This is a genomic window from Mycobacterium uberis, assembly GCF_003408705.1.
Lineage (GTDB): Bacteria > Actinomycetota > Actinomycetes > Mycobacteriales > Mycobacteriaceae > Mycobacterium > Mycobacterium uberis.
Map to the genome: position 1 here is coordinate 230,687 of NZ_QAYL01000002.1, position 57,671 is coordinate 288,357.

Sequence of the window (57,671 nt, forward strand, 5' to 3'; positions counted from 1 at the left end):
TTGACCAGCAGCAGCGCATCGTGGAAATCATCAACAACACACGACGCGATATCTACGACATCTTCGGCGAGGATTGACCTGTCCTGCGAGCTCACATGAACTGCTGGCCAGAACGACGTGTCATTGTGCAAACGCGCACCCTCGCGTCACTCGGCGAGCTAGGTAGTGAACGCTCCAACGAGTGTTGATATAGTCCTGCACCTATACGGTCGAACGAACCAGATGCTTCACCCGTAACGACACCGGACCGGAAGGGCCGGAAGTGAGGCATCTAACCGAGACCTACTTCCTGTCGGCAGAGGATGAGCCTGTTAGCAGTCACTGCGTCAGGACATATCGATCCAATCCAGCGTCCGCTGCACGGCTTTACACCAGCCCGCATACCCCGCGGCACGCTTGTCATCGTCCCACGTCGGCGTCCAACGCTTATCCTCTTGCCAATTGGCCCGTAGGTCTGACAGGCCGGCCCAAAAACCGACCGCTAGGCCCGCCGCATAGGCTGCACCCAGCGCAGTGGTCTCAGCAACTACCGGGCGTACTACATCCACGCCCAGCACGTCGGCCTGAATCTGCATGCACAAGTCGTTGCCTGTTATACCGCCGTCGACCTTCAAGATCTCAAGGCGCACACCGGAATCTGCTGCCATCGCGTCCACCACATCCTTACTTTGATAGCAGATCGCTTCCAACGTTGCTCGAGCTAGATGTGCGTTGGTGTTGAACCGTGATAGCCCTACGATTGCACCTCTTGCATCGGATCGCCAATACGGAGCGAACAACCCGGAGAATGCCGGCACAAAGTACACCCCGCCATTGTCAGCGACCTGACGGGCCAGTGATTCGCTTTGCTCAGCGCCACTAATGATGCTCAGCTGATCACGTAACCACTGCACCGCTGAGCCAGTCACAGCGATTGAACCCTCAAGCGCGTAAACCGGTTTGGCATCCCCGAACTTATAGCAGACGGTGGTCAGCAAGCCATTGTTGGATCTCACGATCGTCTCGCCAGTATTAAGCAGCAAAAAATTTCCGGTTCCGTAGGTGTTTTTCGCCTCCCCCGCGTTCAGACACACTTGACCGACCATCGCAGCATGCTGATCGCCCAAAACCCCGGTTATCAGCACTTCGCCACCGACGGGTCCATCGGCTAACGTGACACCGTAAGGCTGCAGAGACGACGACGATGCAATCACCGGCAGCATCACCCGAGGGATGGAGAAGAACGACAAAAGCTCGTCATCCCAATCCAGAGTCTCCAAGTCCATCAGCATGGTCCGGCTGGCGTTCGTCACGTCAGTGAAGTGCACGCCTCCACGCGGACCACCGGTCAGATTCCACAACAGCCAGGTATCAGAGGTGCCAAAAAGCGCGTCACCGTTTTCAGCGGCAACGCGCACCCCGTCGACGTTCTCTAAGATCCATTGCAACTTGCCGCCGGAGAAATAGGTAGCCGGCGGCAGGCCGGCCTTGTGGCGGATCTCCTCTCCGCGACCGTCTCGGTCCAGCATGGCCATGATACGGTCGGTGCGAGTATCTTGCCAAACGACCGCGTTGCAATACGGCAACCCGGTATTCCGATTCCACACCATCGTCGTCTCGCGCTGATTTGTAATGCCAAGCGCTGCAATATCTTTCGATGATAACTTAGCGGTGTTGAGCACCGACATCAGCCCTGACTCGGCATGCTCCCATATCTCAACAGGATTGTGCTCGACCCAGCCGGCACGGGGCAATATCTGCTTGTGCTCAAGCTGGTGGTGGGCCACTTCAGCACCGTTGTGATCGAAGATCATGCAGCGGGTGCTGGTAGTGCCTTGATCGATGGCTACTATGAATTCAGCGAACTCGACCAACTGCACTCCTCCGACATAAACTGTGATACTTCATGTAATCATTTATGATGGTCTATCGGTCGATTAATCAATTAGGTAACCGAAACACTTACGTTACCGCCGGTGGACCTGTTGCATCGGCGGTGTGGGTGAAGAGGTCAAGTACACCAAGTATAACCGCACGCATCAGCGATAGTACCACCACAAAATGGGGTGGTACTTGAACGTCTTCGACACGACGCTTGCGCAGTGCCAATTCAACGCCGACCAAGCGCTCACTGAAGTATAGGTTGGATACAACCTTGTTGACACTAAACTAACTACCAGCCCGCCAGGTCGAATAAATACATGCCAGGATGCCACCGCCGATCCCACTTACCAAAGCGAATTAGACGCTTAAAAATCAGACTCAACGTTCTACCCTGGTCACTTCCCAGGCACACTAGTCTGGATGGCCGAAGTGCACGCCAGCCTCAACAAGGTTGAAACCAAGACCAACTTCGACAAGTCCCATATAGTCATGGTCGGCATTTTGTCCACGCTGATGCCAGAGCATCCGATCGAAGACCGGATGAACGACTCGGCGCGGTATGCGGCCTTCAACGAGTCGACCTTCCGCTCCCGCGGCGAGAACATCCACATCAACATTGCCGGCCCAGAGTAACTGACCTAGCACACCACCGCTATAGCACATGAATATTCTTGAACTAGAAAATAATTGAATTTAGAGCTAGTTCCGATGGATTTCGCTGTCAACTGAAACGCGGCTCAGGTTCTGGCCGGCCCGCAGCTGGCATTGGACGCAACCTCTCCCTACTTTTTCACTTACCAACTGTAGGAAGAAACCCGCATCGAACTACTCACGCAGTACATCTACACCCGACACGAACAACTCAAGCCCTAAGGTGTACTACCGCGAGTATTAGTTCGGCGAACAATGGATCACCTTGCTACTACGGCGCGCTACGCAGCATACTAGAAGAGTCTAGTTAACACCCCGAGTAAGGATTATCTACACTGCGGCACAAGAAAATTATTGTGATTCTGCACGAAACAGCATGAAAAACTAGCTGCATTGGCCTATGTTGCGCGGAGCTACAACACAGAAATTGGTGTTGGATACCTTGCTGCCGATGGCCTGCGGAAGAGTACTGTAGGGGAGTATAGATGCCAAGGTATGCGACCGATTCCTTAACGTCATCTAGGGTCGCGCCGGGGCCGGTAGCAGCGCGTACGTTGAGGACTATCTCATCTGAAGTAATGGCCTGATACATTGTCTACTATGAACAGAGTCAATTCGAGGGCACACTGCCGTAGAGTATTCGGTGAGCCGCAGACGGAGTTGGCTGCGCTGATGGCGTCAGGCAATTTCCGCAGTGACGTGTTGGACACCGGCTACGGGTTTACCGAACTGTAGTTGGCACTGACTGACGACGGTCACGCCGCGGTCGGCATCGATCTCACACCTATCACCGTCGCGGCGGCAAACAGGGCAGCTCAAGAACGTGAGTTGGCTACTGCCAGCTTCATATAGATCGATATTACTTCGTTGACCGGCTATGACGGGCAGTTCAATACGGTGTTCGACCGCACTCTGTTTCACTCGTGGTCGGTATCAGGATCGCGGTGGATACCTTGAGTTTGGTGCACCGCGCGGCGACTCCGGGCGCCAGTTAGTACGTACGTGCTGATGTTAGCCAAAGGCGCCTTTCCCGCCGAGCGGGAAACAGGGCCCAATGAAGTCGACGGGGCCGAATTACGCGTCGCAATGAGCAAGTACTAGGAGATCGACGAGATTTGGCCCTCCGATATTCACGCCAACATGCCGCAGATCTCCGGGGCTCTGTTCGAATTTCTGTCGTATGACCGCTACGAACAGAGCCGGATTAAGTTTCCCACATACCTGTTGACAGTGCATAAAGTGTAGCTGGGATATGCTCTCGGGCACTGGTGCTAAATCCGCTGGTGTTTCCCACCACCATTACCTCACCAGCCCAGCGTTTTTCCGCGGTATTAAGCGGCATTAAATAGCCGTGGTTGCGCTCTCCAAGTCTTCGGCGAAGAGAACTAAGTCGTTGGCCGTGGTACCCGCGTACGAAAAAATCCGCAACACCGGTTGCCCTAAGTTACAGAGACGCTCGCTCCACTGAAGCGTAGGTGGTCAAAATCCGCCGTTCAGCGAGCAGCCATGTCAGTACCTCCTACGGATAGACACCCTCGTCTGAGTCCAGATTGGTGATTGCGCTCGACTCGCCGACCTCCTCAACCACCCGCTACCCACGTACATTCCGGCTGATGCTGCCCAGTACGTCCAGATGTGCTCACACGCTCGCTGGTTCACATGCCAAATATTCACCAGATGCTACAAAAACCTAATATCGCAGCAATATTAATCTAACATAGTTCGAAATTGCTGGGCCGCAGCTAAATTCGTCTACACTGACTCCAGGTCCGTTAGTTGCGGATACAATTGCTGCATCAACCCAGGATGCATTGCAAGGAATGCCCATACCGCGCGGCCTTGTGATCTGCTTGCGCAACTACGCGTAAGTCATATCTGCACCTATCGCGCAGTTCACCTGATCCAGCGCTTGAGCGACGTCTGTGACCAAGCAGTAACCTTGACTCGTCGCAGAATTGGGCTATCAGCGATAGCGGTTTCACGACGTCGCTGTGGTTGGCCGCAGCGGTTAGATGGGTTAGATCAGACGGGTCTGCGGCCAAGGCGAAAGCCGCGTCGTCAAGAGTCAACCTACCGTCGACGGGGGTGGTCAGCGGTTGGCAAACGAATCCATGCAAAACCATAACGGCCAGGCTGAGACCTCACAACAGGCTTTCTCCGGACCACATTACCGCGATTAAAATCGTAAGGAACTCCGCGCATGGTTCGGGTGTGAGGTTGTCGATCGCCGACCCTCAGAACACAAACCAACGCCGCCCAGCAGCGGAAATCTTGGCTATATGTTCCTCGAACTCACCGCAGAAGGCTTTGATCTCGACACCTGAGTACTCGTGTTGAATAGCGGTTGCGGTCACCGACAGCATGCTGGCATCGACGTCAAACAGTACGAATCTATGCAGTGACCCATGGTCGCGCAGCGCGCCTAATAACAGCTTGGTCTTCTCCGACGTCCCACTGCCCAGTTCCACCAAGATGTCGACTTCTACGCGTGCCGGGTAGTACTTAGGCAACCACGTGATCTGGTTGAATAGACCGCTGTCCGCTGACATCGTAAACAAATTAGGCGGAAACGACTTCGGAATCTTATGCAGGGTATCTAAACACATTGCAATGCAACTCGTGATACTATGTACATTAGTAGCGAAGTGGTTCGCTAGCGGCAGTATCATCAAGATCCTTTCGGGTACTCCAGGGAAATCTAATGGGGATACTTTGGGCGGCAACCTCGACCAGACGGCGGCTCAGCACATCCTCCCAGCCATAGACGTCGTCAAGCGGTTTACTGGCTAGCACCACACCGTAGTAGCCGTGCAGAGTAAACAGCGTATAGGGCTAAACAGTGACCAAATAACCGAGAGCCATTGACAAGCAACATATTCAGTCGAGCATTTAGCTCGGCGAATGCGATCTACACGATAGTCTCTCCCAGCACGTCGCGCCCACGTACAAACATGTTGACCACGAGTATCGTGCTTTAACAAACTAATTAGATGGACAAGCCCGGAAGCAACACAGCACGATAAACAACACCGTTGTGCGACTATAACCAATAGTCGTCACTTAACACCGCGGTTGCGCTGGCTTCAATCGGCATGCCGACAGTCGTCTAGCGCACCGTGGCCACCACTCAATAGCTGCGCAGCGCAGACACTATCAAGTCAAACGACCCATCGGGACCCACGGTGACGCCGGGCTGCTTCAGCGCTATGGCACCCTGCCTGCCACAACGTGATCGGAAAACCCGACACCCCAACCCGTCGGCGTTCATCAGCCCGTGCTTTTGCCGATGCGGAGCATAGGACTACACCCGAAGACTGTGCGGCAGGTCAAGCACCAACAAGGACACTGTTACCTCTACTCTCAGTTACCCCAAGTGACGGCACCTCAAACATCCCGCGCAAACCGGAGACCGCAGAAGATCTGGCGGCGAACCGAGTGATCCCAGTTGCGGAAGCTAGGCCGCAGGATGGCAGGTTCCACGGCCCAGGACCCACTCCGCAACACACGATAGTCACCGTCGAAAAACGGCTGGTAATAGCACTCACTAAATCATGGGAACAAACCCCGGCCAGGGTCACAGCGGTGAGCTAACCCACTCCCAAACATCGCCCAGCATCTACTACGGCCCCATAGGCTGACATTCCGGCCGGGTAGGCGCCGGACTCAGCGCACTTCCACCCAGGTTGGCGTGGGCTTCCGTCGGTTACTTGACTCTCCAAGGGATAGCGACGCTGGGTGTTCGTTGCCAGATCCCAGGCACAAGCCTTCTCCCACTCCATCTCAATGGACAACCGTGCGCCAGCCCAGGCTACGTAGGTCTCAGCTTCAAAGTATGGAGACACGTTGCACCGGTTCATCAACCGGAATGTCTTCGACACGGCCAAACCGAATGCGGGTGTACCCGTCGGGGACGCCAGTAATTGCGGCGCGGTCAGACCCGTACACTGGTAGTGCTGCCAGCTACGAGTTAGCTACCATCGTGAGTCGGTGTAGCCGTCGTCATCGACGAAGTGTTGCCATTCGCCATTAATTGATAACAGGACATTGGCCAATCCGGAACGCCAGTACTTTTGACGACGTGAACGGGACACTGATTACTCTCTGCCGGCACCAACACCCATAACAAACGAGTCTACCGGACACGAACACCGACCCGGCGCACAGATTCACTGCCTGAAACTTTCGTCGCGTTGGCTTTTAAATATTGTACCACCGCTCCGAACACGAAGGCCACTTGGTCGTCCGCAGGGTCATCAGATAAGGCATCACAGGCATCCAACGCAGCAGACCACACGGTGCCGGCAATCGGACCGCGCCCGCTCCGGAGACAGCAGCGATACTTCGACACGACTACCATGGGAATGCTTGAATGGTGTCGTGGAGGCCCTCGACAGCCGACGGCACTATCCTGAACTGATTCAGATCACCACATCGCAGCAACCACCGCTCCTCCTGCTAACCGAGATGTGCGCCATGTCCCACACCAGTAGGCTCATCAACGGGTTACACTGCCAGCAAAATTCGGCATCGCCAAAATTAACTAGCCGCCATGTCGGCATCGGTTCGGGCTAAATGCGACCGGGTCGTCAACCGCGCAGCCTCGGCAACCGTAGTTGCGATGCCGTTGCCTGATTATCTAGCCGGAAAAGTCGTCCCTGGGACAGCCGCCTTGGCTAGACTCTGCCGATCAGTCGCTCCATCACATCGCTGGACTGCGCCGGTGCGGTTTGCGGCAGCGACGGCCACACACCGGTTAGCCGCCGTGTACAACCACTGGTCACGCAGACCGACCCGGGCCGGGGTGGCCACCGATTCAGCAACGAGGTCAGCGGCGACCGTGTCGTCGAACAGATCAACCAGTGTGAACATCAGACCAGCAGGCATCCGGCGTGTTATCGAGGTAGTGAATTTCCAGCAACTGCCATGGCCGGACCGGTGGGAACAAGATAGTCAGGTGCTAGTCCAGATCTGCGAGGTCAGACGGCTATCGTCGACCGTACGTCCAGTCGGCGAAAACCACATAGTTGTGTGACCGCTGTAAGATCCCAACCTTCCAGGTTGTGTGCCAGCATCACCGGCGCCTTAAGAGCTATAGCGCGCCCAGTCGGTGTAGGAGTCGTCGCCATTGACCCTAAAGTGCGCCCGCAGCGTGCGGAATCTATCTAGCCCCACACCCGCTGCTGAATGGAGGCCCGGCCAGAGAATTCCCCACTGAGTATCAAGGAGTTGGCGGCAATCGCGATCACAGTGAGCACCAGCCCGTGCACCAACCACACCCACACAGCCCATCAGGCTGGTGGCCTGGCGTCCACGTTGACCTATACAGATCTGAGTCTGCGTGCCGCCCTGGTAGGTCACAGCGTGTCGAGACGCTAGGACGGTCTGCCAGCTGCCACACACGAGCTCGGCTGTTACCAACCGCGAGTCCTGTATGTGGCTCCAGGGCTTTGGTCGTGGTCACCATCAAGTAGTTGCGCTGGTTGATCTGCACCACGCAAACAGTAAAATGCAAACCTCCCCGAGACGCGAGGTCGACCGGCAACAACTTATTGACATCAATGTAATGCACCCCGGTCAGGTCATCGACCGACGCAGTGTCCACGTGCAGCGCGACTGGTTAGTACTGGCGGCCGAACCCGACTCCTTAATTGGCAAAGCTGTCACCGCAATCCTGCAAAAACTCGGTGGGGAACTCGATGAACTCGCACAGGTCTGTAGCGCTGATGCCGTAGTCACCAGTGCGGGTTCCGGTACCCGCTGTCGGACCGAGCCGCAGCACTTTACCGTTGCATCAGCGGTTGCAGAATTGGCTCTGAGGACAGCGCGAGTGGATTGGCGTGCGCTTCCCAAGAAGCAACCCGAAACGCCTATACGACACACAAACACAACGCGGGGTATAACGAGCACCGCGCGGCCCGGGTGGAAATCACCCATGGATTCTATAGTTGCGTGGCTAGTAATTCAGCGATCTGGATCGTGTTGAGCGCCGCACCTTTGCGCAGGTTGTCGCCAGAAACGAACAGTGCCAGGCCACGCCCGTCAGGGATCCCAGGGTCGCGCCGGATGCGGCCAACCAGTGATTCATCGACGCCGGCAGCAGCTAGCGGCGTTGGCACATCGACCAGCTTCACACCCAAAGCGCCATCCAACAGATCACGGGCTCGTTGCGGCGACAACGGCCGGGCGAATTCGGCGTTGATCGACAGCGAGTGCCCAGTAAACACCGGAACCCGCACACAGGTACCACTGACCAACAGGTCGGGAATGCCCAGGATCTTGCGACTCTCAAAGCGCAACTTCTGGTCCTCGTCCGTTTCGCCTGAGCCGTCGTCCACCAGTGATCCGGCCAGCGGCACCACATTGAAGGCAATCGGCGCAACATACTTGCTGGGCGCGGGGAATTGCACGGCACCACCGTCGTGTACCAGCTGTTCGGCAACGTCGATGACCGCACGCGCCTGAGCGGCCAACTCGGTCACCCCGGTCACGCCACTGCCGGAGACCGCTTGATACGACGAAACCACCATCCGCATCAGCTGAGCTTCGTCGTGCAGCACCTTGAGCACCGGCATCGCGGTCATGGTGGTACAGTTTGGGTTGGCGATGATACCCTTAGGACGATGGTGCGCATCCCTATCAAAGTTAACTTCGGAGACCACTAGCGGCACTTGCTCGTCCTTGCGCCATGCCGACGAGTTGTCGATCACCGTCGCTCCGGCAGCGGCGAAACGCGGCGCCTGCACTCGCGACATCGTTGCGCCGGCGGAAAACAACGCAATGTCTAGACCGGTGAGGTCGGCCGTTTCGGCGTCTTCCACCTCGATTTCCTGGCCGCGGAAGGCTAACGTACGGCCCTGCGACCGAGCCGAAGCAAAAAAACGCACGGATTCGGCCGGGAAATCACGCTGGTCAAGCAGCGTACGCATCACCTCGCCGACTTGGCCGGTGGCACCCACCACCCCGATCGACAGACCTTTGGTACCCATTACCGTCCTGTCCCCGCGTACACGGTAGCCTCGTCCTCGCCGCCGAGTCCAAACGCCTCATGTAACGCCACGACGGCCTTGTCTAGTTCAGTGTCACGGCACAGCACCGAGATCCGGATTTCCGAAGTGGAGATGAGCTCAATATTGACACCAACCGCAGCCAGCGCCTCGCAGAAAGTCGCCGTGACCCCAGGGTGGCTGCGCATGCCGGCCCCGATCAGCGACACCTTGCCGATGCGGTCGTCGTAGAGCAGTTGGGTGAAGCCGATCTCGTCTTTAAGCGAGTCCAGTTTTGCCACCGCGGTGGGCCCGCTGTTACGGGAGCAGGTGAAGGTGATGTCGGTCTTGCCGTCTTCGACCTTAGAAACATTCTGTAACACCATATCGATGTTCACGTCAGCATCGGCGACGGCACGGAAGACCTTGGCCGCATAGCCTGGAATGTCAGGTATCCCGACGATAGTCACCTTGGCTTCGCTGCGGTCGTGCGCGACTCCGGTCAATATGGGGTCTTCCATAGGTATGTCCTTGATTGATCCTACGACGACGGTGCCCGGTTTATCTGCATACGAAGACCGGACGTGCACCGGAATATTGTGGCGACGTGCGTATTCTACGCAGCGCAGCATCAACACCTTGGCGCCGCAAGCCGCCATCTCGAGCATCTCCTCGAAGGTCGCAGTGTCGAGCTTGCGGGCGTTGTGCACGATCCGCGGATCGGCGCTAAAGATGCCGTCCACATCGGTGTAGATCTCACAGACGTCGGCACCTAATGCCGCGGCCATGGCGATTGCGGTGGTGTCCGAGCCGCCGCGGCCCAGCGTAGTGACATCGCGGGTGTCTTGGCTCACGCCCTGGAATCCGGCGACCAATACGATCTGCCCTTCGTCGAGCGCAGACTGCAGCCGGGTCGGTGTGACATCGATTATCTTGGCGTTGCCGTGGGTGCCAGTGGTGATAACACCAGCTTGCGAACCGGTGAACGAACGAGCCTGAGCGCCGAATGATTCAATCGCCATGGCCACCAGCGCGTTGGAGATACGCTCCCCCGCGGTTAACAGCATGTCCAGCTCGCGGGCTGGCGGAACCGGGCATACCTTCTGCGCCAGGTGTAGCAGGTCATCAGTAGTATCACCCATCGCGGAAACCACCACAACGATGTCGTTGCCCTGCTTTTTGGTCTCGACTATGCGTTTGGCAACGCGACGAATCCGATCGGCGTCGGCCACCGAGGATCCGCCGTACTTCTGCACGACGAGCGCCACTGTTGCACTGCCTTTCTGGGGACACCGCTGGCTAGTCTGGTCCAGAACAGAATACGTGGGGCAGGCACTATGACGATGTGCACTGCATGTCAGGCACTTGGCGCTCGTCAGCAATTCGCAGCCGGTGCGTCCGACATTATCATGCAGCACACTGGTGGTATCAACGAGATTTGCCGGCTGAATCTATAAAATTTTTAAACTTTATCATCTACTTTAGTTAACACGCTATCAGATATACATTATCGGAAACCAAATAGATTCTCCAGTTACCGGAATATTTCACGGATTTCTGACGGCTGGAATCACCAGGTTTTACCGGGGGCGACACAGTGGCGTTTGTAATCACGGCGCCGTAACTGGTACTGACAGCCGCATAAGATTTGCAGGAAGGCAGTTCGTCGGTGGGTGCGGCCAACGCGGCAGCCGTGTCAACGACGATAGTAGTACTCACCAACGGTGCTGATGAAATCTTGGCGACCATCGCGGCACTCTTTTCCGAAAACGCCCAAGACCATCAAATGGCAAGCGCATATGCGACCACGTTTTACGAGCAGTTTGTGCAAGCCTTGAACTCCGCTGCTGGCCGTTACACAACCAGCGAGGCAGCGAACGTAACGCCTCTGCAAAAAGTGCTTAACGCGATAAACGCACCCATCGAAGCGGTATTGGAGCACCCGCTTAATCGCTAACGGCGGCGCCGCGGGGGGTAATGGCGGCACCGGCGGGCGACTGTTACATTCAAATTGAGTCAATCAGGTACCTATGGCTGAAAACTGGTGCACAGACCGAAACGCAGACTGCGGTTTTGGCGGCAAGACCGATCGCGGTAGAGTTCAGATTGTGCAGTGGAGGCTCCTCCTCGAACGCCGCGACGGGGTCTGATCCAGACCGGCTGCCTGTCGCGGAATTTTGCGATGCGCCGGTCTAGGTTCTTTCTGGTATACTCGGAGCAACTATCGTGACTTCTAACCCCGACGTCTATACGTCAGTTCACAACATCGTCAAACCCGCGGGCCCGCCCAGTCCCGGCCAACCTCTGTGGAATCCCCAGCGGGCTACGTCAATGCCGATCAACCGGTACCGACCGTTCGCCGAGGAAGTCGAACCCATCCGGCTGGTTGACCGCACTTGGCCCGACCGCGTCATTGATCGCGCACCTCTGTGGTGCGCGGTGGACCTGCGGGATGGCAACCAGGCGCTGATCGACCCAATGAGCCCAGCCCGCAAGCGCCGCATGTTCGATCTGCTGGTCCGCATGGGCTACAAGGAAATCGAAGTCGGGTTTCCGTCGGCCAGTCAGACTGACTTTGACTTCGTCCGCGAGATCATCACCAGCGGCGCCATCCCAGACGACGTCACCATTCAGGTGCTGACCCAATGCCGACCGGAACTGATTGAGCTCACCTTCGAAGCTTGTGAGGGTGCGTCACAGGTGATAGTGCACTTCTACAACTCAACGTCAATTCTGCAGCGCCGAGTGGTTTTTCGCTCCGACCGCGCCACCGTACAAACCATCGCGACCGACGGTGCTCATAAGTGTGTCGAGGAGGCTGCCAAGTACCCGGGCACGCATTGGCGGTTCGAGTATTCACCGGAGTCCTATACCGGTACCGAGTTAGAATACGCCAAACAGGTGTGCGACGCCGTCAGTGAAGTCATTCAACCGACGCCGCAAAACCCGATCATCTTCAACCTACCTGCCACTGTGGAGATGGCCACCCCCAATATCTACGCTGACTCGATCGAGTGGATGAACCGCAATCTGGCCAACCGAGACTCTGCCATCTTGAGCCTGCATCCACACAACGACCGCGGAACCGCTGTCGCCGCAGCCGAACTAGGCTTTTCTGCCGGTGCCGACCGGATCGAGGGCTGTCTGTTCGGTAACGGAGAACGCACCGGCAACGTGTGCCTGGTAACACTGGGGCTGAACCTGTTTTCCCGCGGCGTGGACCCCCAGATCGACTTCTCCAACATCGACGAGATCCGACGAATAGCAGAATACTGCAACCAGTTACAGGTACACGAACGCCACCCCTATGGGGGAGATTTAGTCTACACCGCGTTCTCTGGCAGCCATCAGGATGCCATCAACAAAGGCCTGGACCAGATGAGGATCGATGCAGATACGGCCGACTCGAACGTAGACGACATCCTGTGGCAGGTACCGTACCTGGCGATTGACCCGCGCGACGTTGGCCGCACCTACGAGGCGGTGATCCGGGTCAACTCGCAGTCCGGCAAAGGTGGGGTAGCTTACATCATGAAAGCCGACTACAGCCTGGCACTGCCGCGACGGTTGCAGATCGAGTTCTCACAGGTGATCCAGAAAATTAGTGAGGGAGAAGGGGGTGAGATCACCCCCAAGGAAATGTGGGACGCGTTCTTCGAAGAGTACCTAACGCCAGTGTGGCCACTGGAGCGCATGAAGCAGCATGTCGATGCCACCGACGAGGACGACGGCACCACTAGCATCACTGCCACCGTCAAAATCAACGGAGAAGAGACCGAGATCAGCGGGGTGGGCAACGGCCAACTGGCCGCGTTTATCGATGCGCTGAACCATGTCGGCTTCCCCGTGGTTGTCCTGGATTATTCCGAGCACGCGATGAGTTCCGGCGACGACGCACAGGCCGCCGCGTACGTCGAAGCGTCGGTGCATGGGCGGACAGCGTGGGGCGTGGGCATTGCCCCGTCGATCACCACCGCAGCGCTGCGTGCCGTCGTCTCAGCGGTCAACCGAGCTGTGCGCGGGTAGAATACAGCCGTAGAAGTCCCGCAACCAACACAAAAACAGATATTTAGCGAAACCTGGAAAGTCCATTCCTTAATCTCGGCTGTCGGCACGCCAGTTGTCTGGCTACCTCGCAGAGCAAATCAGTGCCGCCAACGCGGCAGCTGCAGTCACGGCGACTCGGCTACTGTGGGCTAGCACTTACGAGATTCGGCGGCCACCACGGCACTGCTTTCCACGACACAACAAGAGCTTATCAAGAAATCAGAACTCAACTGACGACATTTCAGCAGCAGTTCGTACAGTTGTTGAACGATGGCACGAGTTTTTATCTGCAGACCGACGTGGCCAACCCTAAGCTACAGCTGCTTAACACACTAAACACACCAACCGAGGCGATATTCGAACGTCCCCCTGATGGCAACGACGCCTCTCTCCCAAGACTTCACTTTGTCATTGACATGACTAGCACATCCGCGCTAGCCAGTCTGTTCGGCCACAGGCAACATCAGACATGGGCGGTCACAACAAGCTGACCTGGGTCACCCACCTCTCAAAACAACGTGAACTGCTCGTCGGTCGCCGCGGTGTCGGCAAATTCGTCCATGCTGGTGCCGCCGACGACGACGCGAACGCAGTCCATAAATTGCGCGTCAGAAACCACTGGCACACCCAATTGCCTAGCCAGATAACCCTTGCCCTGCGTAGGGGCAGCTTCGTTGCAAACCACCAGCGACGTTTCGCGGTCGACGGCCTCGCTGTAGGCCAGTCCGGCGTGCAGGATTCGCTCGACGAGCTCCTCGTGGGTGCGTGCCAACTCTGCCGCCAAGGCTACCCGCATGCCCTGGACCAGTGGCCTGCCGCGGACATATAGCCCCGGGTTGAGATACGGGCACGGCATGCGGGCAGCTAGCGCCTTCAACGGTCGCAGCTCGTCGTGGGTCACCCGGCCGTTGGGCCAGCGGTGTCTGGTGACCGGACGCACTGGAAGCCACACATCGAGTTGGCGCGCTCGCTTGAGCTCCGCCGCCAGCACCCTAGTCAAAACCATTGCATCGTCGAAAGCGTCATGCGGCCGTTCCTGGGGCACGCCCCAGTGCGCTGCGAGCGTCTCCAAACGGAGATTATCGATCCCCAGACCAAGCCGCCGGGCCAGCTCAACCGTGCACATGACGCTGTCGACGGGAAGTTCAGCTTCGGCAATCTCGGCCTCCGCGACAAGAAAAGCGTAGTCAAACGCAACATTGTGCGCCACCAGCGTACGGCCACGGAGCACCTCGGCTACATCACCAACAATATCGGCGAATTGCGGCTGGTCTTCGAGACTAGCTGCTGTAAGGCCATGCACGTAGGTCGGGCCCGGGTCCACCCCGGGATTGAGCAGGCTGACCAACGACCGCTCCACGCAGCCGTCAGCATCGAGGCCAAGTGCGGCCAGGCTGATGATCCGGGCTTGACCCGGACGAAAACCTGAGGTCTCGACGTCAATGACGGCCCAACCCACATCCGGCTCGCTGGCTGGCCGACCCCAAAACGTCGGATTCATAAATTTCAGGATTGCATGTAGAACGTACATCATCGGTGTCGCTGCACGTCGTGTCGGCCTTCAATTTAATGAGGGCGACCTGCTGCACCCGGCGCAAGCGACCAAGCTTGCGATCGCCCTAAACTGCGCGGGTGGTTACCGCCCGCGCACGTCTCGCCCTGGCCGCCGGGGCAGGCGCACGGTGGGCGTCGCAGATTACTGGCCATGGAGCTGGGGCGATGATCGGCGGCTTGGTAGCGATGACCTTGGATCGCTCAATTCTCGGCCAACTCGGAGCCGGCCGGCGCACCGTCATCGTCACCGGCACCAACGGCAAGTCAACGACAACTCGGATGACCGCGGCCGCACTGGGCACGTTAGGAACCGTAGCCACCAATGCTGAAGGCGCAAATATGGACGCCGGCCTGGTATCCGCGCTGGCCGTGAACCGTGGCGCTGAGCTAGCAGTCCTTGAGGTCGATGAGATGCATGTGCCGCACGTCGCCGATGCCCTCATGCCTCACGTCGTCGTCCTGCTTAACCTGTCGCGCGATCAGTTGGACCGAGTCGGCGAGATCAACGTGATCGAACGCACACTGCGCGCCGGCCTGGCCCGGCATCCGACAGCAGTCATCATCGCCAATTGCGACGACGTACTGATGACCTCAGCCGCCTACGACAGTCCGAACGTGGTATGGGTGGCCGCGGGCGGCACATGGTCGAACGACTCGGCCAGCTGCCCCCGCAGCGACGAGGTCATCGTCCGCGACAACGGGCACTGGTATTCCACCGGCGCCGATTTCAAGCGACCCAACCCTCACTGGTGGTTTGACGACAATACCCTGTATGGGCCCGACGGTCTGGTACTGCCGATGCAGCTGACACTGCCCGGCTCGGTTAATCGCGGCAACGCCGCTCAAGCGGTGGCCGCCGCCGCTACGCTGGGTGCCGACGTTGCGGCAGCCATGATATCCATCTGCGCTATCGATTCAGTCGCCGGACGGTACCAGAGCGTGCGAATCGGCGAACACACCGCCAGGATCTTGCTAGCCAAGAATCCGGCGAGCTGGCAAGAAGCGCTGTCAATGGTGGACACGCACGCTGCCGGGGTAGTTATCTCGGTTAACGGTCAGGTACCTGACGGCAAGGATCTATCGTGGTTATGGGATGTGCGCTTCGAACACTTCGAAAAGATCACTGTAGTGGCCGCCGGCGAACGGGGCACCGATCTGGCGGTGCGCCTGGGATATGCAGGCGTGGCACACACTTTGGTTCACGACACTGTAACCGCGATCGCCTCCTGCCCACCCGGGCCAGTAGAGGTCGTCGCCAATTATACCGCGTTCCTTCAGCTGCAACGCAGTTTAGCGCGCCATGGCTGACTCAGTGGTGCGGATAGGGTTGGTGTTGCCCGACATCATGGGTACCTACGGCGACGGGGGTAATGCTGTGGTGCTACGCCAGCGGTTGTCGTTGAGAGGCATCACCGCCGAGATTGTCGAGCTTATGCTCACTGATCCAGTGCCCGAATTGCTGGACCTGTACACGCTGGGCGGCGCGGAGGACTACGCGCAGCGGCTAGCCACGAAACACCTAATCAAGCATCCAGGTCTGCAGCGAGCCGCGGCTCGCGGCGCACCGGTGCTGGCAATTTGCGCGGCGATGCAGGTGCTCGGCCAATGGTATGAGACGTCGTCAGGAGAACGAGTCGACGGCGTGGGCTTGCTGGATGTGACCACCTCACCGCAAGATGCACGTACCATTGGCGAACTGATCAGCAAACCGTTGCTGGTCGGCTTGAGCCAACCACTGACCGGCTTCGAAAACCACCGCGGTGGCACCGTGCTGGGCCCCGCGGCTACGCCACTGGGCGCGGTGGTCAAGGGTGCGGGTAACCGAATCGGTGACGGCCTTGACGGCGTCATTCAGGGCAGCGTGGTGGCGACTTACATGCACGGACCGTGCCTGGCCCGTAATCCCCAGCTTGCCGACCTGCTGCTGCGTCAGGTGGTGGGCGAGCTGGCGCCACTCGAGTTGCCCGAGGTGGAGTTGCTGCGCCGCGAGCGATTGGCGGCGCGGTAGACCTTCCGGCGCGGCACACCAGCGACAAATTTGCCGACGCCGGATTTGATAGCACGTACGTTATCGAAGCTGGCAGTCGCCTATCTCTCCAGATAATTCTACTTCAAGGCTTAAGACTGAAGTCAGACCATCGCTCGCCGTCCGGTCAGTGCACGACCGAGCGTCAGCTCGTCGGCGAACTCCAGGTCGCCGCCCATCGGCAGCCCGGACGCGAGCCGCGTCACGTTCAGGCCCGGAATATCACGCAGCATGCGAACCAGATAAGTAGCAGTTGCCTCACCCTCGGTATTGGGGTCGGTGGCGATGATTACCTCGGTGATGTCCACATCGTCGATACGCTCACCGATCCGGCTCAGAAGCTCGCGGATACGCAGCTGATCGGGACCAATTCCGGAGAGCGGATCAAGCGCACCACCCAACACATGATAACGTCCGCGGAATTCGCGAGTACGCTCCACGGCCTGGACATCTTTCGGCTCCTCGACAACGCACACCACAGATGCATCTCTACGGGTATCAGAACAAATTCTACATCGCTCGTCGTCGGAGACAGTGCCGCACACTGCACAGAACCGCACGCCATCGCGAACCTTCGCCAACACGGCGGTCAACCGGTCGATATCTTGCGGTTCAACCGATAACAGGTGGAAAGCGATGCGCTGCGCGCTTTTAGGCCCGATACCAGGCAGCTTGCCAAGCTCGTCAATCAGATCCTGGACCGGCCCCTCAAACATGTCGGTGCAAGTCAGGTTCCCGGCATGTAAGTCGGTGGGGTTGGCGGAGGTGTTGGACGCATAGCACCGGTCAGCGCGCCCAAGCGCTCCTGAGCCAGTTTGGTGACTTGCTTGGAAGCATCAGCCATCGCACTCACGATCAAGTCCTGTAAAATCTCAATGTCGCCGGGGTCGACAACCTTGGGATCGATGGCGACACTGACTACTTCCCCACTACCTTTGACGACGACCTTGACCAAGCCCCCACCGGCCTGACCATGTACCTGCGCGTTCGCGAGTTGTTGTTGGGTGTCCAATAACTTCTGCTGCATCTGCTGCGCCTGAGCGAGTAGCGCCGAGATATCGCCTCCGGGTTGCACGACAGTTCCCTCGCATCTTGGTCTCGAGTTGGTTTCGCCTGCGGAGATAAGGCGATTCGAAATCCCAGCCTAGACCGCACCACGCTATCGTTGCGCCGTGAACGCACGACTTAGCTTCCGTGTTGGGTTTCGAATAATTGTGAGTTTATTCGTCGCGGCCTCGACGGCAATCATCCCAACCGCGGCGGCTTATCCTTACAATCCCGCTAACCCGCCCACTATCACTGGCATGGCGGTGTTCATCGACCCCGGCCACAACGGTTCCAATGACGCATCCATCAGCCGCCAAGTGCCCACCGGTCGTGGCGGCACCAAAGACTGTCAGACCAGTGGCACGTCGACTAACACTGGCTATCAAGAGCACACCTTCACCTGGGACACCGCGCTGCTGGTACGCGCCGCATTGAATGCCTTGGGGGTACAGACCACTCTATCACGCGACAACGACACGGCGCTGGGCCCCTGCGTCGACGCGCGCGCCAACATGGCCAATGCATTTCACCCCAATGCGATCGTAAGCCTGCACGGCGACGGCGGCCCGGCTTCTGGTCGGGGCTTTCACATCAACTACTCTGCACCACCGCTCAACCCGATGCAGGCTGGGCCGTCGGTGAAGTTCGCCCGGATCATGCGCGACCAGTTACAAGCATCGGGCATTCCGCCGGCAAACTACATCGGCCAAAGTGGTCTGTATGGGCGTTCAGATCTGGCCGGCCTGAATCTGTCGCAGTATCCGTCGATACTGATTGAGTTAGGCAACATGAAGAATCCAGCCGACTCGACGTTGATGAAGTCACCCGAAGGCAGACAAAAATACGCCGGCGCTGTAGTTCGCGGCGTCACGAGCTTCCTTGCCACCCAAGACCAGGCACGCTGAACTCCCCCGCTGAGACTAACATTCTAACGCGTTCTTCAGGTTAGCCAAAACCTCAGCCTGGATCTTCTTCAGTGCCAGCGGCGCAAAGGTCTTTTCACAAAAGCCTTTGACACCGCCCACACCAGTCCAGGCCGTTTTCATCGTCACGCTGGATCCTGACCCCGTAGGAGCCACCGTCCAGCTAATGACCATCGACGAATTGGCGTCCTTCTCGATGACGGTGTGGCCAGCGACATCAACGTTAACCTGCACATCGCGAACGCGTGACTTAGTGGCATACAACTTCCACTTCGCAACAGTACCCGACCCTTGGCCACCCCGCACCACCTGATACTCACTATACTGCGAAGACAGGATCTTCGGGCGTATCTTCTGGTAGTCCGCCACCGAAGCAAGTGTGACCGCGGGGTCTACATTGATCAAGATCGTGTTAGCTGCGCTTACCTGTCCCATCAGGCGCGACTCCATCCATCGTGATTACGGCGTCCCGCACTCGACTACAGGGGCCGATACAAGGACTGTGGTCGTAGACTAGAGTATGTGTGGTGCCTGTCCAAGCATCTGCACTGGCTGTCTATAAATCTGGTGTCGAGCGGTTGTTGGCGAGCTATCAATCTATCCCTGCCAAGTCGCCCGTCCGACTCGCTAAGCCCACCTCAAACCTGTTCCGCACCCGTGCTAAACGTGATGCACCTGGCCTGGATGCGTCGGGGCTGACAGGTGTCATTAGTATCGACACCGAAGCCCACACCGCCGACGTTGCCGGCATGTGCACCTACGAGGACCTAGTAGCTGCTACCTTGCCTTACGGCCTTTCACCACTGGTGGTTCCACAACTGAAGACCATCACCGTCGGCGGTGCGGTTACCGGGTTGGGCATCGAATCGTCCTCTTTTCGCAATGGCCTACCACACGAATCGGTGTTGGAAATGGATATCCTCACCGGCACGGGCGAATTGCTCACCGTATCTGCAGACCAGCACTGTGACCTATACCGCGCCTTCCCCAATTCTTACGGGACGTTGGGATATTCAACCCGGCTTCGGATCACGCTAGACCCTGTCGCACCCTTTGTGGCACTGCGACACATCCGGTTTCACTCGTTGACTGAGATGGTTGCGGCAATGGAACGCATCATCGACACCGGCGGACGAGACGGCGTCCCAGCCGATTATCTCGACGGTGTGGTGTTCAGTGCTGACGAGAGTTACCTATGCATCGGTAAGCGGACCACAACCCCGGGACCGGTCAGCGACTACACCGGACAACACATCTACTACCAATCGATCCAGCATGATAGCGATGTAAAAGAAGACCGGTTGACAATCCACGACTACGTGTGGCGCTGGGACACCGACTGGTTTTGGTGCTCCCGCGCGTTTGGCGCCCAAAACCGGCAATTGCGGCGCTGGTGGCCGCGCCGCTTCCGGCGCAGTAGCGTTTACTGGAAGCTGTTTACTGTCGACCAACGCTTGGGCATCGCTGACCGAATCGAGGCACGCAATGGCCGTCCACCCCGCGAACGAGTAGTGCAAGACATTGAGGTACCGATTGAACGGACTTGCGAGTTCTTGGAGTGGTTCCTAGACAGCGTTCCCATTGCTCCAATCTGGTTGTGCCCGCTGCGACTTCGTGATCACAACAGTTGGCCGCTATATCCGATCCAACCGAACCGCAGCTACGTCAATATTGGGTTCTGGTCTTCGGTGCCGGCTGGCGCCACCAAGGGCATGACCAACCGCATGATCGAAGCCAAGGTCAGTGCACTCGATGGGCACAAGTCGTTGTATTCCGACTCCTTTTATACCCGCGACGAGTTTAACGAGCTTTACGGCTCGGAGTCCTACAACACCGTGAAAAAGATATACGATCCCGACTCACGTCTCCTCGACCTTTATGCGAAGGCGGTGCAACGACAATGACCACAACCAGATCTCCCGAGCGTTTCGCCCAGATTTCCGGCGGCAAACTGACCATGGCCGAAGTTCTGGCGATCTTGACAACAACTGGGCAACATCCGCTGAAGTTCACCGCGTATGACGGCAGTACAACAGGCCACGACGATGCCGAAATGGGTCTAGATTTATGCACCCCCCGCGGCGCCACCTACTTAGCCACAGCTCCAGGTGAGCTCGGTATTGCGCGTGCGTATGTAGCTGGTGACTTGCAAGCCCGTGGTGTCCATCCCGGTGATCCTTACGCGCTGCTCAAAACACTGACCGACAGAGTCCAATTCAAACGGCCGTCATTGCGCGTACTAGCCAGTGTTGTCCGCTCACTAGGTGTTGAGCATTTGCTACCGATCGCACCACCGCCACAGGAGACACCGCCCCGGTGGCGCCGAATCGCCGACGGCCTGCTGCACAGCAAGGCTCGTGACGCCGAGGCCATCCACCACCATTACGACGTCTCCAACACGTTCTACACGTGGGTGCTCGGACCCTCAATGACCTACACCTGTGCGGTCTACCCAAACGCCGAGGCAACGTTAGAAGAGGCTCAGGAGAACAAATACCGGCTGATTTTCGAAAAACTGCAGCTACAGCCCGGCGATCGGCTGCTCGATGTCGGCTGCGGCTGGGGCGGCATGGTCCGCTACGCCGCTCGGCGCGGGGTCCGGGTCATCGGCGTGACACTGTCGGCCGAGCAAGCGAGATGGGCGCAAAAAGCGATAAACGACGAAGGGTTGGCGGAGCTGGCACAAGTACGGCATTCCGACTATCGCAACGTATGCGAGACGGAGTTCAATGCCGTGTCGTCGATCGGGCTGACTGAGCATATCGGCGTCAAAAATTACCCGGCCTACTTTAACTTCCTAAAGTCAAAGTTATGCACCGGCGGTCTGCTGCTCAATCACTGCATCACCCGCAGCGACAACAAGTCGACCTCTTTGGCCGGAGGATTCACCGACCGCTACGTCTTCCCCGACGGGGAGCTAACCGGCTCGGGACGCATCATCACTGAGATCCAAGACGTCGGTTTGGAAGTGCTGCACGAGGAGAACTTCCGGCATCACTACGCGATGACGCTGCGCGACTGGTGCCGCAATCTCGTCGAGCACTGGGACGACGCGGTTGCCGAAGTCGGCTTACCCATCGCCAAAGTCTGGGGTTTGTATATGGCGGCATCGCGGGTGGCGTTCGAACGAAACAACCTTCAGCTGCATCACATATTGGCGGCGAAGGTCGAGGTGTGGGGTGACAACAGCCTTCCGTCGCGGCCTTGGTGGACGTCTTAGCCGTCGGCCATGTCAGTCAACCATTATCGATACAGTGGGCACCCAGTTCGTTTTGCAACAGTTCGAGCGCAACCTCTTCTGGGTCACTATTGCCGACTTCGGCGAGCATACTTTCCTCTCCTTCTTCGTCCTGCTGAGCGGGATCTCCGTCAGAAACCGACGCTTTCTTTCGAGCGGGTAGCTTGGCCACTCTCTCGCTAGAGAGTGGTGTACCCACAGCAGACACAGGTGCGCCAGCCTCGCATCGCACCCGCCAGTTCACACCCAGCGCGTCTTTGAGTGCTTCGGCAATGACATCTGCGTTGCGCTGTTCAGACAACCGCTTAGCCAGTGGCGCCGATCCGTGGGTCAACACCAAGGTGTTGTCCTCAACCGTGCGGACGGTCGCACCTGCCAACATCACCTCAGTGGTGCGGCTGCGCCTGCGTACCTTCTCGCGCACTGTCGACCACATGGTGCGTACCGCGGCCGCATTGGGTTCACCCGTGACAGGGGTTGGTTCGGCGACGGCTGGCAGCGAAGCCGGTTCGGAAGGTCGAGCATCCAGAGAAGGCTGGAGCGGAGGACTGGACTGGGCAACCTGCACGGGAGGAGTTGGCTGAGACGTGCACGCCGTCCAGACGGCGGGGAGTGACATATCCAGCCGGGTCTCGATTCGCTCGACGCGTTGCAACAGCGCTGACTCGGCGTCCGTGGCCGAGGGCAGCAGCAGTCGCGCGCAGACCACTTCGAGCAGCAAACGTGGCGTCGTCGCACCACGCATCTCTCTCAACCCGGCTTGTACCACCTCAGCGTAGCGGGTCAGCGTAGCGGGTCCGATTCGGACCGCTTGCTCTCGCATCCTGTCCAACACGTCCTCCGGCGCATCCACCACGCCACGGGCTGTCGCATCAGGAACCGCCTGCAGCACGATGAGATCGCGGAATCGCTCTAGCAGATCGGTAGCGAAGCGCCGCGGGTCGTGGCCAGCGTCGATCACCGACTCAACAGCACCGAACAACGCGGCCGCATCTTGAGCCCCAAGTGCATCGACAGCGTCATCGATCAGTCCAACGTCGGTGGCACCTAGCAGCTTCAGCGCCCGCTGGTAAGTCACGTAATTGCTCTCCGCGCCAGCCATCAACTGGTCCAGCACCGACAGCGTATCTCGGGGAGAGCCACCGCCGGCCCGGATGACTAGGGGGTAGACCGCGTCGTCGACAACGACGCCCTCCTGCTCACAGATGCTCCCAATCAACTCCCGCATGGTGCGCGGCGGCAGCAGTCGAAACGGGTAGTGATGGGTACGCGATCGAATCGTCGGCAGCACCTTCTCCGGTTCGGTGGTGGCGAAGATGAAGATCAAGTGGTCGGGCGGTTCCTCAACAATCTTGAGCAGCGCGTTAAAGCCGGCGGTAGTCACCATGTGCGCTTCGTCGACGATGAACACCCGGTACCGTGACTGGGCCGGCGCGTAGAATGCGCGGTCACGTAGCTCACGAGTGTCGTCCACGCCGCCGTGACTGGCGGCGTCGAGCTCCACCACGTCGATGCTGCCGGGCGCGTTGGGCGCCAACGACAAGCATGATTCGCAGACACCACACGGCGCCGCCGTAGGACCGTGCACACAGTTCAGCGACCGCGCCAGAATTCGTGCCGACGAGGTTTTTCCGCAGCCACGCGGCCCGGAAAACAGGTAGGCATGGTTGATTCGGCCGGCTTCCAAAGCGATAGACAACGGCTCGGTGACATGCTCTTGCCCCACCACCTCGGCGAAGGCTGCCGGTCGATACTTGCGGTACAGAGCCACGTCAGCAGGCTACTCAGGCCCGGTTCCGATGCGGACCCCGGAGGGTCCTCTGGGGGCAGGCAATCAAACCAAACCGCTGACTAACGCCCGACCGGTGTCGAGGAGGTTAGTACCGGGTTAAGTAGCAACTCGGAAGCCGCCAGCAATGCGCACGTCGCCAGCCCGTTGACCGCGTTACGGAGATCCGACATCGACAGAGAACTCGGCGCTACCCGGATGTTCTTATCCTCCGGATCTTTTCGGTGCGGGAATGACGCACCCGCCTCGGTAACTAAGATGCCGGCGTCTTTGGCCAGAGCAATAGTCCGACGCGCCGTTCCGGGTAAGACGTCGAGGCTGATGAAGTAGCCGCCTTGAGGCTCGGACCAGGAAGCAATCTTGGAATCGCCAAGCCGCTGTTTCAGGATCTCCAGTGCTAACGCGAATTTCGGCGCCAGTATCTGCTGGTGGCGCAGCATGTGCAGACGGACCCCGTTGGCATCGCCAAAGAAGCGCAGATGCCGCAACTGGTTGACCTTGTCGGGGCCGATCGACTTCTTCTCCGCGTGTTTTAGGTACCAGGCGATGTTGCCCAACGATCCGCCCAGGAAACTGACACCACCACCGGCGAAGGTGATCTTTGAGGTGGATGCAAAGACGTAAGGCCGATGCGGATTGCCGGCTTTAGCGGCAAGCCCCAGCACGTCGACCTGGCGGATGAAGTCATGCGTCAACGTATGCACCGCGTACGCGTTGTCCCAGAACAATCGGAAGTCGGGCGCCGCCGTCCGCATCTGAACGAGCCGACGCACCGTTTCCCAGGAATAGGTAACGCCGGTGGGGTTTCCGAACACCGGTACCGTCCACATCCCCTTTACTGCGGGATCGACGGCGACTAGCTTTTCGACCAGATCGACGTCGGGACCGTCGTGACACATAGGGATCGAAATCATCTCGATGCCCATAGTCTCAGTAATGGCAAAGTGTCGATCATACCCGGGAACCGGGCACAGAAACTTAACGCGCGTTTCGTCTTTCCAGGGACGTACCGAGTCCAAACCGCCGTACAACATCGAGAAGACGACCAGATCGTGCATCAACTCCAGGCTGGAGTTATTGCCTGCGATAAGGTTAGGTGTCGGGATGCCGAGCAGCTCCGCGAATATGGCCCGTAATCCGAGTAGGCCCTGCAGGCCGCCGTAGTTGCGGGTATCTACTTCCTCAGAGTCCCGGTAGTCGTCTCCGGGTAAACGCAACAGCTGGTTGGACAGATCGAGCTGCTCTGCGGACGGCTTGCCGCGAGTCAGATCCAAAGCCAGCTTCATAGCCTGCAGCTCCGCATAATCTTGCTGGTAGCGTACGTTTACGGCTGCAAGCTCGTCAGGGCTGAGGGAATCGAACGACACCAAATGGAATCCTTTCGCCGCCGAACATTGTGTGGCATAAGCAGGTTTTGGGCAAGGCTCGAGCATAATCGCTGGCTGCGGCACCCTCTCCCCCGAGGTATGGGGACCCCGCGCACCCGACAGAGCCCATTGACCCTTGCTGCCTTCCAGCCCTGGGGGAGTTCACAGGATAGACGCCGCACGGGGTCCATCGCGAGTCTACTACCATGGCGATCGCAAGCGCGGCGCAGCGGGTAGCCACGCATCTAACTTGGGTTGGTGCGGTCGGCGGCGGCCCGCCACACACGCGACCCGGCCCAGCGGTTACCATGGCCATGGAGGATTCGCCTAGTGGCCTATGGCGCTCGCCTGGAACGCGAGTAGGGTTGACAGCCCTCGCGGGTTCAAATCCCGCATCCTCCGCACTCGGTCGTCCTTTCAGACACAACCAGCTCTGGAGTTCGGATCGGGTCCGCCTCGGGACTAGCTTGAAGTCACCAGCACAAGGAGAGGTATGGGGCGCAAGGTCGCCACACTGTGGCACGGGTCATTTTCGATTGGCGCCGGCGTCCTCTACTTCTACTTTGCGCTACCCCGCTGGCCGGAGCTGATGGGCGAGACCACGCACACGTTGGGGACGACGCTACGCATCACGGTAGGCGTGATGTTCGGCCTGGCCGCACTGCCAGTGGTGTTCACACTGTTGCATACCCGCAAGACCGAGCTCGGCATCCCGCAACTGGCACTGTCAATCAGGATCTGGTCAATAGTGGCCCACGTGCTGGCCGGGGTATTGATCGTGGGCAACGCAATCGGTGAAATCTGGCTTAGCCTCGATGCCGCTGGACAGTGGTTGTTCGGGATTTACGGAGCCGCTGCGGCCATCGCGGTACTCGGCTCCGCCGCTTTCTACCTATCGTTCGTCGCCGAACTGCCGCCGCCACCACCAAAACCGATCAAGCCAAAGAAAGCCAGCCGACGACGTATTCGCCGTAGGAAAGGTCACAAGGGTGACGGATCTGATGCCGAAGAAGCCGAGGCTAGCGAGCCCACAGAGGTTGCAACGCCAACACAAGCCGAAGAGGTTACCGCGGAGAACCCGCAACCAGCACCCGCATCGGGAAAGCAGGAAGAACCTGACGAGCCCCCGGCCAATAAGGCCGAAGAAACCAACCAACCGCGACGCGGACTGCGTAACCGCCGCCCGATCGGCAAAGTGTCACATCGGCGCAAACATACCCACGGCAGGATCGCGGTCGAGGAATAGCAGTCTAACTAGGCAGTAAGTCGCGATGCCGCGGCAGTTCGACGGAGTTCGCGATGCGTAGACGCGTGTGGTCCGCCTTCCACAGCTGGCGAACCTCGTGGTCAATGCTGCCATCCTCGCAGATCCAGGCCAGAGTAAGCCCACAGTTGGGCTTTCTTACGCCTATAGACATCGACCGAAATCTCGCCGAGTTCTGGCTCTTCGGCGAGATCTTCAGCGATGACGTGATTGGCAAATCCGACCGTGACAGCCTCGAGCCCCTCGATAGGTACGGCCGCCAAGTAGCACTTCCTCGGCGCTGTCTCCGCACACGTAACGCACCACATCGAGTATGGCCGGTGGGAACGGCACTCCGACGCGGACCTCAGATGCCCCGATCTGCGTATCGGAGCTCAACAGGCTACGATCGCACGCACAGGCCATCACACACCCGCCCGAGATAGCGGCACCATTGATTGTGGCCACGTTCTACCGTGGATAACAGAACTGGCCTCAAGCACGTTATACAGCGCCGGTATCGGCCAATCGGTGTAGCCAACCCCACCCGACAACATACGATTGAGCTCGACTTCAACGCAGAACACCCGGCCAGCACCGGTGACGACGAGTACCCCGTCACCCGAACATTGCAACTAGCGGATAGCATCGGTCAGCACTCAACGTCGAGGGCGTTAACAGGCCCCGACGAAACGGCCAGCACCCGCACCGTTCCTGCGCTTGGATTTCAATCCTTAACACCCTCCAGAACATTACGCCTGGCTAGCCCAATCCCGGCTACCGGCCTTACCCGGAATGGAAGCCGATACTATTCCCAGCGAGCGAAGATAACCGGAATGTCGGTGTTCTCATTGGTGTAATAACTCGCGCACACTCGATGGCAGCCGTCGGCGATCTCTGTCGTGAAGTCACGACGGAGCAGCAGGATGGGCGACAGCAGCTTGCCTTTGCTGATTTTGGCTTGATACGACGCAACGTGAGGATTGTCAACAGGTAGCAGACGTAGCTGTGCTGTCCGAAGAATGTTTTTGGCCTTGCTTATGCACAACGGCTCCGGCCTGCAACTGCTCCATCAGCTCTCTGACAGAGTGCATGTCCGCAAGCAAACCAAGGTAATCCTCCTCCGCCACCGGAAAATCATGTGCCCCAGGCTTTTCCAGCCATTTTACGCCCACCATCGGATGTCTCCCTCTATCTGGCGCCCACCACCCCACATTGCTAGGACGGGTTGAAACGCTACGCCCGTAGCGAGGTACCATACTGGCTTGATTTCAAGCAAATTAGGATCAACAGCAACTCACGCTTAAAAAAACCTTTTCGCGGCAGCCATCTACTAAGTTTGAATGCGGCCTTGGTGATCTGCATCAAGGCTAGGCAGCACGATATACCGATGAGGCACCAGAACGTCAACTTCCTGACATGCGGCTGATTAGTCGCACTCCGGGCAGCGAACGTTCCTCAGTCAAGCCGCCGATTCTCTATGCTGAGCGCAATATCAAAAGGTATCACGTGGTGCAATAGAGCACCGGCAACATCAGCAAAAGCTTACTGCAATCGGTCGTCTCCAACACCGCGCTTGGACTGGTCGGGTATTATTCTTGATCATCGGAGAAAGCCGGCTGCTACGCGGACGGACTAACTAGCATACCACAGCTGGGTGTGACCACAACCAATGATGTTGACGCGTTGCTCACCTTCAAATCGGACTGCGTGGTGTACCACCCGATGTGGATCGACGTTGACGAATTGGTCCGCATCACTTGTCCTCCGGCATCAACGTGGTAACAACAGCGCCCTTATTAATCCCCGAAAATAATCTCGGCGACGGTCGCGACCGGATTCTTCCGGCCTGCACGAAAGGCGACTCGACAAGCTTAGGATCCGGCGTCAGCATCGGCTTAGCTAAGCTGTTAATCTTCGTGTCTGTTAACCCTCGTGTCGACCCGGGTCGACAAGGTCACCCGGCGAACACCAACTTTCTAAGACTCACCGGCCACAGAGAAGCCCGCGGGATTTGGCCAGCCGATCGACCATCCGCAGCTGCCGGCGATTACTGAGCAGGGCACAGCCATCTTCAGCGAAGCTGTACGGCTGGTGGCCGACACGCTCGGTGTCGAGCTCGACGAGGTTCGTTACGTAGCCGAATAGGCACAAACCACCACCAGGAGTCCTGGACGATAGCCACGGGACACGTGGTCAGTGTATCTACAAGCTAACAGGGAATAGTTAGCGCAAATCTGTGGTGGAGCTCAACGCCCAGTGGGGCAAGGCACACAGACGAGCTAGACTAGATGATCGACCAAGACGGTTGGGTCATCAGATCGACGGGCGGCAGACAGTAGTGAATAATGTCGGCTGTCGGTCGCCACCACACTTCCATGCCGAGACCATCACCGATTTCACGGTGCTCAGGCACATCGTGACGGTGATACCCGCCATCAACGCGATCCCGACCATCGTTGCCGCGACACCCGACATTATCACGTGCTATAAAGATACCACTGACACTTCTGCGCGGCATAATATCAAAAAGTTGGCCTGCGCCTCAATTCGCTCTTCGATGCTGTCGTGCCAGGGCTGACCATGCGCTGCCGAGCGGACTTTTGCAAGACACACCAAACTATGGCACTTCGCATAGTTCTTAGTGACGAGCGATTTCGATCGCCTTGCGCAGCGGTACGGCCACGCCCACTAACGACTCCATGTCGAAAAACCTAGATGTCAAAAGCCTGTTGTGTAGGTAGCCGAATGAGCTGCAGACTTCCGGATCCGTCCATCCAAAGATTCCACCTAGTTAGATGTTACCAAAAATTTTGAATAAGAACGGAATCAACGCTTCATGACAGCCCAGGATAAAAGGCATCGGCATCATTGTGTTTAAGGTCTGGCCAGAAAATTCGCTACTAGCCAGTCAGGCAGCACACCAACGTTTTGGATAGGTACCTTTTACGGTCGATACGGCCGTCGCAGACCAATATCGCATCGCGGGCGTTCAGAACACTATTGGCCGCAGGAATCTCGCCGCCCAGCGGCAGTGTATCCCTCTGAATCAACGAGATAACACCATAAAAATCGCCGTGCCCAGGGCACCCAAAACGATAGATCAACCACTTTTAGTGCTATGAAGTTAAATACCCGACTTCGCAGGCTCAACTGCAGCATCAGAATCTGAGTCAGTAGGGTCGGCAAGAGGGTGACCAAGATGCACAACGTCACCATTTAGCGGGCACACAATCTCCGCACAGGCCACCTTACGCATGCCTGCCTTTGCCGGTCACCGCTCGGACTAAGTCAAACAGCAGCTATCCATTAGATCAACAGAGGGCAGACTAGCACTCCCTGTAAATTTATCGACCGGCCACAACGTCCAGACGCTGCTCCATACGGAGATGGTCCATCAACCCCGTCTTAGTAACGTACCCTCAGGTACGACAACTTCGATCGATACCGCAGCACATCACGAACCGTGATGTCGGCCTTCCCGTGAGCCGCGAACTCCGGACAGTAGTCGCAAACCGGCACGTCGTAGAGCAGCAACCCGCGGTCGGCCAGCCAATAGAATCACCGTCGACGCGACGCCTTTGGCCGACGAAAAAGCCATCGCGTCAGTGTCGGCGGTCCCACAGCTCTCTGCCGACTCGGTCCGACCACCCCGTTTAGACGTCGACGATGGGACGTCCTGCGATGTAAACACTTGAGGGCCCCTACCAAGCCGTCACCTCGGAAATAGTTGCGTGAACAGCTTAATGACGTTTGCGAAATGCAAATATGTGGCACCAAACACACCGCGCAGCAAACCATCGCCGACGACTAGAAGAGTTGTCGGTGTCATTGCGTTACGTGGCCTCGCTCCCTCAACCGAGCCACCACGGTAATGGCATGTCTCCGACAGTACGCCATCACGAGAATGACGTTATTAGTAACTACTATGCGCACTTGAATTTAGTTTGACGTTTACCACCGTTGGGTACCTAACCGAGACAAACTAGAACAATCAAAGACCAGTCGTTCCAGGTCAAAAAAATTGGACGAAGGTGCTTATATGCTACAAAAAAAGGTCTTGCGGCTATCCATATCGCAATAGCACATTGAAATTTAGGATAAGGGTCATGAAGTGACGCAGTTTGGATATTTGGATAACTGTGGACGTCATCAACATGATCGGTCACAAATGGCTACCTCGGATTGCGGTGGTCGTGGCCAGGCGGGTCTTGCTGGGCGTTTCTGTACCAGTAGTGGCTGTCAATCTCCTTATCCCAACGTCGATGTGGTGTTAGCTCCGTGGCATTGGCGAACAGTCTGGCATTAGCAGCGTAAAAAGCCTAGGGTAGACACTCTACGCGGCCAAGTTAAGTCTAGATCAATCATCGTCTACTCAGTCAATCACCAGTAGCGACTTCGGCAACAGTTATCTCCCAATCATGATTATTGACGGAATTCGTGACGAAATCTCTCATATCGAATCCAAGGCAGAGAACTGTTCCAAGACCAGGGAAGTGCTGGGCGAATATTCTCAAGGCGCAGCCGTGGCTGAGTATGTAACCTCGGCTGCTATCCTAGCCGGGAGTACCTGCCGCCGCAGTGACCCCACCGACGCCGCCGGAGATAGCAAGCCATGTCGCCACGGTAACGCTTTTCGGCACACCGTCGGATCATGTCCTCTACGGCAATACGGAGCGCCGCCGATTGTCATCGACTCAACTGTATAAGCCGAAGCCCCTCGAGTTGTGCACTTCGGGCGATGCGATTTGCGGTGATGGCGGCAGTACCGTCACGCACGCACTCGATTCCATAAACGGAATGATGAGCTAAGATTATAGCCTACGCCACAAATCACCCGTAACTTGCAATTCCGTTTCAAAACAATGCAATTCACGCTGCTGCGGGTAGGGAGATTGGATGGCGGGTTGGTCAACCACCTCGACTTCGGGGCAGCTAAAACGTTATGTTGTCGGCCCAGGAGGTCGCGTGTACTCCTCATCAAATGGTTCGCGAAGGGGCAAATTCTTCAGCCAGTTCCTGAGCCGAAGAAGCTGATTGCTCACGATGCCGATCCCCAGGAGCGCCAGCGTTGTCACCGTAATTGTGATGGTCACGTATTCCATGGTGCCAGGCCGAAGGAGCGGTGGCTATCTTTGGCCGCTCACAAGTCGATAAAGGCGGGATGACTTTAATATTGGCCGATTTCGGCGCAGTGACTCTCATGGCACTTTATGAACCAATGATGCTGCTACCACATACATCAATTCGGCCAACAGTTTTCACCTTCACCACCACTTGGCTGGATAAAAATTACCTAAAATCCCCGGAATGCGTCCGTACGCTACAAACCGCGCGCACTTACGCTGCACCTCCTCCTAATTCAGGCGCTCGTTGTTGACCCGTAACCAGGCAGACGCGACAGGCCACAACACCACACAGGCGCTCCGCTTCGTCGATGTCGCCAGGCCTCCTCGACGATGGTGCTGCTGGTGACCAGCCTTTAGCGCTTTCCTCGCGTTTCTTAACTCCACCATTGTCAACGTCACGTTTCCCGACATTCAGCGTTATTTCCATAGCGGCATCAGCAACCTGTTATGGGTGCTCAACGTCTACGACATTGTCTTCGCTGCGTTCTTGGTGGCCGCGGGCAAGCTCGTTTGCCTGCTGGAGCACTGGCGATTTGGTCGTCTCCAGCATGGTGCTGTTCACGGTCACCTCTGGCCTATTCGCCGCCATCGGCATCACCGGAGCAGCTGATTGCGTTTCGAGTGCTGCAGAGTATTTTAGTGCAGCGAATTCTGGTACCAGGACAGCTCGGGCTCATCGTACGAGGCTCCGACGCCAAGCTGCGCGCGCACGGTGTAAGTTTGTGGGGTGCAGTCAGCGCGGACCCTCAGCTCAGCGGTCTACGGTGCCGTAGTAAAGGTGTTGAACTGGCTATAGGTATTCCCGGTGAACCTCCCGCCGGGAATTGTGACTGTGCTGGGAGCTCGGCATGTACTGGTAGAGAGCCGGGCCGCAGGGACGGCGCTGGGGCCTGATTTGCGTGGCGCAGCGCTGCTGGCTATCGCGCAGCTCGTGCCAGCCCTGAGACTGATCAAGGAGCAAAACTGGAATTGGTTCAGCATACCGACAATCGAGGTTGTAGTGACAGCGGTGCTGACAATCATCTGATTTGATGATAAGTTCGCGATACCACTCAACACCACTGATTGATCCCGCGTTATTGCGTGTGCGCCCGTTCTTGGGCTGCAACATACTCACCGCTATCGGTTGCGTCGTTTTCTACGTCTACCTGCTGACGCATGTGCTGTACCATGAAGATACTCGCTGCTGCGGGCCAGCATCGCCGCGTTCATCGTGGCAGTGGTTGTGCGGGGACGCTGGACCGCGTCACCAACCGGCATAGGTATCGCCTAATCATCACTGTAGGGGTGCTATTACCGGCTGTCAGGATGCTGGTGTCGGGTCCGATCCCGACTTCTTCAGCTAACGGTTGTTCGGCCAGGTGTTGCAAGAAATCGGAACGGGCGCCACGTTCCCACTGCTGAACAGCGCTTCCCTGGCCGTGCTAGCCGCAGACGGCAACTATGCCGCCGCTTCGGCCGTAGTCGGAACCATCCAGCGCGGTCGGCGCCGTTATCGTCGTTACGCTACTGGCGCTTATGATCGGCACACCGGTCCACGGCTTGACTGACGAAGCACTGCATCGTGGGTGAGCGATGGCCGCAATCTGTTTTGTTGCGGTCGCCGTCGAGGTCGTGTCGCTAGGTCACGTCCGTCAGGATCCCGCGGAAGTGGCTGAGTATCAGCCCACACCGTTCAGTCGAACCCCCGCGACCAGAAGCGATGATCTCCATACTGGCGGACCCGACGCGGCCAGCTTCCCACCACGCCTACGTGCCGGACGCTCCGTCAGTGTCTTCCGAGCTGAATTCGGTCATCCTGGCCCAGCTGCGAGACCACGGCGAGCAAGTGGAACTTAAGGCTGACACATACTCTGTTCCACGCGGGAGATGAGTCTGATGCGCTCTAAGCGATGCAGAACGGCCAGCCTACAGGTGCTCAACACGAACGGCGTGGTTGCGGAACTGGGCCGCGGTGGATGTGGTCGATGAGCGCGGATTGTTGATCGGTGCACCGCGCTGGGAGTCGGTTCGAACCGAACAAAACTCGCCCCTCGCCATGACGATGAGCGATACGCTTACCTAGACTACGCATCACCCGATCATCAGCAGCCAGCACACCAAACATAATCCCCGTGAGGTAGATATTAGGTGACGAACCATGGCACACAACACAAGTTCCACGCTGCGAACCATATCCAGGCTACGTCGCATGCTGTCGCGCTACCCGAGATGACCCAGCAAGTAACGGACAATGGCCCGCTACGCATAGGAAAACGCTAACAGCGAGCTCCACAATGAAATTTCCTTTTCCGGATCGCTACCGGCTAGGTCAACCTATCCGTTGTAACCACCACAGCACCTTACCCGGTTCGGCGCTCGCAAGCTTGGCACGAATCACCATGAATAACACAACACCTCTACCGTCAAAGTCGGATCGCCCCCGACTCGACCAGAGTCATAGCTTCGAAGACTAACTGCAATGCCTCATGCATCCGACCTTCATGCGCATAATCAATTACCAACTACACCATGGCGATGGCTAGTGACCCCTTGTCTCCGCCCGCAGTACACAAACACAACTGTCGCAATTCATTAAAACAAGCGCCAGCCGCATGAGCGTGGACTCTCCAAGCGATCGTGCACAACATGGTGCGTGGTGCGATGTGAACGACTGCCTGGTTGGTATCCTCAGCGAGTAGTGTGTCGGCGATTGTTCAGCCACGATCCCAACTAATTTGCGCTGCCATGATATAGTGGTGAGTCGTCAACGCTGCGGCCCACATGTACCAACCATAGGTGGCATGTCCATCGCCGGCGGCCTCCAGAGATTCGGCAATCAGCACCGCATTCTGGTCCAACGACTACATCTCACTGGCCTTGATCGCAGCGACTATCCCCGATGCATCTGGGCATGAACAGACTTCAATTATGGCTCTTAGAATACTGTTTGGATAATCTGATGCCGAAAAGCGTATTGTGTGCTCACCGTGAACCGTACTTGGTCGATCAACTCAGCAATAATCAGCTCCTCGATAGAAGGTTCGACTCCCAGACTGGCCAGCAAATCACAATTGAAATGCAGCACTATAACCGCTGCAGCAACAGCAAGTGTGAGCTTAGTTTCCGGATCCAGCCGGCCAATGGCCACTTACAATGTTACCAGCAAACCGATTTCGCCGATATCAGTGCAGCAGGCGTAGCTGTCACGATCCTCTACCAGCATGGCGAGTTCAGCTAGATCATGGGTAATCTCCTCGATAAAAAACGGGTTATCCGCGGCATAGCCGACAATAACCGCGCCAATCTTTCCCACCGACGGACCGGGATCTAACAGCTCGCGAACCAACGAGACATTATCCGAATCACTATGTTGGACAAGAACAATAGTTTGAAATCCCGGAAAATTTCTCAGCACACCACAGTATTCGAGGCGATAGGTTAGTGGGTCTGGGGCACCGTCAGAAAGTCGGTGAGCATGGATTCGTTCACCTCGCCGATCCAGTACATGTCCTCGACAACGAAGGTGGTCGGTGCTGTGAGGTTCAACTGGGCGGTGTTGATCATCGCGGTCAACCGCCACCGTCTCGAGTCCGGGTCAATCTCGGGCAGCTCCACAGCAGAATCGGCAGTGCCCCATAGATCATCAAATATCAACAGATACTCCCGATCCGCTTCCAGACTCCAGGTCCGCACACGTGTCTTCGCGTGTTCGTCATCCAAATTACTGAGCCGCACCACGGGGTACAGCAGACACCTCACCACATGGAACGAGACATCGGTGATGTGCAGATCAACATAAATATAGAAAAACTTCAACTCTAAAGCTTTTCATTAGCTACACGGCTTCACCGACAAGTCGGTTCTTGCCGATGCCAGCTGGACCTGCTACTGACGCCACACATCCGCGTCAATTCATCGACCGATCCAATACCATCGTCAACACATCATCACCGGTAAACTTGCCTGCCGTAACACGATAACGCTACATGAGCATGCTTGCACAGTCAGCCAGATCTGTCACCGCTCCGCACTCACCACCGCCGCGATATCCATCACACCCACCAAGTCGGCGAACAACACCACCACCTGCTTGTACTCAGCTGGCGCAGAATTCTGGTTGGATTGGCGCCCCGTAGTTGCTACAGAACTCGGCCTTTGCGCTGACCTCGGTGCCGAACGCCCCGCACACCCATGCCACCGTCATAGGGCATGACCTTCGCTGAACCATTCAACCTGGCCAAGGCGAGACGCTTTGCCCGGACATGCTGTAAGCAACGCTGATTCGCCCTCATGACACCGCATCACCTCGACGAGGATCAGTCAGTACTGGGTAGGAGGCAAATTAACGATCAGAATGAACTAATCGACGTGCCCGTAATGCCATCAGCATCGCCAATACTGGCCAAATCGATTCGGTCGATATCCCAGTGGATGCATCATGGGATGGATTGAGGTCCATATGCTTTCGCGACGACAATGAAATTGAGCTGGGCAGTCGCAACGAGCGGCTTATGACCTGTTACTGCCCCGAGCGGGTCGCGGCGGTCACCGAAGATTTGCCCAAACGCTGCGTTATCGATGGTGAAATTGTTATCGCCACTGACCACGACTTGGACTTCAAGTTACTCTAACAACGCATCCACCCGGCAGCGTAGCAAGTACGGATGCTCGCCGAACAGAACCAGGCTCCTTAATATCGCGTTCGACTTACTCGATCTTGGCGATGACGCCTATGCCGGGCAACCATTCAGCTAGCGGCACACTACTATCATTAATGCATTAGCTGTTTCGGACACCAGTTCGACAGCATTTATCCATGTAACGCCGGCAACCAACGATCCGATGACGGTACAGCGATGGTTCACGCAGTTCGAAAGGGCTGGCTTGGAAGGCCTTGTCACCAAACCGCTGACGATCACTTATCAACCGGACAAAAGCGTCATGTTCAAAATCAAACACGAACTAACTGATGACTGTGCGATCGCCAACGACCGAGTACACCAGTCCGGCGCCAATGTGATCAACTTGCTGTTGCTCGGCTCTTACCAGGATGGCAGCTAACTTGCATCGGTCGGGCTGATTGGTGTTTTCTCGATAGCCGAGCGGTGGTAGCCGTTCATCGGTTTTGATGGCCATCCAGGGAACTGGCCCGCACACGAAGCCGACCAACTCACACTGCGCAGGAACGAAACATCCCGCTGGCACAGTCGACAAGGATCTCTCATGTGTGCCCCTTATACCCGACCTTCCGTGTGGTCGAGGCCTGCTACGATCACACGGAAAGTCGGCGATTCATCATACCGCCCAGTTCAGCAGTTAGCACCTCGACTGCAATCTCCGGTTATGCACCTACGATCACCTCTAACAACCGCTCACCTTTAGACTCGGTGGTATCGTGCCAGGAATCGCCTAAGATCATTAAAAGCGCAGTGGCTGAATGCATTCGATAAGATTGGCGGCATTGCGCATATGTTCGGTATTGGGGCCAACTAGTCGCAAGCCACCAAGTTGTGGATATGTACCAACACTTCATTCTTCTCGCTGTGAACAAAGTCGGCGTCGTAGCGCGCCTACAGGTTAATCCAGAACATGTCGCTGACACCCAGTTCCTGCAACAGCTGCAAGCCGGCGTCGACGGTGATGAACGCTTACCATGTAAGATATCGTTCAAATACGACTCTGGAAGGTCACTCTCCCCTGACGAAATGGTATGCGGTGATGCGCAATGGTGTGAGAACCTCCCAGCGGGGCTTTCACCGGAGTGAATAGGCATTAAATCAGCCACTGTCGTCCTTTTCAGTGCTAATTGACAAGCTTTTGCCAAGCTGTTCAGCACACCCGCCTGTCCAACTTGTTATCGGCCTCGAGCAGCACGGCGGCAAGCTCATAAACTTGATCATTGTTTAAGTAATCGCACTTAAGGCCTTCAGGCAGGATCTGGAAATCATCGGCGTGGCTATCGGCGGTGCACTGAATCCCATGTATCGAAACTTGGGCATCCTGACCGATGATTCAAGCGACGGAGGAAGACGACGGTCCGCCACAGGACGATCCAGTCCCGAATCCTTTGCCAGTGATCAGATTAAATATGTACCTGGCAGGCAGGAAAACGTTAGAAATCATAGCGATTAGCTTTTTCGAATCTTAGCCTTTGCTGGATCGACCCAACACCTTGACATCGAGCGGACTTTAGCACTGTCGCGGATAATCTCAGCTACGTGCCACCTGTGCATCACAGTAACCTACAGCTTGAATTCGACCAAAATATCGAGTTCAGGAGCGAACGTCAACACTGCGCCAACCGTGAACACGTCATCGAACATAATCCCGATTATTAGTCGCGGGCTGCCGGCAATGGCGACGTCGAAACCCTAGGTTGTGGACAGAAGCCCCCTTGTTGATGACCCCAAATGGAGTCGCCAGACCGAGCATCGCTATGGCAGTGTGCAGCCCAATTAAGCATGAGCACAACGAGTGTCACGGAGTTTAGGTCAGGGCTAGTGCCGACAACTCGCATAGCGTGATGTTCGGCTTGTACTGCGGCTCGCCGTCCAGTTGCACAGGCAAATCGTAACGTAGGGTTTCCTCGATGACCACTAGTGCGAGATTCCGCGTTAGCACCCAAATGCGGCACACTGGCCAGGGACGATGCAATATCGCCAAAATGACACCCGAGATCAGGTGCACCGTGGTCTTGCGTCTCACGATCAGAATGAGATCGCAGGCGGTGACAATCTCCTCCTCGGCCAACTGATCACTGCACTCCTCCACCGTGATCAGAAGCGACAGCAGAGCGTAGCAGGGTTGCGATTAGTGGCGCTCAATCAGACCGCGGAAATTTTCACGCAGCCAACGACCAGCTTGCAAACGCTTCTCCATGGAGTTAAATGGCTTCCCGGTGAACCCAGTGAACGGACCCAGTTGCTGAAATACCAGTGTAGATGCACGACTGGACTCGGGCTCGTCGTCGAGAGGGAAACCAAGCAACCGACAAATGATCGGCACGGGCAGCGGATAGGCGAAGTCATCGATCATATAGAACCCGCCTTTTGCGACAATACTGTCTAGTAATCTGTCCATGAACACCTTAGATATTGGGTTGCAACGCGTTCACCACTTTCGACGCGCATGCCTTGTTCACCAACCGGCGCAGCAGAGTACGACCCGGCGGATCGAAGAACAGGAAGGCTGGCGACCGCGACACCGCACAGCTGTGCAGCAGTCGCGGGATGATCGTCGACTTGAGTCGGTCATTACTAGACGACGGGGGCCGCAGAACGTCGTCGCAGTCCCGACATGTTGAGAAGACTACGCAGTTGGCCTCAGGGAGCACAACCGGCCTGCAGTCACAAAGCTATGCGAACAGGAACAGGGTGTAGGGATCAGCCCGGTTGCCCAGGTCCAGCAGTTGCAACAAAGCGTGCGACTCGGCCTGCGGGTCGGGCGTGACTGTCGCCATGGTCGCATTGTTCCCGACGCCGCTGCACGCGATGACACACAAGCCGGTCGGCTCAGGCGCCAGAAACCCACCAGGTGCGCAACGACGCTGCTTCGTACGTGTGCCGGGTGCGGAGCTTCTGCCATGGTTGTCTTAACGGCGGTCATCAGCCCGGTGATAGGGTCGCTGTCGTTGAATGCTGACGATCCCGCGATAGTGAGTAACAAGTCGGCAAGTTCTGCACCAAGCCTGGCATAACGCGCAGCACGACAACAACCGAGCGGTTCACAATAGCTTGGGCAATAAAGAGATTATGTCTATTCCGTGGAAACGCTCGTCCAGAGCTCGCGCTGTCTGCCTGTCCGCGAACCTACCGCGAGAATTACATTCTTTCACTTAATCCCGCTAACTCCAAATGCATCATCAATCGATCAAAAAATACGTGCTGTGCCTTAAACAGCTTTAGTGAGCACCTGCGCAACCGAAAACCAGCTGACCCGGTCAACCTCTGGAAACTCATGTAATATACCCGAGCCTTTCGGCCACTCCAGTGCGGAGGTGTTGTTGCACGCGTCGGTGATGTCGAGATCCCCGCGCGCATCGAAAGCGTTAACCATCTTGCCGCTGGGCTATTTTTGTGCACCAAAGCCGATTCGTGTCCCGGCCGACACCGGCAGTCCGATCTTCTCGAGGAATACGTGCTGCTTGACCACCCAGGGATCATCACCGTCGGCGTTACCCGCTTTTTGCAATCGACCTGACCCCGTCGTTCTTACAGGTCCAAAACGGACTGCCAGGATACGTGATCAAGACTTCAACAACCACTGCCCCGGGTCCGATACAATCGGATCCTCTTGTTGAATTTAGGCATAAAAAATACTGTTTTTCAGGTATCGACGGCGCGTTCAAGACCATTGAGCGATGACTTTAAGTGCGCAAGCAACTGTTGCAGGTGCGGTATACTGCGGCGACATCCAACCAGACCGAAATCAAGACGGTCCGCGTTGTTCACCAGGGTAATGTTCAGGGCTTGGTTATCCGGGATGTTAGACAGCGGATAACTGCCGTCTTGCCGTGCGCTGCCACAGTACATCTGCTATACTAACCTTGGCGTATTCGAGATCATGATGTCGTACGTGGGCGATATCGACGATACGAAATCCGGAACGCCTGCCAGCGTCAGCGATTCCATGTCCAACACTGACAATGCGAGTACCTGGAGTCGCGGCAAGTCGACGAGAACTTTCTTGTTGCAACGCATCAATGCACTGATGATCTCAAGGTGGATTGCAAGATTCTCGACGTTGGTGCCGAGGTTACAAAGAATGCTGCCGATTTGGTTGCCACCACTGTCAGCACCTGCTTTCAAACACAAGCTCACCCGGCACTATCGCGATCAACGGGTCTATCCGGCAAGGCATTCTGCTCGATCAGGTAGTAGCGCAGTGCACCGGCACACATGGTCAAGACAACATCGTTGACAGTCACTCCAGCAGCTTCCTTGACCTTCTTGACGCGGTCCAACGACCAGGACTAGGCAGCGCATCGACGGGCTCCACCGATCTTGACGTTGAACATCGTGTGCGGCACCGTGAACGGCAAGGTCAACTGCTGCTCGAACAGCACGGTGCGCGCTAGCTTTAGCAAGTCCTGCCACAAATTCCGTCATCTTTACCAGTGGTCCCAACGAAAACGTGCCATTAGATTGCGGGCGCGCTCGCCGCGCTAGGCTCCACATGGCCTGTACCTGGAGGTGATCCAGGTTAACAGACAATGTGCGCTACATGAGCTTCATCGTCGAAACACCGTCGATCAGGACGTGGTCAGCTTTAGTACACATGGCGAACCGGCCATCACGCAGCCCTTCCACCACATCTAACTCCCGCAACGGGCGATGCCGATCCAGCAAGCTGGTATGCAGCATGGAGGTTGGCTCGAGCAGGTCGCCAAAGACCCACACTACACCCGGATAAACCCGCCCATGATCATTGCCGGACATTTCCGGAAGATGGGCTGAAATTGCTGTTTAACAATCAGAGTGTCGTAGGAATCCCGGACGAACCCTAGACCGACTCCTCCTGGCGGCTCATTTACCCATGTGCATGGGACACTCGCGCGATTCGGCAAAAAGAAACATTGAGTCGGTGAGGCTCATCGTTTCCATTCATTTATTAGACCAGTGAAACTGGAATACCGGGTAGTCTACCACGAAAATTATTTTCTCCCATGGATGCTCCTGTCGGCTCTGAGTCCCCAACGTCAGCACAAGGATCCGAGCAAGGGTTCAGCAGATCCTGCGTAATTAACCTGCAAAAACCACTGCTAATCAACACTTTCTACGAACCAAGCAACTATTCGCTATCGGCTCGGCGGACCACCTTCCGGGAATCACGAACGGATAACGCAGGAATGTCGTTTGTCAGTCTCAACTCCCAAACCACGGCCTCCAAATGCCCAGATGGCGAGTCGGGGAAGGGTGTCGTCATAGTACACAAGCCGAAGCTCTATCTGCTAGACGTTATCATCTAGTGGAAGTTACGAGACGTTATACTCCATAGCGGCCTCTAAAGCCACGGCTGCCGCGGCGTTGGTGACCTGAGTGTCGGTATAGAAATCCGGATCTGGTGGCAAGGATTTCGGTAAACTATCCACGTAGTCTCTGCGTCCTGAGCAATAATAGCTCTGATAGAGCTCACCTTAACGCAATAAAGTGCACCACGTTGAGCGACGGTATCTCACCGGCCGCAGCTAGCACAATACCGGTTCGTTGCGTAGGCCGTTTCGGCGTTGCTGGCAGCCAGTTGCACACCAATACCCTGCAGGTATCTGACAGTTGCCCCGAGACCTGCTGGGTAACGCCACCACAAAACGGATGGAGAATAAGGATAAGACATCAGAATTCTTCCTCAAACAACCCGAACAACGTCCCGCAACAGCCGCGATCGTTAACGCACCACAGCGATCCGATTGTCTTTGCACTATGCATACCGACTGCGGTGCTAAAGCTAACTGCAACACATAACTATCGGTACGCAACGTTTGCGACAGGGCAAAACCACACAAACGACTGTAATCATCTACCCGCGATGGTGCACACTGCACACCGTTCTGGTCAAAATAACACGCGGTTGCGTTCAGCGTAGTGCTCTTGCTGCAACTTAAGACGAGACACTTCGGTCGCATCCTTACTATCAAGGACCTACATAGTGTAGCTGTTTTCCCAATTAGCCTTTACAGCAGTAGGTTTCGATTTTCATCAGTGAGCGCAGCAATCGACGACTGCACCGCAACACGATATGTATGTAACTTAGGCACTCAAAGATCAAGGTCGCCGTCTGGGCCACTGTAGGAATCAGAAAATACGCGATCCGCACTATCGCCGACCGCCTCGGCCTGAGTGAGATGCATTCTGCCAACGACAACCTCATAGGAACAAGTAGACTAAACTAGCCACAACAGCCTAATTGGCGTTCGGACTATGCAAGACAGATCGGCGTTTTTCGGCGAGGATTGCAGACTGCGTTGGCTACGCCGCGCCGACACCACGACAAATGAGTAAAGCAATAGACCGATTTCGCGCCTGGCTCAAGTGTCCGACACACAATCCGCAGTGTTGTCGAAACCGGACAGGGCTCAGATTGCAGTCGACATCCTGACGAATTGAATAATGATGTTTGATCTTTCGTGTCACTCCATGATCCAGCCGTATTCCGAGGGAACAGTGCACAACAAGGAATGTATCGCCTCGAGCGCCTTCCCCGGCTCCTCGATGTGTCCGTGATGCTCGATGATCAGTTGCCCTTCATATACACCACAGGAATACAGATCGAGGGGGACACTGATCGAACAATAGAATCGGCCCTGAATGTCGTCGATAGCAAGACTCGGCGGTGTACGCATCGTTGGGAAGGCAGTGGCGTCAGTACAGAAGACAAGCGGTGGAAGCCCAGGCGGAGTTCCTTCAAATGCCGTACCGAAATGGAGCCCCGACTGCTGAACCACACCGTTGGCCAAATCAGCCCGAAGTGTAGCACCGATATCAGTTGCTAGATCAACGATGTCGGTGTCCGGTCCGATCTCAGCGAGATATCCCGCCGCGCCGAGTAAGTTGGTGCTTTCGGTCGGGGCCACCGGAGGGGCAAGAACATATCGCAAGTCAACGGGGTAGACATACGGAATCGGGACGTGCGGAGTTTCACGAAGTTTCCATTCGGTCATCAGAATGGCCGCCGCTACCACAGCATTGATACTGAGCCGATGCTCTCGGCCGAATGCCGCGAGGTCCGATGTCTCTTGCTTGGTAAGCCAAAGCCTCGTCACCGGAACAGCTTGGGGTAAACCAGGCTTCGCGAGGACAACCGGCCTCTCGGTGGTAGGGATCTCATAAGCATACATAACCGACAGGAAACGTTCAGCTCCCGACAGGCTGTACTTTTTGACACCGCGTTGTTGCAGCACGGCTTCCATAGACAGCGGCGTGGGCTGCGGGATTATCGGTCCGGGATCACCGGTAGTCACCACGTCGGTGTAACGGGAGAACAGCTCATCGACAAGAACGGCCCCATGGTGACCATCGGCCATGCTGTGATGGATGTAAAGTACTAGGTCGCCCCCTCCCTCGCGGAGAGTGAGCCGCATATTCAATAGGGACACACTCTGGTCGAGCTGTATTTCGCCAATGCCCGCAGCCGCCCCTTTGGTTCCGTCGACAACACAGATCCCAGAATGCATCAGATCGTCTGCAACAAGATTCCAACCGCCATCAGAGCTTGGCTCAAGATGACTGGCCAAGATTGGGTGGGTTTCCACGAGAGCGTCGACGGCCTCCGACAGCGCATCGACATCAACAACACCGCGCAGCTGGATTGTCATGGAAGTGAAAACTTCATACTGTGCGAAGACTTCCTCGCTGTGTGACAGCTTTCGAATCACGGATCCAGGAAACACCTTAGGACTCCCAACTGATCAATGCGTGCTGGCCCGTCGATAGCCGCTTACCATGGGTACCACGCATGCGAAACAGATACACGTAGTCCATAGCAGCATGCCGATCATCGGAGCTAACACCGGACCACCCGTCGATAATCCACGCATCGCCGCGATGGCGTAGCTCACTGGCTGATGCGCGACAACTGGCTGAATCCAGCCAGGATACGCGTCCAGCGGCACTAAACCCGTAGAGAAAAATATCGTGATTGCCTGGGTCAACTCAACCGCCTCAACCAGGAATGTTTGCGTAGCATAGAACGCCACGGTGGTAACGATAACGGCAAACGCGATTCCCAATATCACTGGAACACTAATCCACACCAAACTCGCAATGACACCCTGCCGAAACCTGAAACCCAACATTACCCCCACACCCAGCATTACCAAGGTGGAGAGTAGAATGCGAATCGCATCTGCGAGGATTCGAGAAAGCAAACCCGATGCCCGATGCACTGGCAGAACCCACAACCGGGAAAGCACTCCACTGTAGCGCTCGCGCGTCAGGTCGATTGCGACGAACATCGATCCAGTGATCGCGGCGCCGAGTGAGATTAGCGGCACGAAGCTATACAGACCACTCTCGTGAGTTACGACGTAAGCCAGGTTACCAAGCACAATGTTCAACGTCAGTAAAAACAGAATCGGTAAGACGACCGCTTCAACGACGGTGAGATAGTCACGTGCCCACCGAATGAGGATCCGCCTAGTCAGCAACAGAGTATGCAAAACGAGTAGTCGAACAAAATTATCCGGGTACTGCGAGCGAACGGGTGCAAACCCGACTTGCTGATCTATCACAGAAATTGTCACAGGGTCATGGCCTCTTGGACAAAACAACGAAGGACGAGAACACCAGAACCACCAGAAAACCGAACAACCATGCCAACGTCGGTGCCATGATGGGCCATGTCACCGGTAGAGCGGACTTAATGGTATCCCCGGCCAGTGCGCGCAGCGCGTCCACGAACTGAGAAACCGGTTGGTTACGGACAAAGGGGTGGATCCAACGCGGAAACAGCTTTAAAGGCATGAGACCAACGGAAAGCAGTCCGAAGATCAAAATAGGCAAGGTCAACAGCGGCAGCATCGCATCGGGGTTCCTGGTGGCGGTGCCAACCAAATCACCGGCAAATGACAGTAATGCCCCGATCGCGAGCACCAACACGCAGAAACCGACGATACAGAGAGGTCCGCGATGGAACCGGAATCCGCCACCATGTGCCCATACAACCGATACCGCCAAACCCCAGCAGCACCGGTGCACACTGACTGACACGCGAGCAAACACCGGTGTCAGCGGGGCGATCGGCATAGACCTAAACCGTCGATTGATGCCTAGCAGCGAATCAGTTGCTGCACGGAAGGCTGAGGTAATGGCGACGAACGCGACGGCCTGGAGTGTGACTACCGGCGTGATGTATTGGAACAAGTTGCTCGCGACGCCTGCGCCCCCCACGAAACGGTTCCACGGTATGGCGAACGGTATAGTGAAACCCACCATGAAAACTATCGGTGCGCCGATCGTAGTGATCTTCTCACCGTTACGCAGACCCGGCGCGGCAAAGCGTGTGAAGAGTACCCACCACTGCCGGCGCATCGATAAGCGTGGCTTCTCAATGTTCGTTCTTGGCCGCTCGCACATCGGAGCTGCGGCCGAATCTAAGGCAGGGGCGCTCATCGCATGACCCTCAACGCTACATGGCTCAGTGATTCGCTGGGATCCGTTGTCATGGACAAAAATACGTCATCGAGAGACGGGCGACACAGCGCGATGTCGGCCAACTCAATATTCGCCTCGTCGAGCCGGCGCGCAGCCTCGATGAGCGTACGCGCGCCGTCTGGCGCCGGCATTGCAATCCGGTCCGATTCGGGCGACAACATCGCCCTACTGTGCTCGGGCAACAACGACCCTAACGCTACGACAATAGTGTCCAGATCCTTTAGGTCACGCGGCACTATTTCGCAGAAGGTGTCGCCAGCGCGGTGCTTGAGCTCATTCGCGGTCCCCTCGGCGATGATCGTACCGTGATCGATCAGGATGATCCTGTCACTGAGTGCATCCGCCTCCTCAAGATACTGCGTGGTCAACAACGTGGCGATGCCAAGCTTCTTAAAGCTGACCACCAGATCCCAAATAGCTTGTCGGCTCCTGGGATCCAACCCGGTGGTGGGCTCATCTAAGAACGCCACTTGGGGTTGGACCACCAATCCGCACGCGATGTCTATCCGGCGGCGCATCCCGCCGGAATACGTACTCACCTTCCGCTTCCCAGCGTGTATCAGGCTAAATTGCTCGAGCAGTTCGGCTGCCCGCTTGCGTGCCGCGGACTTGTTTAACCCATACAGACGCCCAAACAACACCAAGTTCTGCTCACCGGAAAGCGCGTCATCGACGGCCACTTGTTGGCCGGTTACCATGATCGAGCGGCGCACATAGGCTGGGTCGGAAACGACATTATAGCCGGCAACAGTTGCCAAGCCGCTATCCGGCTGGGTCAGCGTCGACAAGATGTCCACCATGGTCGTCTTGCCGGCCCCGTTCGGGCCAAGTAGACCGATCACTTCACCGCGGTCCACGTCGAAACTTACATCATCCAGGGCCACAATCTTGCCTTTGCCGTAAGTCTTGCGAACCTTGCGAACCGTCACAGCTTTATCGTTGTTGCGCATCCTGATTCTCCTCAGCCGTCATCCAGGTTCGACAAGTCCACCAGGCCGCCAGTTTGGGACAACCCAACCATTTCACTAGCTTTTTGCTCGTCTTGCTGCGTCGTCGCGATGCCTTCCTGGATCAGTTTGCTAAGCGTGGCCGGGAAAGACTGCGCGAGTGCTTCTGTCGTTGCCTGGGGGATCCGGCGGACGTCGTACCACCAATCGAGATGCAGTGAGCCGCTGTATCGATAGGCCCGAAGTTCAATAGCATGACCCATTCCGGGGATCGGTTGTCGCACCGGAAGCGTCATATCCGAGTCGGACTGTACCGGAGCATCGACCGACGGCGGATCAGGGACTACACCCACGTACCGGAAGTGGATGTCAGGCGTGCGCTGCGTACTGAGCACGCGTCCGGTCGGTGCGCACATATACCGCAGCAGCCCGTATCCAATTCCGTAGTGCGGAACGGATTTAAGAGTGTTGTGAATAGCGTCTAGCTGCACAAGCGCGCCCTGGCCCTTTGCGCAGGTCAGCGGAACTGGATAGTAGTTAGTGAACCAGCCGATCGTTCTACGCACGTCGACGTCCGGCCGCAGCACCGAGCGGCCTTCGCCCTCAAGCTCTATGGCGACCACACCATCACCGACTGTCTGGGCAATTGTGCGACCAAGCGCGGCCAACATGATCACCTGAATCGACCGCCGGAATCTGCGCCGGGCATCATCCAGCTCGGATGTCTGTTCGACGCTTAATATGCACGACACCTTGGTCAGATCGTCGGGGCCGGGAGGTTGAGTGCCATCTGTATTGGTCGAGGCATCGGCCAACCACAAATTCACCTTGTTCGAATTCTCAATCCAGAAGGAGCGAGTATCGAGAGCTGCCGGATGCGTAGCGAGGGCTGCACAGCGCAACGACCATTCTCGCCACCCGGTGGTGACCGGTTCCAGAGTGATCTCCTCGCCGGCCAGTCGTTGCCCAAATGCAGTGATGATGTCGGTGTTCAGAATTCGGTACGATGTGTCGTCGATGGCGATATGGTGCACAGCAAGACCGAGGTAGTGCGAACCACCGTGGGCGGTAGTGATCTGTACCGCGGTCATCAGCTCGTTAGAATCACTTTGACCAGCAAGGAGTTCAGCCAGGATTCCAGACACCGCGGCTCGTTCCTCTGCACTGCCGGCAGCTACACCATCGGGAAGCGACTGAATCGAGAGCCGGGTGAATTCTCCGGTTGCCGCGATATGCTGCTCCCACATTCCGTCGTTCTCAACGAGGTTGAGACGTAACGCCTCGTGATGGTTGACCACCGCGGTCAACACGGCTCGAATGTCATCTGACCCTATCCCGGGGTCTAACCGCAGGATCAGCGGGACACTCCAGCGACCACTGTCGCGCAATCCCCGCTCAAGGAAGTAAGCGATGTTCGGTGGAACCGCCGGATGTGCTTCAGCCTCCGGCGGTTTCGCCAACCCGCTCGATGCAAATAAAGCATCGACGGCTGCCGTTAACGAGGCCAGAGTCGGATGTTCATACATATCTTGCGGTGTGATGGTCAAACCTTCGTTGGCCGCGGCCATCGAGATACTGATCGCCATCAGGGAATCGCCGCCGAGATCAAAGAAATTAGCGTTACGATCGACCGAGCTGACACCTAAACACTGTGACCAGATACGCTGCAATGTGGCCTCAGTCTGTGACTCCCCGTTAGGCGCCCCATCACCGGTGGTGGAGCCAGCCGCTGAGTCGCTGCATACGCCGAGAGCTTGCGTCCAAACCGTGTGATTGGGTTCCACCCAATGTCGCTGGCGGGCAAACGGATAGCCAGGCAAGGAAACGAGATGCGGCCTAGTTGAACGCCGCGATGTCCAGTCGACCTCGATTCCAGCCGACCAAAGTTCGCCCAGCGCACGCAGGAAAGTATCGCGGTCATCGGTGTTCTGAAGCGGGTGACGCATGAGCCGAACGGTGCGATGCCCACTTGACCACTTCGGTTGACGCATCGCCGAACCGGTCAGGCTGCCACCGGGACCGACCTCGACCAGGACTCGACCTGGTTGCGACAGCACCACATCAAGCTCGTCGGCGAAGCGGATCGTGGAACTTATCTGACGTGCCCAACTTTCAGGATCGGTGACCTGCTGTTCAGACATCCAGGTTCCAGTGAGGTTGCTCAACAGTGGCGTGCACGGAACATGGAGCTGTTGACGGGACAGGAATTCGGAAAATTCTCCCAGCATGGGATCCATCGAGCTGGTATGGAACGCATGAGTGGCGCGGACTCGCCGGACAGGTATCTCCGCCTCGTTAAGACGTTGGCTGAACGCGCGAATCTGGTCTTTGGGGCCGGCGACCACGCAGTTACTGGGATCGTTCACGGCGGACAGCTCGACACCCTTGACCGCATACTCTGTTAGGTACTCGGTGATGTTGTCGGGACCCAGCGCCACCGCAATCATGGCCCCCGGCGGCGACTCGCGCATCAAGCGAGCACGCAACGACACTGTTTTGATCGCCGTCTCGAGGTCGAATACCCCAGCCAAGGTGGCTGCGATATATTCGCCGGTGCTGTATCCGATGTATGCTCCGGCACTTACACCGTAACTGTTAACCAACTTCGCCAGTGCATATTCCACCGTGAACAGCGCCGGTTGCGAGCGGTCGATGCGCTCCAAATCCGTTGTAGTGCCGTTGAATATCACCGAGTGCAAGTCCAGGCCGCCCATCGCTTCGCGGAATCCGGCAGCGCAGGTGTCGAAGTGTTCGGCGAAGACGGACTCGGTGTCGTAGAGTCCTTTAGCCATTTCGACATGCTGAGCACCCTGCCCAGGAAACAGGAAAACGACGCGGTCTGATCCCAAGGCAATAGTTGTGACAGTGTCGGCGGCACCTCGCTCAGCATCGGCACCGGATTCGCCAACGAAAACATTGTCGTGCTCGGCCGCTCGCAGAACCGTGACCGCATGCTCTCGGTCATGAACGACCGCGGCCATCGTGATCCTGTGCTTGCGGCGCCCGGCCAACGTATAAGCGACATCGGACAGGTCCGGGCCGCTTGACTTTTCCAACACCGCGGCCAGGGCGGCCCGTGATTGGCCAAGCGCCGCGGCGGTTTGTGCCGACAACAGGATCACCTGGGGTACGGTTGGCGTGATAGTGACAGATTCCTCTACTGGTGCTTCTTCCAAGACGACGTGGACGTTGGTACCACCGACCCCAAACGAGCTGACCCCGGCCCGACGCACGCCGTCCCACTCCCATGGGCCGTACTTGCTTTGCACGACGAATGTAGTTTGATCCAGACGTAGTTCCGGATTCGGACTGGTGTAGTGCAGCGTCGCAGGAATAGCTTTGTTCTTCAGACACAGAATCGTTTTGACCAGACTCGCAATTCCAGCAGCGACCTCCAAGTGACCGATGTTCGATTTGACTGAACCCAGCACACATGGGCCCGGGCGGGGTGTCTGCGACACTTCGAATGCCGTTTTGAGCCCTTGGATTTCGATGGGGTCACCGAGTGGGGTGCCGGTTCCATGGGTCTCGACATAGCTTACGGTCGACGAATCGACGCCGGCAACCGCATGGGCTTCCGCGATGACATCTGCTTGAGCGGCCGGATTAGGCGCTGCATAACCCATTTTCATGGATCCATCGTTGTTGATCGCCGACCCGCGGATAACAGCGTGAATTCGGTCGCCCGCATCGATGGCGGCCTGCAACGGCTTGAGCGCCACTAACGCAACACCGCTGCCGAAGACGGTGCCGTCGGCTCGCACGTCGAAGGGCCGACAGTGGCCGACAGCCGACACCATTGATCCGGGCGAGTTCCAATAACCGACACGGTGCGGGATGCACAGCGACGATCCTCCGGCCAGTGCCATATCGCACTCGCCGGACAGCAGGCTCAGACAGGCCAAGTGCAGCGCGACGAGCGACGACGAACACGCCGTTTGTACCGCGATGCTCGGGCCCCGCAGATTGAACGCGTGCGAGATTCGGGTTGCTAGAAAGTCTTTGTCATTCTGTAGGAACAGACTAAACTGGTCAAAGTTGAGTCCCTCAGCCAAGACGGTGTGGGGGTCACGATGCGACAGCAGGTTGTGCAGAAGATAGCCACTGGGAGAGCTGGTTCCGTATACACCGATCGAGCCGTCGAACTGCGCGGGGTCACAGCCTGCATCCTCTAGCGCATGCCAGGCGCACTGCAGGAACAGCCGGTGTTGTGGATCTAGTACTTGCGCGGCCAATGGCGGTAGCCCGAAGAAATCGGCGTCGAACTCGTCGATCCCGTCGAGTAACGGCGCGCGACGTACGTACGCCGGGTCAGCCAGTGTTTTGTCGCTGACCCCGTTGTCGCGCAGCTCTTGCTCAGACAGGGTAACGATTGATTCTTTGCCACGCCGAAGGTTAGTCCAGAACGCTGACACATCGTTGGCGCCCGGAAATTTGCCGGCCATGCCGACCACCGCAATCGCGTTGTCGAGGGTGCTCACTGGTTCCATCCTCCCTGTACGTCAAGTCTAGGTCGACGCCGCATCGCAGCTCCATGCCGCGCTGCCGCACGCTGGTGCGCGCGGTCGCGAACAGTGTCGGTGTTCTCAAGCTCCTGTTCTGAGCCCGCTAACCCAAGCTGACGCACAAGATCGGCCGTCAGATCTAGCAGAGACGCACCTTGCAAAATCAATGTCACCGGTGGCTCCACGCCGAAGTCCGCCCGTGCGCCGTTGCGAATCCGCACCGCCATCAAGGAATCCAGTCCCAGCTCGGTCAACGGGACAGCAGGATCGACCGTTGATTGGTCAGTGTAGCCCATCACCGCCGCAATACGCGCGCACATCCGCTCGGCCACCACACGCTGAGCTTCCGCCGGATCAAGACCAGTAAGCGCATCAGGTCCAACCCAATCGCCCAGGGCGCCCCCCGCGTCCAACTGCTCAACCACCCAGCTGAAGTAGCTGATACTGCGCATCTCTGGGAATGCAACCAGAGCCTTATCAGCACGTAACCGGGCAACGCCCGTACGAGTGCGACCAGAGGCCAACAACAAGTCGAGAGCCTCGAGGCCCTCTGCCGGCGTGATTGCATCAAGAACACTCCCTACCAAAGCTTGAGCGACGCCCACGTCTGACCAGGGGCCCCAGTTGATCACTGCTGCCGGCAGACTGGATGCCTTGCGCCACGTGACTAAAGCGTCAAGCCATGCGCTGGCACATGCGTATGCTGCTTGCCCGGGTGAGCCCAAGAGGGAAGCAACAGAGGAAAACCCTAGCCACCAGTCAAGCTCACAGCTAGCGCTAGCCTGGTGCATTCGCAGCGCACCGGTGGCCTTGGGCTCCCACACCCGCTCCAGATTTTCTCTAGTCATAGTGGACACCAGACTGTCTTCGATGACCGCCGCACCGTGCACGATGCCACGCAACTGACCACCTGCTCGTCCTGCCGCCTCGACCAGACGTTCGGCCACACCTGGTAACGCCACATTGCCGCGTACCAGCACGATTTCGGCTCGAACTTCCAACTCAGCCAGGATTTTGCGCTGCTCCTCATCTGCGTCGCTGCGGCCACCCAAGACCACCCGGCTGGCGCCGCGATCTACCAACCATCTGGCAACAACCAGACCAAGGCCGCCGAGGCCACCCGTGATGACGTATGCCGCTCCAGGACGAACCACCGGATTATCTTTGCTGGCATCGCATGTGGCCTTGCACAGCCGCTCGACAAATCTGCGTTCACCCCGCCACACGATCACATCATCGACATCGGATTCGCTCACAGAACTGTGCAGTTCTGTGGTTAGCGCGGCGATCCGGTCTTGCCTGGCTTGCCTGGCATCCAGATCGAGCAGGGTGGCACGCAGGTCCGGATGCTCTAGGGCCAGCACCCGCACCAGACCCTTCAAGGCGGCCGTCGCGGGGGTTCCCGGCTCGTCGTCCTGAACGGAAAGACCACCAACAGCGATCAACCACAGCCGTGGCGATCGACCGTGCCACGTGCCGACGATCGCACGAACAACAGTCGAGATCGACCATACCGAATCCCGCGCTTGCACCAGCCCGTCGTCTAGTCCGGTTGCAGCACTGCCGACGAAGATGACCACGCCAACGGGTGGGTACTCTGGATCGCCCGTTGTCTCCGCGAATGCGGCGAGCATCGCCGATTCGTTGTGGAGGTTGGCGGTATGCACCCGCCGCATCGGTGAGCACCACCCTGCGATGAATTCGTCCGCCAGGGATTTGGCCGAGTTTTCCAAGTCAGTCAGTACCAACCAACTTGCGCGCGCCACCTCAATAGCCGACTCCGAAGTCACGGGTATCAAGAGCGGGCTTTCGACCCACTCGGTGTCGAAGATCTTCTGCGCCAACGGCAATGGTACCGCACGGCGTTCGACACGTCGCAAATAGATACCATCTACTTCGGCTACTAAATAACCGTCGTCATCGATCAAGACGATCTTGCCTAACTTGCCGGCGCTGCTGTCGAGATTGGTCAGGCGTGCCCTACACCGAACGTGCCGACCGCTGTCGCGGTATACCCGGATAGTCTCGAACGACACCGGCAGGTATATAACTTCCGCTGACCCTGCTGCCTCGCCATCGGGTATTGCAGCGCCGACGCTTTGCAGGGCAGCATCCAACACAACGGGGTGGAGTCGATATTCGTGATGCCAGGGCACCTCGTCGGAAACAGTGATCTCAGTTTCCGCAGAACCATCGGGCAGCCGAGTTATCCGGGTCAATGCCGCAAACACCGGGCCATGGTGTTGGCCGGTCTGCCGTAGCACGGCGTAGAAGTCGGCTGGCGACACGGTTACCCCGTTCGTAGAACCGGATGTTCGCTGGTACGGCTGCGCAACATGGTGAGGTACATACTCAACCTGGGCCGTGGCATGCCGAAAGAAATCACCGTGAAATGAGCGAGAATAGACCTCGACCCGAATCTTGCTGTCCCCGTGACGACTCAACTGCGTCGTGAGCGGTGTGTGGTTGTCGAGAGGAAGCATCTGCTCGACCTCGAACTGGTTGATCACAATGTTGGCCCCAAAGGCGTGGGCGGGTATACCGAGCGCTTCGTTGGCCGCCGCCAAAGCGATCTCTGCAAACGCGGCGGCCGGCATGATGGGGTGGCCGAACACCTTGTGGTCAGCTAGCCAGGGACATACGCCGGTTCCGACATCAGCCTGCCAAACGTGGTCTCTGCTGCCGGGCACCTCGATGTGCACACCGAGCAGTGGATGGATCGTTGCCAGCTCCGACATCGCTGATCGATCTGCAACCCAGAATCGCGAGTGCTGCCACGGTGTGGATGGTAAGTCCACCAGTCGACCGTTAGCGTTGTCCGACTCGGTCACCCCGACGACGGCTAGTTGGGCGTGGAAGAACAGGGTCTGGTCAAGATCGCGGTTCATCGCCGATGTGACGATATGACCGCCGATCCCGCCGACGGTGTCGGTGATGGCGTGTGTGAGCACAGGGTGCGGACTGATCTCAATGAAAGAATGGCAGGCACGATTCGACCCACCGACACCACTAACAGCCTGCGCAATAGCCTGGTGAAATCGCACCGGGTTGCGCAGGTTAGCTGCCCAATAGTCGGCGTCCATCACCGCCTGGGTATTCTCGTGAGTGGTGCTGATAATCGGGATGCTCAGCGTGTGCGGAACTAAATCCGCCAGCGCACTACGCAACTCAGGGAGAATCGGATCGATGATCGAATGGTGCGAGGCCACCTCAACATCGACGCGGCGCGCTAAACGGTTCTGCGCCCCCACCGTCGAGATAACCGCATCCACCGACTCCGGCGGCCCGGCAATCACCGATTGGCACGGCGAAGCGTACACCGCCAACGTCACCTGGGGATACCCAGCAATCAACGACTCGGTTGCATCGGCGTCCAACTCGAGCAGCGCCATCGCGCCCTGGCCCGACAGCCGGGCCATCAGCCGAGACCGGGTAACGATCACCCGCAAGCCTTGTTCAGGCGTCAACGCGCCGGCTACCACCGCCGCGGACACTTCACCCATCGAGTGTCCGATCACAGCATCCGGCGTCACCCCGTAGAAACGCCATAACTCAGTGAGCGCCAACTGCATCCCCACCAGCACCGGCTGAATACGTTCGATACCTACCACCTCGTCGCCGTCGGCAAGTGTCTGCTGCAGCGAAAAACCGGTCTGAGCAACGAATATAGGCTCCAATTCAGCGACTGCCTTGGCGAACGCCGGCTCATCGACCAGTAGCTGCCTGCCCATCCCGGCCCACTGCGAGCCCTGGCCCGAATACACAAAAACACGGCCGGCTTCAGCGGCCTGCTGATCGCAACCTACCACTCCCACTCGTGGCTGTCCGGACGCCAGCGCTCGTAACCCCGCGACGGCCTCTGCGTGGTCACGCGCAAGCACAGTAGCGAACTTGGGGTGCCGGACTCGGTGCTGACTCAGCGTGTACGCTACGTCGGCGAGCGGCGCCGCCGCGCCCGGCCCCGACATCCAGTCGGCCAACGCAGCGGCCGCCGACGCCACCCGTATAGCTGTTTTTCCCGACACCACCAAAGCCGAAACATGCGGCTTCCCAACGGCTGTTGGCGCGGTCATGTCTGGCGCCTGCTCGATAACCACATGCGCATTGGTTCCGCTTAGACCAAACGACGACACCGCTCCGCGACGCGGACCCGGAACTGCCGGCCACGGTGCATTCTCGGTGGGTACAAACAGCCGGGTCGCAGATGCATCAATAGCCGGATTCCATCGGGTGAAATGCAAATTACGCGGAATGTGTCCGCGCTGCACCGCCAGCACAGTCTTGATGAATCCGGCTACCCCGGCGGCAGCCTCCAAGTGACCTATATTGGTCTTGACCGACCCCAAAGCGCACGAGCCTTCGCCACGACCATAGGTGGCAGACAGAGATTCGAACTCGATTGGGTCCCCTAACACCGTTCCGGTGCCATGTGTTTCGACATAGTTCACGCTGTCGGGAGTGACATCCGCGAGCCGCAAAGCTGTCGTAATCACGTCGCGCTGCGCCAGTGCGTTGGGCGCGGTCATACCGTTGGATCGACCGTCTTGATTGGTCGCCGAACCGCGGACCACAGCCAGCACACGATCCTGGTCTCGCAGCGCATCGGCTAGCCGTTTGAGCACAACGACTCCACAGCCCTCGCCACGCACGAATCCATCCGCGTTGGCGTCGAAGCTATTGCACCGTCCGGTCGGTGATAGCGCAGACCACTTGGACAACGCGATGGCGGTGAAAGGCGACAAGGTTAGCTGCACACCGCCAGCTAGTGCCACGTCGCTTTCACGCAGCCGTAGGCTCTGACATGCCAGGTGGATTGCCACCAATGATGACGAGCACGCGGTGTCCACGGCGACCGCCGGACCACGCAATCCTAACAAATACGAGATTCGTCCCACTGCCGCACAGTGCGGAGTTCCGGTGCTTAGATAGGCATCGATGTCGGCTCTGCGCTCGATGTTAACGATCGTATAATCCCACGAAGACAGCCCCATCATCACCGCGGTTCGGGTGCCGCTCAGTGAATCCGGTATAATTCCGGCGTGCTCAATGGATTCCCAGGCAACCTCGAGCAGTATTCGATGCTGCGGATCCATCGCCACAGCTTCGCGAGGTGTGATGCCGAAAAAATCGGCGTCGAAAGCGTCGACATCAGAAACGAAACCGCCCCATTTCGTCGTCATCCGCCCCGACACCGACGGGTCGAGATCGTAGAATGCGTTCGCATCCCAGCGATCCGGCGGGATCTCGCTGATCGCATCCCTGCCGTCGACCAACAGCTGCCAAAAGCTATCCGGCCCAGTCACATTCCCCGGGAAACGGCATCCAATGCCTACCACCGCGACTGACTCTGAAATGTCGGTCGGGAAAGCGGTCCCAGCCCGGACAAGTTCGCGCGCCAAAGCCGCGCGCGCGTTCGGCGATAGTTGCGCCGCGCGCTCCGCTAAGCTCGTCATGACTCGCCTTTCGTTGCGCCATCCGATGACGTCACGGCCAGCTCGCTGGCCTCGACCAGATCAGAGAGCAGGTCCATCTCCTCTTTGGACAGTTCCGAGTCCGTGTCGGTAGCCTCCTGCACCTCGGCCGGTAGCGCATAATCCATTCGTTCACATAATGCAGCCGCGAGGTCGGTAATTGTCGGATATGCCCATACCAGCGCAACAGGCAACGTGATGCCTAGACTGGCTTCCAACCGGTTTCGCAATTCCAGTCCCATCAGGGAGTCCAGTCCCAGCATCTCCAGCGGTAAGTCGTGGTCAATTGGATCGTTCGAACGCAGTACCCCACGGATCTCGTGGGCAATCGCCGATGCGAGGCATCCCGGGCGTTCGGCCGCGTCGAGAGCGTTCAGTTGTGCACGGATCTTGCCTCCACCGCGCCGCCCTCCGTTTTTCAGGGTTGCTGTGTAATGCAAGTTGGCGAACAACGACGACCCCGCGACGGCCGGGAAGGATTGGAACCACTGCCGCGCGTCGAGGCTGAACACACCGGTTTGCGCGCGATCAGCGGCAAGCACTGTCTGCATCGCGGCTAGCCCCTGCTCGGCGGTGAGCAGCGAAACACCGAGATCAGCGAAGAACTGGGCTCGCCCTACCTCAGCCCATGGACCCCAGTTGATTCCGATGGCGGGCAGTCCAAGCGAGCGTCGATAGGCAACGAGACCATCGACCCATGAGTTTGCGGCGGCGTACGCACCCTGCCCAGGAGTACCGAGCAGCGAGGAGGCAGAGGAG

General features: G+C 57.5%; 42 protein-coding genes, 1 tRNA gene, 1 other RNA gene and 9 pseudogenes (2 of these 53 running past the window's edge). 19 read left to right on the forward strand and 34 right to left on the reverse strand.

Translation table 11 applies throughout. The annotated features are described in order from the left end of the window. Positions 1–77, forward strand: a pseudogene (locus MUBE_RS03190) (PadR family transcriptional regulator); its annotated part reaches 406 nt to the left of the window's first position; the annotation flags it as partial. A gap of 249 nt (positions 78–326) precedes the next feature. Here MUBE_RS03190 and glpK read toward each other — a convergent pair. Continuing rightward, on the reverse strand, positions 327–1,853 hold the full coding sequence (gene glpK, locus MUBE_RS03195; RefSeq protein WP_116539521.1) for a glycerol kinase GlpK: 1,527 nt from the start codon (positions 1,851–1,853) through the stop codon (positions 327–329). Positions 1,854–2,283: 430 nt separating this feature from the next. Here glpK and MUBE_RS03200 point away from each other — a divergent pair, with 430 nt between their 5' ends. Both MUBE_RS03200 and MUBE_RS03205 read left to right on the forward strand, forming a co-directional pair. Next, a complete protein-coding gene (locus MUBE_RS03200; protein WP_116539448.1) occupies positions 2,284–2,496 on the forward strand; it encodes a hypothetical protein in 213 nt (70 codons plus the stop codon). Positions 2,497–3,104: 608 nt separating this feature from the next. Beyond that, positions 3,105–3,759 (forward strand): annotated as a pseudogene (locus tag MUBE_RS03205) (class I SAM-dependent methyltransferase). Between the two features lie 899 nt (positions 3,760–4,658). On the opposite strand, the pseudogene MUBE_RS03210 reads toward MUBE_RS03205, so the two are convergent. The 6 genes and pseudogenes from MUBE_RS03210 to MUBE_RS03245 form a co-directional block, all read right to left on the reverse strand. Beyond that, positions 4,659–5,105: pseudogene (locus MUBE_RS03210) on the reverse strand (L-histidine N(alpha)-methyltransferase); the annotation flags it as partial. Positions 5,106–5,898: 793 nt separating this feature from the next. Beyond that, a pseudogene (locus tag MUBE_RS16935) lies at positions 5,899–7,073 on the reverse strand (SUMF1/EgtB/PvdO family nonheme iron enzyme). 73 nt (positions 7,074–7,146) lie between these two features. Continuing rightward, a complete protein-coding gene (locus tag MUBE_RS03230) occupies positions 7,147–7,383 on the reverse strand; it encodes a hypothetical protein (protein WP_133297034.1) in 237 nt (78 codons plus the stop codon). Positions 7,384–7,839: 456 nt separating this feature from the next. Then, positions 7,840–8,336, reverse strand: a pseudogene (locus tag MUBE_RS16940) (DUF4185 domain-containing protein); the annotation flags it as partial. A 117-nt stretch (positions 8,337–8,453) separates the two neighbouring features. After that, on the reverse strand, positions 8,454–9,500 hold the full coding sequence (locus tag MUBE_RS03240) for an aspartate-semialdehyde dehydrogenase (RefSeq protein WP_116539452.1): 1,047 nt from the start codon (positions 9,498–9,500) through the stop codon (positions 8,454–8,456). Next, entirely contained in the window at positions 9,500–10,765 is a 1,266-nt protein-coding gene (locus MUBE_RS03245; protein ID WP_116539453.1) for an aspartate kinase, read from the reverse strand. Before MUBE_RS03245 ends, MUBE_RS03240 begins: the two co-directional genes overlap by 1 nt. Before the next feature lie 380 nt (positions 10,766–11,145). Here MUBE_RS03245 and MUBE_RS03250 point away from each other — a divergent pair, with 380 nt between their 5' ends. From MUBE_RS03250 to MUBE_RS19790, 3 genes are all read left to right on the forward strand, one after another. Continuing rightward, complete coding sequence (locus MUBE_RS03250) at positions 11,146–11,454, forward strand: PE family protein (RefSeq protein WP_116539454.1); 309 nt, start codon at positions 11,146–11,148, stop codon at positions 11,452–11,454. Between the two features lie 269 nt (positions 11,455–11,723). Continuing rightward, a complete protein-coding gene (gene leuA, locus MUBE_RS03255; RefSeq protein WP_116539455.1) occupies positions 11,724–13,523 on the forward strand; it encodes a 2-isopropylmalate synthase in 1,800 nt (599 codons plus the stop codon). 122 nt (positions 13,524–13,645) lie between these two features. Then, entirely contained in the window at positions 13,646–14,035 is a 390-nt protein-coding gene (locus MUBE_RS19790) for a PE family protein (protein ID WP_116539456.1), read from the forward strand. A 17-nt stretch (positions 14,036–14,052) separates the two neighbouring features. Here MUBE_RS19790 and MUBE_RS03265 read toward each other — a convergent pair whose 3' ends face one another. Continuing rightward, complete coding sequence (locus tag MUBE_RS03265; protein ID WP_116539457.1) at positions 14,053–15,045, reverse strand: DEDDh family exonuclease; 993 nt, start codon at positions 15,043–15,045, stop codon at positions 14,053–14,055. A gap of 131 nt (positions 15,046–15,176) precedes the next feature. Between MUBE_RS03265 and MUBE_RS03270 the strand changes: the two genes are divergently transcribed. Further along, positions 15,177–16,406 (forward strand): Mur ligase family protein, encoded by a 1,230-nt coding sequence (locus MUBE_RS03270; protein ID WP_116539458.1) that lies wholly within the window; start codon positions 15,177–15,179, stop codon positions 16,404–16,406. Between the two features lie 4 nt (positions 16,407–16,410). After that, entirely contained in the window at positions 16,411–17,106 is a 696-nt protein-coding gene (locus MUBE_RS03275) for a type 1 glutamine amidotransferase (protein ID WP_207801641.1), read from the forward strand. 122 nt (positions 17,107–17,228) lie between these two features. Here MUBE_RS03275 and recR read toward each other — a convergent pair whose 3' ends face one another. Together recR and MUBE_RS03285 are read right to left on the reverse strand one after the other, a co-directional pair. Beyond that, a complete protein-coding gene (gene recR, locus MUBE_RS03280; protein WP_116539460.1) occupies positions 17,229–17,840 on the reverse strand; it encodes a recombination mediator RecR in 612 nt (203 codons plus the stop codon). A gap of 11 nt (positions 17,841–17,851) precedes the next feature. Then, positions 17,852–18,199 carry a YbaB/EbfC family nucleoid-associated protein gene (locus tag MUBE_RS03285; protein WP_116539461.1) on the reverse strand — a complete coding sequence of 116 codons (348 nt, stop codon included), beginning with the start codon at positions 18,197–18,199 and terminating at the stop codon, positions 17,852–17,854. Between the two features lie 97 nt (positions 18,200–18,296). Between MUBE_RS03285 and MUBE_RS03290 the strand changes: the two genes are divergently transcribed. Beyond that, positions 18,297–19,076 carry an Rv3717 family N-acetylmuramoyl-L-alanine amidase gene (locus MUBE_RS03290; protein ID WP_207801634.1) on the forward strand — a complete coding sequence of 260 codons (780 nt, stop codon included), beginning with the start codon at positions 18,297–18,299 and terminating at the stop codon, positions 19,074–19,076. A 15-nt stretch (positions 19,077–19,091) separates the two neighbouring features. Here the strand turns inward: MUBE_RS03290 and MUBE_RS03295 are convergent, their stop codons facing one another. Further along, on the reverse strand, positions 19,092–19,529 hold the full coding sequence (locus MUBE_RS03295; RefSeq protein WP_116539523.1) for an SRPBCC family protein: 438 nt from the start codon (positions 19,527–19,529) through the stop codon (positions 19,092–19,094). An 89-nt stretch (positions 19,530–19,618) separates the two neighbouring features. On the opposite strand from MUBE_RS03295, the gene MUBE_RS03300 reads away from it, so the two are divergent. Continuing rightward, the gene (locus MUBE_RS03300) at positions 19,619–20,998 is read left to right on the forward strand and encodes an FAD-binding oxidoreductase (protein WP_116539462.1); all 1,380 of its coding nucleotides are present in this window, start codon (positions 19,619–19,621) and stop codon (positions 20,996–20,998) included. Continuing rightward, on the forward strand, positions 20,995–22,314 hold the full coding sequence (locus MUBE_RS03305; RefSeq protein WP_207801635.1) for a class I SAM-dependent methyltransferase: 1,320 nt from the start codon (positions 20,995–20,997) through the stop codon (positions 22,312–22,314). Before MUBE_RS03300 ends, MUBE_RS03305 begins: the two co-directional genes overlap by 4 nt. A 16-nt stretch (positions 22,315–22,330) precedes the next feature. Here the strand turns inward: MUBE_RS03305 and MUBE_RS03310 are convergent, their stop codons facing one another. From MUBE_RS03310 to ffs, 3 genes are all read right to left on the reverse strand, one after another. Further along, positions 22,331–24,103, reverse strand: coding sequence for a DNA polymerase III subunits gamma/tau (locus MUBE_RS03310; RefSeq protein WP_116539463.1), 1,773 nt, complete (start codon positions 24,101–24,103; stop codon positions 22,331–22,333). Positions 24,104–24,183: 80 nt separating this feature from the next. Then, positions 24,184–25,488, reverse strand: a complete 1,305-nt coding sequence (locus MUBE_RS03315) for an aspartate aminotransferase type Ic (RefSeq protein ID WP_116539464.1) — start codon at positions 25,486–25,488, stop codon at positions 24,184–24,186. Positions 25,489–25,585: 97 nt separating this feature from the next. Further along, positions 25,586–25,680: signal recognition particle sRNA small type (ffs, locus tag MUBE_RS03320), an RNA gene on the reverse strand. Positions 25,681–25,804: 124 nt separating this feature from the next. On the opposite strand from ffs, the gene MUBE_RS03325 reads away from it, so the two are divergent. Both MUBE_RS03325 and lucA read left to right on the forward strand, forming a co-directional pair. Then, positions 25,805–25,890: transfer RNA gene (locus MUBE_RS03325), tRNA-Ser, on the forward strand. Between the two features lie 91 nt (positions 25,891–25,981). Continuing rightward, positions 25,982–26,734 carry a lipid uptake coordinator LucA gene (lucA, locus tag MUBE_RS03330; RefSeq protein ID WP_116539465.1) on the forward strand — a complete coding sequence of 251 codons (753 nt, stop codon included), beginning with the start codon at positions 25,982–25,984 and terminating at the stop codon, positions 26,732–26,734. A gap of 101 nt (positions 26,735–26,835) precedes the next feature. Here the strand turns inward: lucA and MUBE_RS16945 are convergent, their stop codons facing one another. From MUBE_RS16945 to MUBE_RS03340, 3 genes and pseudogenes are all read right to left on the reverse strand, one after another. Continuing rightward, positions 26,836–27,015 carry a hypothetical protein gene (locus tag MUBE_RS16945; RefSeq protein ID WP_243632799.1) on the reverse strand — a complete coding sequence of 60 codons (180 nt, stop codon included), beginning with the start codon at positions 27,013–27,015 and terminating at the stop codon, positions 26,836–26,838. Then, the gene (locus MUBE_RS16950; protein ID WP_243632796.1) at positions 26,948–27,157 is read right to left on the reverse strand and encodes a Clp protease/crotonase-like domain-containing protein; all 210 of its coding nucleotides are present in this window, start codon (positions 27,155–27,157) and stop codon (positions 26,948–26,950) included. Before MUBE_RS16950 ends, MUBE_RS16945 begins: the two co-directional genes overlap by 68 nt. Positions 27,158–27,539: 382 nt before the next feature. Beyond that, positions 27,540–27,909, reverse strand: a pseudogene (locus tag MUBE_RS03340) (hypothetical protein). 355 nt (positions 27,910–28,264) lie between these two features. Here MUBE_RS03340 and MUBE_RS03345 point away from each other — a divergent pair. Further along, a pseudogene (locus MUBE_RS03345) lies at positions 28,265–29,250 on the forward strand (dihydrodipicolinate reductase); the annotation flags it as partial. A gap of 889 nt (positions 29,251–30,139) precedes the next feature. Here the strand turns inward: MUBE_RS03345 and MUBE_RS19795 are convergent. Beyond that, positions 30,140–30,253, reverse strand: a complete 114-nt coding sequence (locus MUBE_RS19795) for a serine hydrolase (RefSeq protein WP_424399025.1) — start codon at positions 30,251–30,253, stop codon at positions 30,140–30,142. Positions 30,254–31,312: 1,059 nt separating this feature from the next. Here MUBE_RS19795 and MUBE_RS19800 point away from each other — a divergent pair. The 4 genes from MUBE_RS19800 to MUBE_RS18820 all read left to right on the forward strand — a co-directional run bounded on the left by MUBE_RS19800 (position 31,313) and on the right by MUBE_RS18820 (position 33,925). Further along, positions 31,313–31,543 (forward strand): cutinase family protein, encoded by a 231-nt coding sequence (locus MUBE_RS19800; RefSeq protein WP_207801636.1) that lies wholly within the window; start codon positions 31,313–31,315, stop codon positions 31,541–31,543. Between the two features lie 1,122 nt (positions 31,544–32,665). After that, positions 32,666–32,887 carry a hypothetical protein gene (locus tag MUBE_RS03360; RefSeq protein ID WP_133297035.1) on the forward strand — a complete coding sequence of 74 codons (222 nt, stop codon included), beginning with the start codon at positions 32,666–32,668 and terminating at the stop codon, positions 32,885–32,887. Between the two features lie 334 nt (positions 32,888–33,221). Continuing rightward, positions 33,222–33,410 (forward strand): hypothetical protein, encoded by a 189-nt coding sequence (locus MUBE_RS03365; RefSeq protein ID WP_133297036.1) that lies wholly within the window; start codon positions 33,222–33,224, stop codon positions 33,408–33,410. 386 nt (positions 33,411–33,796) lie between these two features. After that, positions 33,797–33,925 (forward strand): hypothetical protein, encoded by a 129-nt coding sequence (locus tag MUBE_RS18820; RefSeq protein ID WP_279386656.1) that lies wholly within the window; start codon positions 33,797–33,799, stop codon positions 33,923–33,925. 631 nt (positions 33,926–34,556) lie between these two features. On the opposite strand, the gene MUBE_RS16965 is transcribed toward MUBE_RS18820, so the two are convergent. From MUBE_RS16965 to MUBE_RS16975, 3 genes are all read right to left on the reverse strand, one after another. Then, positions 34,557–34,700 (reverse strand): hypothetical protein, encoded by a 144-nt coding sequence (locus MUBE_RS16965; protein WP_243632785.1) that lies wholly within the window; start codon positions 34,698–34,700, stop codon positions 34,557–34,559. A gap of 290 nt (positions 34,701–34,990) precedes the next feature. Next, the gene (locus MUBE_RS16970) at positions 34,991–35,188 is read right to left on the reverse strand and encodes a hypothetical protein (RefSeq protein ID WP_243632786.1); all 198 of its coding nucleotides are present in this window, start codon (positions 35,186–35,188) and stop codon (positions 34,991–34,993) included. Between the two features lie 92 nt (positions 35,189–35,280). Next, a complete protein-coding gene (locus MUBE_RS16975) occupies positions 35,281–35,658 on the reverse strand; it encodes a hypothetical protein (RefSeq protein ID WP_243632787.1) in 378 nt (125 codons plus the stop codon). A gap of 546 nt (positions 35,659–36,204) precedes the next feature. On the opposite strand from MUBE_RS16975, the pseudogene MUBE_RS03380 reads away from it, so the two are divergent. Continuing rightward, a pseudogene (locus tag MUBE_RS03380) lies at positions 36,205–37,207 on the forward strand (ATP-dependent DNA ligase). Between the two features lie 1,121 nt (positions 37,208–38,328). Here the strand turns inward: MUBE_RS03380 and MUBE_RS03390 are convergent. From MUBE_RS03390 to MUBE_RS03440, 13 genes and pseudogenes are all read right to left on the reverse strand, one after another. Further along, a complete protein-coding gene (locus MUBE_RS03390; RefSeq protein ID WP_116539471.1) occupies positions 38,329–38,613 on the reverse strand; it encodes a hypothetical protein in 285 nt (94 codons plus the stop codon). Between the two features lie 39 nt (positions 38,614–38,652). After that, positions 38,653–38,922 (reverse strand): cytochrome P450 family protein, encoded by a 270-nt coding sequence (locus tag MUBE_RS03395; RefSeq protein WP_133297037.1) that lies wholly within the window; start codon positions 38,920–38,922, stop codon positions 38,653–38,655. Between the two features lie 7 nt (positions 38,923–38,929). Beyond that, positions 38,930–39,175, reverse strand: coding sequence for a cytochrome P450 family protein (locus MUBE_RS15035; protein WP_133297038.1), 246 nt, complete (start codon positions 39,173–39,175; stop codon positions 38,930–38,932). 557 nt (positions 39,176–39,732) lie between these two features. Beyond that, the gene (locus MUBE_RS19805; protein ID WP_424399021.1) at positions 39,733–39,897 is read right to left on the reverse strand and encodes a hypothetical protein; all 165 of its coding nucleotides are present in this window, start codon (positions 39,895–39,897) and stop codon (positions 39,733–39,735) included. 12 nt (positions 39,898–39,909) lie between these two features. Continuing rightward, on the reverse strand, positions 39,910–40,032 hold the full coding sequence (locus MUBE_RS19810) for a hypothetical protein (RefSeq protein ID WP_424399022.1): 123 nt from the start codon (positions 40,030–40,032) through the stop codon (positions 39,910–39,912). A gap of 134 nt (positions 40,033–40,166) precedes the next feature. Beyond that, positions 40,167–41,444 (reverse strand): annotated as a pseudogene (locus MUBE_RS03405) (wax ester/triacylglycerol synthase domain-containing protein). Positions 41,445–42,967: 1,523 nt separating this feature from the next. After that, a complete protein-coding gene (locus tag MUBE_RS03410) occupies positions 42,968–44,227 on the reverse strand; it encodes a phthiocerol/phthiodiolone dimycocerosyl transferase (protein WP_116539473.1) in 1,260 nt (419 codons plus the stop codon). A gap of 18 nt (positions 44,228–44,245) precedes the next feature. Continuing rightward, positions 44,246–45,073, reverse strand: coding sequence for an ABC transporter permease (locus MUBE_RS03415; protein ID WP_424399026.1), 828 nt, complete (start codon positions 45,071–45,073; stop codon positions 44,246–44,248). 10 nt (positions 45,074–45,083) lie between these two features. Continuing rightward, on the reverse strand, positions 45,084–45,947 hold the full coding sequence (locus MUBE_RS03420) for an ABC-2 transporter permease (protein ID WP_116539475.1): 864 nt from the start codon (positions 45,945–45,947) through the stop codon (positions 45,084–45,086). Next, positions 45,944–46,939, reverse strand: coding sequence for an ATP-binding cassette domain-containing protein (locus tag MUBE_RS03425; RefSeq protein ID WP_116539476.1), 996 nt, complete (start codon positions 46,937–46,939; stop codon positions 45,944–45,946). Before MUBE_RS03425 ends, MUBE_RS03420 begins: the two co-directional genes overlap by 4 nt. Before the next feature lie 11 nt (positions 46,940–46,950). Continuing rightward, on the reverse strand, positions 46,951–51,417 hold the full coding sequence (locus tag MUBE_RS03430; RefSeq protein WP_116539525.1) for a type I polyketide synthase: 4,467 nt from the start codon (positions 51,415–51,417) through the stop codon (positions 46,951–46,953). Next, on the reverse strand, positions 51,414–56,894 hold the full coding sequence (locus tag MUBE_RS03435) for a type I polyketide synthase (RefSeq protein WP_116539477.1): 5,481 nt from the start codon (positions 56,892–56,894) through the stop codon (positions 51,414–51,416). The genes MUBE_RS03430 and MUBE_RS03435 overlap by 4 nt, the downstream gene beginning before the upstream one ends. Then, positions 56,891–57,671 carry the final stretch of a type I polyketide synthase gene (locus tag MUBE_RS03440; RefSeq protein WP_116539478.1) on the reverse strand. 5,828 nt of this gene lie beyond the right edge of the window, so only the last 781 of its 6,609 coding nucleotides appear in the window; the start codon falls outside the window, past its right edge; the stop codon is at positions 56,891–56,893. The genes MUBE_RS03435 and MUBE_RS03440 overlap by 4 nt, the downstream gene beginning before the upstream one ends.

Coding starts and splice junctions, on each gene's coding strand:
- MUBE_RS03305 (WP_207801635.1), top strand. CDS start 20,995: ATGACCACAACCAGATCTCCCGAGCGTTTCGCCCAGATTTCCGGCGGC.
- MUBE_RS03395 (WP_133297037.1), bottom strand. CDS start 38,922: ATGGACAGATTACTAGACAGTATTGTCGCAAAAGGCGGGTTCTATATG.
- MUBE_RS03240 (WP_116539452.1), bottom strand. CDS start 9,500: ATGGGTACCAAAGGTCTGTCGATCGGGGTGGTGGGTGCCACCGGCCAA.
- MUBE_RS03265 (WP_116539457.1), bottom strand. CDS start 15,045: ATGAATCCGACGTTTTGGGGTCGGCCAGCCAGCGAGCCGGATGTGGGT.
- MUBE_RS16950 (WP_243632796.1), bottom strand. CDS start 27,157: ATGGCCTGTGCGTGCGATCGTAGCCTGTTGAGCTCCGATACGCAGATC.
- recR (WP_116539460.1), bottom strand. CDS start 17,840: ATGTTTGAGGGGCCGGTCCAGGATCTGATTGACGAGCTTGGCAAGCTG.
- MUBE_RS19805 (WP_424399021.1), bottom strand. CDS start 39,897: ATGGTTAACGCTTTCGATGCGCGCGGGGATCTCGACATCACCGACGCG.
- MUBE_RS03435 (WP_116539477.1), bottom strand. CDS start 56,894: ATGACGAGCTTAGCGGAGCGCGCGGCGCAACTATCGCCGAACGCGCGC.
- lucA (WP_116539465.1), top strand. CDS start 25,982: ATGGGGCGCAAGGTCGCCACACTGTGGCACGGGTCATTTTCGATTGGC.
- MUBE_RS03200 (WP_116539448.1), top strand. CDS start 2,284: ATGGCCGAAGTGCACGCCAGCCTCAACAAGGTTGAAACCAAGACCAAC.
- MUBE_RS03420 (WP_116539475.1), bottom strand. CDS start 45,947: ATGAGCGCCCCTGCCTTAGATTCGGCCGCAGCTCCGATGTGCGAGCGG.
- MUBE_RS03230 (WP_133297034.1), bottom strand. CDS start 7,383: ATGTTCACACTGGTTGATCTGTTCGACGACACGGTCGCCGCTGACCTC.
- MUBE_RS03425 (WP_116539476.1), bottom strand. CDS start 46,939: ATGCGCAACAACGATAAAGCTGTGACGGTTCGCAAGGTTCGCAAGACT.
- MUBE_RS03295 (WP_116539523.1), bottom strand. CDS start 19,529: ATGGGACAGGTAAGCGCAGCTAACACGATCTTGATCAATGTAGACCCC.